49 protein-coding genes and 1 pseudogene (1 of these 50 running past the window's edge) are annotated in these 57,671 nt (G+C 45.8%); 31 read left to right on the top strand and 19 right to left on the bottom strand.

Annotation, left to right across the window (positions count from 1 at the left end):
* On the bottom strand, positions 1 to 836 hold the 5' portion of the coding sequence (locus tag R7R24_RS00245; RefSeq protein ID WP_005387011.1) for an AraC family transcriptional regulator. It extends 34 nt beyond the left edge of the window; the window shows 836 of its 870 coding nt (coding positions 1-836); the start codon lies at positions 834 to 836; its stop codon lies beyond the left edge, outside the window.
* Positions 837 to 960: 124 nt separating this feature from the next.
* On the opposite strand from R7R24_RS00245, the gene R7R24_RS00240 reads away from it, so the two are divergent.
* The gene (locus tag R7R24_RS00240; protein ID WP_054577731.1) at positions 961 to 2,109 is read left to right on the top strand and encodes a PLP-dependent aminotransferase family protein; all 1,149 of its coding nucleotides are present in this window, start codon (positions 961 to 963) and stop codon (positions 2,107 to 2,109) included.
* 409 nt (positions 2,110 to 2,518) lie between these two features.
* Entirely contained in the window at positions 2,519 to 3,547 is a 1,029-nt protein-coding gene (locus tag R7R24_RS00235; protein WP_005373748.1) for a hypothetical protein, read from the top strand.
* Between the two features lie 79 nt (positions 3,548 to 3,626).
* Here R7R24_RS00235 and R7R24_RS00230 read toward each other — a convergent pair whose 3' ends face one another.
* Complete coding sequence (locus tag R7R24_RS00230; RefSeq protein ID WP_031778841.1) at positions 3,627 to 3,953, bottom strand: DUF4156 domain-containing protein; 327 nt, start codon at positions 3,951 to 3,953, stop codon at positions 3,627 to 3,629.
* A 224-nt stretch (positions 3,954 to 4,177) separates the two neighbouring features.
* Between R7R24_RS00230 and R7R24_RS00225 the strand changes: the two genes are divergently transcribed.
* On the top strand, positions 4,178 to 4,888 hold the full coding sequence (locus R7R24_RS00225; RefSeq protein WP_005373753.1) for a biotin/lipoate A/B protein ligase family protein: 711 nt from the start codon (positions 4,178 to 4,180) through the stop codon (positions 4,886 to 4,888).
* A gap of 59 nt (positions 4,889 to 4,947) precedes the next feature.
* Here R7R24_RS00225 and R7R24_RS30955 read toward each other — a convergent pair.
* Positions 4,948 to 5,025 (bottom strand): annotated as a pseudogene (locus tag R7R24_RS30955) (VOC family protein); the annotation flags it as partial.
* A 148-nt stretch (positions 5,026 to 5,173) separates the two neighbouring features.
* On the opposite strand from R7R24_RS30955, the gene R7R24_RS00220 reads away from it, so the two are divergent.
* On the top strand, positions 5,174 to 6,661 hold the full coding sequence (locus R7R24_RS00220) for a DEAD/DEAH box helicase (protein WP_054577730.1): 1,488 nt from the start codon (positions 5,174 to 5,176) through the stop codon (positions 6,659 to 6,661).
* Between the two features lie 105 nt (positions 6,662 to 6,766).
* On the opposite strand, the gene R7R24_RS00215 is transcribed toward R7R24_RS00220, so the two are convergent.
* The gene (locus tag R7R24_RS00215) at positions 6,767 to 9,646 is read right to left on the bottom strand and encodes an MGH1-like glycoside hydrolase domain-containing protein (protein WP_054577729.1); all 2,880 of its coding nucleotides are present in this window, start codon (positions 9,644 to 9,646) and stop codon (positions 6,767 to 6,769) included.
* Between the two features lie 220 nt (positions 9,647 to 9,866).
* On the opposite strand from R7R24_RS00215, the gene R7R24_RS00210 reads away from it, so the two are divergent.
* Positions 9,867 to 10,778, top strand: coding sequence for a LysR family transcriptional regulator (locus tag R7R24_RS00210; RefSeq protein ID WP_054577728.1), 912 nt, complete (start codon positions 9,867 to 9,869; stop codon positions 10,776 to 10,778).
* Here the strand turns inward: R7R24_RS00210 and R7R24_RS00205 are convergent.
* Complete coding sequence (locus R7R24_RS00205; protein WP_053304585.1) at positions 10,731 to 11,666, bottom strand: LysR family transcriptional regulator; 936 nt, start codon at positions 11,664 to 11,666, stop codon at positions 10,731 to 10,733. The two genes, R7R24_RS00210 and R7R24_RS00205, sit on opposite strands and share 48 nt — an antisense overlap.
* Positions 11,667 to 11,865: 199 nt before the next feature.
* Here R7R24_RS00205 and grxB point away from each other — a divergent pair, with 199 nt between their 5' ends.
* Both grxB and R7R24_RS00195 read left to right on the top strand, forming a co-directional pair.
* Positions 11,866 to 12,495 carry a glutaredoxin 2 gene (grxB, locus tag R7R24_RS00200; RefSeq protein WP_021452472.1) on the top strand — a complete coding sequence of 210 codons (630 nt, stop codon included), beginning with the start codon at positions 11,866 to 11,868 and terminating at the stop codon, positions 12,493 to 12,495.
* Between the two features lie 10 nt (positions 12,496 to 12,505).
* Positions 12,506 to 13,630, top strand: a complete 1,125-nt coding sequence (locus R7R24_RS00195; RefSeq protein ID WP_054577727.1) for an alkene reductase — start codon at positions 12,506 to 12,508, stop codon at positions 13,628 to 13,630.
* Positions 13,631 to 13,713: 83 nt separating this feature from the next.
* On the opposite strand, the gene R7R24_RS00190 is transcribed toward R7R24_RS00195, so the two are convergent.
* From R7R24_RS00190 to R7R24_RS00180, 3 genes are read right to left on the bottom strand one after another with little or no spacing between them, the layout of a single operon-like run.
* Positions 13,714 to 14,772, bottom strand: a complete 1,059-nt coding sequence (locus R7R24_RS00190) for a zinc-binding dehydrogenase (RefSeq protein ID WP_191115796.1) — start codon at positions 14,770 to 14,772, stop codon at positions 13,714 to 13,716.
* A gap of 4 nt (positions 14,773 to 14,776) precedes the next feature.
* The gene (locus R7R24_RS00185; RefSeq protein WP_005479856.1) at positions 14,777 to 15,289 is read right to left on the bottom strand and encodes a 2,4'-dihydroxyacetophenone dioxygenase family protein; all 513 of its coding nucleotides are present in this window, start codon (positions 15,287 to 15,289) and stop codon (positions 14,777 to 14,779) included.
* A gap of 40 nt (positions 15,290 to 15,329) precedes the next feature.
* Entirely contained in the window at positions 15,330 to 16,091 is a 762-nt protein-coding gene (locus tag R7R24_RS00180) for an SDR family NAD(P)-dependent oxidoreductase (RefSeq protein WP_054577725.1), read from the bottom strand.
* 131 nt (positions 16,092 to 16,222) lie between these two features.
* On the opposite strand from R7R24_RS00180, the gene R7R24_RS00175 reads away from it, so the two are divergent.
* Complete coding sequence (locus R7R24_RS00175; RefSeq protein ID WP_054577724.1) at positions 16,223 to 17,245, top strand: AraC family transcriptional regulator; 1,023 nt, start codon at positions 16,223 to 16,225, stop codon at positions 17,243 to 17,245.
* Between the two features lie 20 nt (positions 17,246 to 17,265).
* Here the strand turns inward: R7R24_RS00175 and R7R24_RS00170 are convergent, their stop codons facing one another.
* Positions 17,266 to 18,699, bottom strand: a complete 1,434-nt coding sequence (locus tag R7R24_RS00170; RefSeq protein ID WP_081008262.1) for a PLP-dependent aminotransferase family protein — start codon at positions 18,697 to 18,699, stop codon at positions 17,266 to 17,268.
* A gap of 271 nt (positions 18,700 to 18,970) precedes the next feature.
* Here R7R24_RS00170 and doeA point away from each other — a divergent pair, with 271 nt between their 5' ends.
* From doeA to R7R24_RS00140, 6 genes are all read left to right on the top strand, one after another.
* Positions 18,971 to 20,158, top strand: a complete 1,188-nt coding sequence (gene doeA, locus R7R24_RS00165; RefSeq protein WP_005373780.1) for an ectoine hydrolase DoeA — start codon at positions 18,971 to 18,973, stop codon at positions 20,156 to 20,158.
* A 54-nt stretch (positions 20,159 to 20,212) separates the two neighbouring features.
* The gene (gene doeB, locus R7R24_RS00160; RefSeq protein ID WP_005373782.1) at positions 20,213 to 21,220 is read left to right on the top strand and encodes a N(2)-acetyl-L-2,4-diaminobutanoate deacetylase DoeB; all 1,008 of its coding nucleotides are present in this window, start codon (positions 20,213 to 20,215) and stop codon (positions 21,218 to 21,220) included.
* Positions 21,221 to 21,344: 124 nt separating this feature from the next.
* Positions 21,345 to 21,824, top strand: a complete 480-nt coding sequence (locus tag R7R24_RS00155) for an Lrp/AsnC family transcriptional regulator (RefSeq protein ID WP_005387046.1) — start codon at positions 21,345 to 21,347, stop codon at positions 21,822 to 21,824.
* Between the two features lie 155 nt (positions 21,825 to 21,979).
* Positions 21,980 to 23,500, top strand: coding sequence for an NAD-dependent succinate-semialdehyde dehydrogenase (locus R7R24_RS00150; protein ID WP_042523255.1), 1,521 nt, complete (start codon positions 21,980 to 21,982; stop codon positions 23,498 to 23,500).
* 41 nt (positions 23,501 to 23,541) lie between these two features.
* Positions 23,542 to 24,945, top strand: coding sequence for an aspartate aminotransferase family protein (locus tag R7R24_RS00145; protein WP_042523257.1), 1,404 nt, complete (start codon positions 23,542 to 23,544; stop codon positions 24,943 to 24,945).
* A 172-nt stretch (positions 24,946 to 25,117) separates the two neighbouring features.
* Complete coding sequence (locus R7R24_RS00140; protein ID WP_017633576.1) at positions 25,118 to 25,639, top strand: DUF2058 domain-containing protein; 522 nt, start codon at positions 25,118 to 25,120, stop codon at positions 25,637 to 25,639.
* A gap of 93 nt (positions 25,640 to 25,732) precedes the next feature.
* On the opposite strand, the gene R7R24_RS00135 is transcribed toward R7R24_RS00140, so the two are convergent.
* From R7R24_RS00135 to R7R24_RS00125, 3 genes are all read right to left on the bottom strand, one after another.
* The gene (locus R7R24_RS00135; protein ID WP_054577723.1) at positions 25,733 to 26,347 is read right to left on the bottom strand and encodes a LysE family translocator; all 615 of its coding nucleotides are present in this window, start codon (positions 26,345 to 26,347) and stop codon (positions 25,733 to 25,735) included.
* A gap of 77 nt (positions 26,348 to 26,424) precedes the next feature.
* A complete protein-coding gene (locus R7R24_RS00130; RefSeq protein ID WP_054577722.1) occupies positions 26,425 to 26,817 on the bottom strand; it encodes a ribosome recycling factor family protein in 393 nt (130 codons plus the stop codon).
* A 19-nt stretch (positions 26,818 to 26,836) separates the two neighbouring features.
* Entirely contained in the window at positions 26,837 to 27,706 is an 870-nt protein-coding gene (locus R7R24_RS00125) for a LysR family transcriptional regulator (protein ID WP_005373812.1), read from the bottom strand.
* Positions 27,707 to 27,811: 105 nt separating this feature from the next.
* On the opposite strand from R7R24_RS00125, the gene R7R24_RS00120 reads away from it, so the two are divergent.
* Positions 27,812 to 29,068 carry an adenylosuccinate synthase gene (locus R7R24_RS00120; protein WP_005373814.1) on the top strand — a complete coding sequence of 419 codons (1,257 nt, stop codon included), beginning with the start codon at positions 27,812 to 27,814 and terminating at the stop codon, positions 29,066 to 29,068.
* A 371-nt stretch (positions 29,069 to 29,439) separates the two neighbouring features.
* Positions 29,440 to 30,504, top strand: coding sequence for an L-asparaginase 2 (gene ansB / locus R7R24_RS00115; RefSeq protein ID WP_054577721.1), 1,065 nt, complete (start codon positions 29,440 to 29,442; stop codon positions 30,502 to 30,504).
* Positions 30,505 to 30,580: 76 nt separating this feature from the next.
* On the opposite strand, the gene R7R24_RS00110 is transcribed toward ansB, so the two are convergent.
* The gene (locus R7R24_RS00110) at positions 30,581 to 31,417 is read right to left on the bottom strand and encodes a pyruvate, water dikinase regulatory protein (protein ID WP_042523263.1); all 837 of its coding nucleotides are present in this window, start codon (positions 31,415 to 31,417) and stop codon (positions 30,581 to 30,583) included.
* Positions 31,418 to 31,668: 251 nt separating this feature from the next.
* On the opposite strand from R7R24_RS00110, the gene ppsA reads away from it, so the two are divergent.
* From ppsA to tyrS, 4 genes are all read left to right on the top strand, one after another.
* Positions 31,669 to 34,041, top strand: a complete 2,373-nt coding sequence (gene ppsA, locus R7R24_RS00105; RefSeq protein WP_005373822.1) for a phosphoenolpyruvate synthase — start codon at positions 31,669 to 31,671, stop codon at positions 34,039 to 34,041.
* 170 nt (positions 34,042 to 34,211) lie between these two features.
* Positions 34,212 to 34,991, top strand: coding sequence for a hypothetical protein (locus R7R24_RS00100; RefSeq protein ID WP_191115797.1), 780 nt, complete (start codon positions 34,212 to 34,214; stop codon positions 34,989 to 34,991).
* Between the two features lie 193 nt (positions 34,992 to 35,184).
* Entirely contained in the window at positions 35,185 to 35,991 is an 807-nt protein-coding gene (locus R7R24_RS00095; RefSeq protein ID WP_021707696.1) for a response regulator transcription factor, read from the top strand.
* An 81-nt stretch (positions 35,992 to 36,072) separates the two neighbouring features.
* The gene (tyrS, locus tag R7R24_RS00090; protein ID WP_054577720.1) at positions 36,073 to 37,332 is read left to right on the top strand and encodes a tyrosine--tRNA ligase; all 1,260 of its coding nucleotides are present in this window, start codon (positions 36,073 to 36,075) and stop codon (positions 37,330 to 37,332) included.
* Positions 37,333 to 37,437: 105 nt separating this feature from the next.
* Here tyrS and R7R24_RS00085 read toward each other — a convergent pair whose 3' ends face one another.
* A complete protein-coding gene (locus tag R7R24_RS00085) occupies positions 37,438 to 38,472 on the bottom strand; it encodes an ABC transporter substrate-binding protein (protein ID WP_054577719.1) in 1,035 nt (344 codons plus the stop codon).
* Between the two features lie 137 nt (positions 38,473 to 38,609).
* Positions 38,610 to 38,969: a DUF6559 family protein gene (locus R7R24_RS00080; RefSeq protein WP_054577718.1), complete on the bottom strand. Its 360-nt coding sequence runs from the start codon at positions 38,967 to 38,969 to the stop codon at positions 38,610 to 38,612.
* A gap of 162 nt (positions 38,970 to 39,131) precedes the next feature.
* Here R7R24_RS00080 and R7R24_RS00075 point away from each other — a divergent pair, with 162 nt between their 5' ends.
* Complete coding sequence (locus R7R24_RS00075; protein ID WP_005387084.1) at positions 39,132 to 39,386, top strand: hypothetical protein; 255 nt, start codon at positions 39,132 to 39,134, stop codon at positions 39,384 to 39,386.
* A gap of 101 nt (positions 39,387 to 39,487) precedes the next feature.
* Here the strand turns inward: R7R24_RS00075 and R7R24_RS00070 are convergent, their stop codons facing one another.
* Positions 39,488 to 41,896: a beta-mannosidase gene (locus tag R7R24_RS00070; protein WP_054577717.1), complete on the bottom strand. Its 2,409-nt coding sequence runs from the start codon at positions 41,894 to 41,896 to the stop codon at positions 39,488 to 39,490.
* Positions 41,897 to 42,199: 303 nt separating this feature from the next.
* Here R7R24_RS00070 and R7R24_RS00065 point away from each other — a divergent pair, with 303 nt between their 5' ends.
* Entirely contained in the window at positions 42,200 to 43,786 is a 1,587-nt protein-coding gene (locus tag R7R24_RS00065; protein ID WP_005373846.1) for a BCCT family transporter, read from the top strand.
* Positions 43,787 to 43,848: 62 nt separating this feature from the next.
* Here the strand turns inward: R7R24_RS00065 and R7R24_RS00060 are convergent, their stop codons facing one another.
* On the bottom strand, positions 43,849 to 44,577 hold the full coding sequence (locus R7R24_RS00060; RefSeq protein ID WP_005387087.1) for a UTRA domain-containing protein: 729 nt from the start codon (positions 44,575 to 44,577) through the stop codon (positions 43,849 to 43,851).
* 210 nt (positions 44,578 to 44,787) lie between these two features.
* Here R7R24_RS00060 and R7R24_RS00055 point away from each other — a divergent pair, with 210 nt between their 5' ends.
* The 9 genes from R7R24_RS00055 to R7R24_RS00015 all read left to right on the top strand — a co-directional run bounded on the left by R7R24_RS00055 (position 44,788) and on the right by R7R24_RS00015 (position 55,310).
* Positions 44,788 to 45,855, top strand: coding sequence for an ABC transporter substrate-binding protein (locus tag R7R24_RS00055; protein ID WP_042523272.1), 1,068 nt, complete (start codon positions 44,788 to 44,790; stop codon positions 45,853 to 45,855).
* Between the two features lie 12 nt (positions 45,856 to 45,867).
* Positions 45,868 to 46,692, top strand: coding sequence for an alkaline phosphatase family protein (locus tag R7R24_RS00050; RefSeq protein WP_054577716.1), 825 nt, complete (start codon positions 45,868 to 45,870; stop codon positions 46,690 to 46,692).
* A complete protein-coding gene (locus R7R24_RS00045; protein ID WP_042523275.1) occupies positions 46,689 to 47,579 on the top strand; it encodes an ABC transporter permease in 891 nt (296 codons plus the stop codon). The genes R7R24_RS00050 and R7R24_RS00045 overlap by 4 nt, the downstream gene beginning before the upstream one ends.
* A 2-nt stretch (positions 47,580 to 47,581) precedes the next feature.
* Positions 47,582 to 48,370, top strand: coding sequence for an ABC transporter permease (locus R7R24_RS00040; RefSeq protein WP_042523277.1), 789 nt, complete (start codon positions 47,582 to 47,584; stop codon positions 48,368 to 48,370).
* Positions 48,367 to 49,386 (top strand): ABC transporter ATP-binding protein, encoded by a 1,020-nt coding sequence (locus tag R7R24_RS00035; RefSeq protein ID WP_005373862.1) that lies wholly within the window; start codon positions 48,367 to 48,369, stop codon positions 49,384 to 49,386. Before R7R24_RS00040 ends, R7R24_RS00035 begins: the two co-directional genes overlap by 4 nt.
* Before the next feature lie 2 nt (positions 49,387 to 49,388).
* Positions 49,389 to 50,048 carry an HAD family hydrolase gene (locus R7R24_RS00030; protein WP_017633566.1) on the top strand — a complete coding sequence of 220 codons (660 nt, stop codon included), beginning with the start codon at positions 49,389 to 49,391 and terminating at the stop codon, positions 50,046 to 50,048.
* Between the two features lie 192 nt (positions 50,049 to 50,240).
* Positions 50,241 to 50,897 carry a TetR/AcrR family transcriptional regulator gene (locus R7R24_RS00025; protein ID WP_042523279.1) on the top strand — a complete coding sequence of 219 codons (657 nt, stop codon included), beginning with the start codon at positions 50,241 to 50,243 and terminating at the stop codon, positions 50,895 to 50,897.
* Complete coding sequence (locus R7R24_RS00020; RefSeq protein WP_042523281.1) at positions 50,884 to 52,212, top strand: efflux RND transporter periplasmic adaptor subunit; 1,329 nt, start codon at positions 50,884 to 50,886, stop codon at positions 52,210 to 52,212. The genes R7R24_RS00025 and R7R24_RS00020 overlap by 14 nt, the downstream gene beginning before the upstream one ends.
* Positions 52,209 to 55,310: an efflux RND transporter permease subunit gene (locus tag R7R24_RS00015; RefSeq protein ID WP_318119398.1), complete on the top strand. Its 3,102-nt coding sequence runs from the start codon at positions 52,209 to 52,211 to the stop codon at positions 55,308 to 55,310. The genes R7R24_RS00020 and R7R24_RS00015 overlap by 4 nt, the downstream gene beginning before the upstream one ends.
* 483 nt (positions 55,311 to 55,793) lie before the next feature.
* On the opposite strand, the gene R7R24_RS00010 is transcribed toward R7R24_RS00015, so the two are convergent.
* Positions 55,794 to 56,657 (bottom strand): hypothetical protein, encoded by an 864-nt coding sequence (locus R7R24_RS00010; protein WP_054577715.1) that lies wholly within the window; start codon positions 56,655 to 56,657, stop codon positions 55,794 to 55,796.
* A gap of 395 nt (positions 56,658 to 57,052) precedes the next feature.
* Positions 57,053 to 57,319 (bottom strand): hypothetical protein, encoded by a 267-nt coding sequence (locus R7R24_RS00005; RefSeq protein ID WP_191115800.1) that lies wholly within the window; start codon positions 57,317 to 57,319, stop codon positions 57,053 to 57,055.
* Between the last annotated feature and the right edge of the window lie 352 nt (positions 57,320 to 57,671).

Here is a 57,671-nt window from a genome sequence, read left to right as displayed (position 1 = left end):
TCAAACGCCTCATCATGGCTGAGGAAATGGTTTTTATGATAGTGAACATAAGCGGGAGTAGAACGCTGCTTAAAGCCTGAATTCGGCAACCACTTCTCTAACACCATACTCAATTGAGGAAGAAGCTCTCCATATACCCCTGTTAAGCGAAAAACAGCATGCAAACCACCCGGAATCGTCATTTGATTCACGACACCGCGTACTTTAAGCGGCTTATCAATCGCCATACAAGCCACATAGCGACACTTATCGAGCTCAACCCAAGCGGGGTTGGAGTGATGCAAACCGTATTGAACCGAAAAGTCCCGATTCTCAGAGCTTGCCCACGCCTTCAAAATCAGCCACGCATTACGAATGGAACGGCTATAACCCTCATGCCGCACATAAGCCGCAAAGCGTTGTGGAACCTCCATAATTTTAGGTTCTGGCAACTCGCGTTTAGCAACCCGATGATAACCCGCAGCCACTTCTGGATCTTTTAGATACGGCTTTTCTGCGACTTGTAAATCATGCTTTCGCCACGCGCCAGGAGACATAGCGAACGTTGCTTTAAACGCTCGGCTAAAAGAAGATACCGAGCTAAAGCCGCACTTGTTAGCAATGTCTAACACCGATGAGCTGGTATCAAACATCAGTTGATTGGCGGCGTATTCCATTCTTGTTCGACGGATATATTGATGGACAGACTCCCCTACCACATCTTTAAAAATACGATGGAAGTGCTGTTCAGAATAGGCTGCTACATCTGCTAGCTCTTTAGCCGATAAATCTCTGCTAATGTCCTGGTGAATGTAAAACAGCACGTCATTGATTCTGGAAACTTGTTGATGGCTCACGGAGTAAACTTTCGCTTAAATAGCATAAATGGACATGTTTAACAGCATAAATGGACACACCAAGCTTGGCAATTTACCTATACTATTTCTGACATAAAAAAGATAATTACGAGAAGCACAGCACATGGAAATCGCACAGTCATTACAACAAACTAAGTCATCCTACATCCGAGAGATCCTCGCAGCAGCGAGCGATAAGAACGTCATTTCTCTTGCAGGTGGCTTGCCGGACGAAAAAACCTTCCCGATCGACTTAATGAAACCGACTCTCGAAAACCTCGCGAATATGCCAGAGGTGTTTCAATATGGCGCAACAGCAGGCTACGCCCCGCTACTTAACTTTTTGACCGATTATTACCAGCTGCTAGAATCTCATTTGGCGATGATCACAACGGGCTCTCAGCAAGGGCTAGATTTGATTGCGCGTGCGTACGTGAATCCGGGCGATAAAGTGGTGATGGAAGCACCGAGCTACCTTGGTGCTATGCAAGTATTCGGTCTAGTGCAAGCCAACATCGTGACCGTTTCACAAACCGAGTGTGGTCCAAACCTTGAAGAACTTGAACAATGCTTTGCTACACAGCAACCGAAAATGTTCTATGCCGTGCCCGATTTTCACAACCCAACGGGCGTGTGCTGGGCGCTAGAGACTCGCCAAAAAGTTGCCGAGCTTTGTATACAATACGACGTGGCATTCATTGAAGACGCACCATACCGCGAGCTGCGTTTTTCTGGTGAAGCGCTTCCACTGGTTTCGGACTTCTGCCCACAGCACTCCATCGTATTGCGCTCTTTCTCCAAAATAGCTTCACCAGGCTTGCGTATTGGTGTAGTTACGGGCAAAAGCAGCTACCTTGAGCCACTTATCAAAATTAAACAAGGTGCCGATCTGCACTCTAGTATTCCTATGCAAGCTTTGCTGCATGGTCTACTGCAACATGACAACTTCGAAACGCACATTTCAACCATCTGTGCGCTTTACAAATCACGTTACGATGTCATGTTTGCTGAACTGCAAAAACAGCTGCCAGAAAGTTGCGTACTCAAACCCGTCGATGGTGGTATGTTCGTTTGGGTCGAAATTCCAGAATGCGACACCTTCGAACTGGCGAAAAACCTTCTCGCAAACTGGGTTGCCGTAGTGCCGAGCCCGGTCTTTTATCCAGAAGGTTCAAAGGTAAAAGCCGCTCTGCGTCTTAACTTTACCAATGCCACACCAGAAGAACTGACGACAGCTGTCTCTCGACTCGCGGATGTCCTCAACACGTTGTAATTGAACGCGAGTGTAAGAACCTGCCTTTGAGATTCGAAAAAGTCTCAAAGGCAGCATCAAAAAAGTTCCCCAAAAAATTTATATTTTTCCTTCAAATCAACTCTCTACAGTAAGTGCCTGTTTTCTCTTGAACCTCTCACTCATATAAAAATGAGAACTCAATCACGTATTTGATGGTTAGAAAAGTTACGTCTATCTTTCAGTCAAAGACATCAACTTCGCAGCGTTAATGCTCTCAATTTCAGACACTTTATCAATCGTGGCTTAGCGGTTGATAAACGACTAAAAAAGCATCTGTGGGCATACCCACTACGAAGGGTTGACCAGAACCATTCTGAATGTCGCGAGCCAACCTTTTGATTGGCAATTACGTCAGTGAATCGCACCAAATGACAGAGGGGTTATCAGGATGAATACTCGAACCACGACAGGACTCGTCACCATCGGCTGGTCCGTTACACTTTCACTTTTTACCGCATTCGCCGTGTATGCCAATACGTCGCCAAACTGTAGTGACGTATTAGCGGGCAACACAACCGCCGCATCGCAAAAAATGATGGTTTTATTGGGCGAAGACATCACCAAATCCAACCGTATCACTACGGTGATTCCTGCCGAAAACAATCCATTTGTGACCGAAGAACTGGTTTCGGTTTCTAACGACGTATCGCCAAACGGTCGTCTTTCACAAAAGAGTTTGGAAGAGATTCGGAAAGTCCGCTCAAATCTAGAGAAAGCAGCACAGGAAGTAAGCCGATTACAAGGCACTTTTGAAGTGGCTTTCATCAGTTTGATTGATGGTTACTGCCAATTTTCTAATCATAAACGTACTCAACATGCCAAAATCGACTTTGACCATTTGGAAGGCCTCACTTTGTATTCAATCCCCGCTTTAATAGCAATGGTCGATCAGTCGTACTACATGGCAAAGAATCGAATCGCTAATGAGCAGAAACAGTTAAGCGACATTGAAAAAGAGAAACAGCGGCAGAAACAACAAGCAACTGCGGCAGCAGCCGCTCGTTACCAAGACGGTAACGTACTCGTAAGAGTCGAGAACTTTGATGGCGCTAATGTGACATTTTCCGTTACTAACATTGGATCACAAGGATCGTTACAACCAAATTTCAACACGTTTAATGCATATCGCACAGAAAGTGGAGAATTAATCTACAAGTCAGAATCTTTATTACACCTGGCGGATACTGCAGGTAACACACTTGAAACAATGGGTATCGCTGAGCTCTCATCACAAGGTGGAAGTGACATATCGATCTCTCCTGGAGAAACCCGAAAATTCGTTACTAGCATTGCTTCAGAAGTCGCGCCACATACGCAGTTGAGCTTAGAGTTTCCAGCCAAAGTGCTTAATACCGAACGAGACTTTACATTGTCGTTTTCTGATACATCAGCGGTGGCGACAGCAAACGTCAATTAACGCAAAGTCTCCAGTATTTGTAGAGCGCATCAAAGACAGGCGAGCAGCGCCTGTCTTTCAATTATGATCAAGCCAATAGCTACTGTTTGCACTTGTAAGCATTTGCAAACATCGTCACTGACGTAGAAAAGCTCAACGGTTGATATAAGTACAAGGTATCTGCGCCTAAATCTGCCGCCTTGAGGCGCATTTGGTTTAACGTACCCCAAACCATGTCTTTATCGGCGTGAAGCCAATAGTCGTAAAAGTGTCCTTCTGAGCCGATCACGGTACCCATTAGTTCACAGTTTTCAATCGCATTCACATTGTCCCAAAGCACCTGTACTTGCTCAGATTCTTGAGTTGGGAACGTCACACATCCCGTTAATGATGCCGCTAACGCGAGAGTCATCACTCGCTTTTTCATACTTATATCGCCAAAAATTTTCATAGATGGCAGATTTTATGAATGGCTGATGTGATGACTAGCAAAAACTTTTTATCGCGTGTTCAAGCAGAATTAATGGACAACGGAAAAGATCCAAAAGGTGATCATGCAGCTAGCGAGCAAAAGCCTAATCACTCAGACCTAGCAATAAAGCTGTATCTGAGATACAACAGTAACGATTAAATAGCCGCGAGGGATAGAGTTTGGTTGCTAAAAATAAGCTAATTCGCTACACAGCTACGGAAGTCGCTGATGCATTTGACAAAGAAGATGAGCTCATTAAACAAGTTCAGTCCAACCAACTCTCGCAAGTGCTATTGCTTTGGCAAGTAAAAAGTCCAACGCTCGTGCTTCCCGCGGGTAAGAAATGGCCAGTGTCTAATGAGTTAGAACATGCGTTAAATACGTCTGGCTGGAAGCTCTTTTCTCGTAAAACCGGTGGTGCCCCAGTCCCTCAGGTGCCAGGTATTATCAATCTATCCCACATTTACCACTGGCCAGAAGGCGAGCCTTACAACATCAAAAAAGCGTATCTCGATTTATGTGCAATATTAACGGTTTTCTTTAAACAGCTCGGCGTGAAAGTGGATGTTCATGCTACGCCTTATTCCTACTGCGATGGCGAGTACAACCTCAACATTGGCGGGCAAAAAGTCGTGGGAACCGCGCAGCGTGTTTTACTTAAAAAAGGCGGCGGACAAGTGGTATTGTCACAAGCATGCATTCTGATTGATGCCGACGTCGAGAAGATTGTCGAACCAGTACGAATGTGTAATCAGCTTTGCGGTCACAGCGATGATATTCGTGGTGATGTCCACACACCGCTCTTCCATCATGTATCCGACCGCCCATCGGTAGATTCGCTCTTTCAGCAATTGACGAGTGCGTTTTTAACGCATGCAAAAGCGGAGTAATGAAAGGAGCAAGCCTCCCCCACACTCCGAACAGCATTTGATAAACTAAAACTGCATACCGTGATAGCGATGTAAGAATGGGCATCGCCAACGTAAAACCATTCAATCGATCGACCAAACCAGTTATCAGTTTTGCCTGCCAAAAAGAAATGAGATCCAGTTCAAATATTTATCCATGACGGAATTAGTTGAAGCCTGCGCGTAAAAGCCTCAGAATGTCGCACTTTTCGCACCGATTTGTTTTCGGCGCGTTGTTATCTAACTCTACAATTGAGAATCATACATATGGGTTTTACCTCGTTAGGTCTATCTGCTCCAATCCTTAAAGCTATTCAAGAGAAAGGCTACGACACCCCTTCGCCAATTCAGGCAAAAGCAATTCCTGCTATTTTGGAAGGGAAAGACGTAATGGCAGCAGCGCAGACTGGTACAGGTAAAACTGCAGGCTTTACGCTACCGATTCTTGAGCGTTTATCGAACGGCCCTCGCGTTCGTGCTAACCAAGTTCGTGCACTTATCCTGACGCCAACGCGTGAACTTGCGGCTCAGGTGCAAGAAAACGTGTTTATGTACGGCCGTCATCTTCCACTAAGCAGTGCGGTTGTTTTTGGTGGTGTGAAGATCAACCCGCAAATGCTGCGTCTTCGCAAAGGTGCGGATGTGTTGGTAGCAACACCAGGCCGCCTGATGGATTTGTACAACCAAAATGCGGTGAAGTTCGACCAACTAGAAGTACTGGTACTGGACGAAGCAGACCGCATGCTGGACATGGGCTTTATCCGCGATATTCGCAAAATCCTAGCCCTGCTACCAAAACAGCGTCAGAACCTACTTTTCTCGGCGACTTTCTCGGATGAAATCCGCGACCTTGCGAAAGGCTTGGTGAACAACCCGGTTGAGATTTCAGTGAACCCGGCGAACTCGACAGCGAGAACGGTTGAGCAAAGCATCTACCCAGCAGACGTGAAGAAGAAAGCACCGATGTTGGTTAAACTGATCAAAGACGGCGATTGGAAGCAAGTGCTGGTGTTTACGAAAACGAAACACGGCGCAAACCGTCTGGCGAAGTTCCTGATCGAACAAAATCTACCGGCTGCTGCCATCCACGGCAACAAGAGCCAAGGCGCACGTACCAAAGCACTGGCGGATTTCAAATCGGGTGAAATTCGTGTGTTGGTCGCGACGGACATTGCTGCGCGCGGTATCGATATTCCTCAATTGCCGCAAGTGGTGAACTTTGAGCTACCTAAAGTGGCGGAAGACTACGTTCACCGTATTGGTCGTACTGGCCGCGCGGGCGAAGTAGGTAAAGCGATTTCACTCGTGTGTGCGCTAGAAGCATCTGAGTTGTTTGCGATTGAACGTTTGATTCAAGAAGTACTACCACGTAAAGAGTTGGAAGGTTTTGCGCCAACCAATGTGGTGCCAGAATCTAAACTGGATACGCGCCCAATCAAACCGAAAAAACCTAAGAAGCCGAAAAAACCAAAAGCGCCAAATGCTGCAAGTGAAAATGCCCCAGCAGCCGAAAAGAAAGCAGGCAATGGTGCAAACAAACCTAAACGTCGCTTCAACGGTGGTAGCAACGGCAACAAAAACAGCACCAACCAAGGCGGTGCAGGCAAGCCTAAAGGCAACCGTGAAGGCCAAAGTCGTGCAAACAGTAAACCAGATGACCGCAAACCTAACGGCAACAAGCCAAACAATGCTAAACCTGCAGGAAACAAACCGTCAGGTCAGCGCCGTAAACCTCGTCCGCAGGCGGCAAACTAACCTGTAAACGGCCCCCGATAGCAAATACAACAAAGCCGCTGATAATCTCAGCGGCTTTGTTTTTCTTAGAACACAGTTTTTAGAACGCAGCTTTGTTAAAACAGCCTACATTAAAGGTGTGATTCGAATATCTGCGATTTGCGCTTCGTTCTTTTCACCCTCAATACCACCAGCGTAGATGTAGGTTTCATTCGATTTGAGGTAACTCATATTGAAGTGGTCCTTCAGCGCGACCTGATAGGTTTTTCCCTGCTCCAACGTCACCTCAATTGGCGTTGAGTAACGCATACCTTGGTTTTCACCAATATGGCCCATCTGCAAGTAACCTTGACCAACCACTTTACCTGCATCATCCAATACCTCTAACAATTTCACGGTGTTCGTGATGCCAGTATTAAGTTGCCCTAGGTTATTGTTGTACCAAGCATCGAACTGGTAAGTGCCCGTTACAGGGGCTGTAAACGACTCTGCACCTTTTACGATGCCACTGTCTTTACTCACCGTAACCACTGAGACATTGTCTTTGAGTGGCTGATATTCGCCATCAAGTTTGATGCGGATCTCTTCACCGACACAAACAGGTTGGCTTGGGTTAGAACGGAAGCCTTTATCGTTAATGCTTTCAGCCAAATAACAAGCAAAACCTGTTGGCGTATCGGAATAAGATTGAGCAATCACGTTCTTTTGAATCAGCTCGCCATTGCGATACAAGTTCACGTTGTACTTACTCGTCACGTCAATCGAAACCGAATTATCAACGCTTTTTACCACCAATGTTGGCTCTTGCGGAGAATAAACGCGACTGTCTTCACTTGCGTACGGTTTCACACCAGAAACTAAAGTAATGCTGCTATCTACATTCACAAGCGCGCCCAATGTCACGTGGAAATGCCCCTCATCGTCCATCGTGACATTTTCAACTGGGTAGTAACCTGTGTCATCTTTGCTTACTTCAGGCAAGTCAATCGTTACCGAGTAGTTCTTTCCTTTGAAGGCAAAGTTTTCCAACGTGATTTGTTCAGACTGAGCCAACAAGTTATTGCGCACCCAACTTGTGATAAACGGCTTCACTTCCAACTTGCCCGTTTCGGTATGGATGCCAAATAGGGTCTCTACCACCATGTTCAAGTAGCCACCCACAGACCAAAGCTGACGCTGAGAGTTAATCACTGGGCCATCCATGCTTGGATCTTCACCATGATCACTATGGATGATGAATGACTTACCAGAAAGCCACTCTAAGTTTTCCATGTTGGATAAATTAGTTGCCGTGCCACGAACCAACGATTGAATCGCATTGTTCGCCGCAGCCACGTTTTGTGTTTGATGCGCGGCGCGCAAGCTGTACGCGGTAACAAATGGCCAAATTGCGCGATTATGGTACACAGGCACGTCCGGTTGTTGAGGGAAGTAAACCGGCACGCCAAACTCACTGTGTGGGTAATTGGCCATGATTTGTTTCGCCTGCGCATCACTTGCCACGCCACTGATGATTGCCAACGCTTCGCCCAACATATCGTATTTGTCGACCGCAATGTCTTTGCCATTGTCAAACAAATAGCTTACGTACATACCGCGTTTGGCATTCCAAAACTGCTCGTTGATAGCGGTTTTTAACTGCTCAGCCCAATCGGTGTATTTGACCGCGTTGGTTGAATCGTACTTCTCTGCCAACTTAGCCGCGAGCTGAATCGCGCGGTAGTGAACCACGTTTGTCGATAACGCTTTGCTGCTACCAATTGTATTGACATCGTTTGGCGTCCACGTTGAATACGTTTGCTCACGCCAATCGAGGAAGGATTGTTCACCAGTGTATAAACCGGATTTCGCATCAAAAGCCGCCAGGCGATCGGCTTCAAGTGTATTGCTGATAGCTTTATATGCGCGCTCAGCAAACTGGTTGTACTCTTCCCCATCTAATGCCGAAAGTAAGCGTTCTGCACCAAGCGCCCAAGTCGTGCGGTCGGTACTAATTGGCCAGCTACCGCCCGTGCCCGTATCTTGCACAATCTGCTCGCCATCGTATTGCTGATCGGTCGTATCGCGGAAAGCGGACAATTTGAAATTCAAACCATTTTGCACGCGAGTTGGATTCATCAATGCAAGCGAAAGGTCTGCTGCGTACGCCAAATCACGCGTCCATACGTAATGCCACTTCGCGCCCGTCTCAAAAACTTCCGCTTTGATTGGGTTGTTGTAGTTGTAATTGCCGTCTTTGATTTCAGAAACGGCAAGCTGGTCTAGCTCTTTCATCGTCAATGCAAACAACGCGTCAAACGCGACATCACCCGACACCACTCGCGGCCCTGTTTGCTCATTAATCACTAAGCCTTGGTCGAGCGCATCACGCAATTCTGTCGTCGTTGAAATACCAAATTCACGCAGCTCCGCTTTAGGATCTTTCACCGAGAAAATCACGGTATCACTCGAGTCATCGTAATTGGCGAACAGTTTCACTTCTTTGCTCTGATGCCCTTCATGCACCATTGCAGGGTCGAGAATCGCACCAGAGTAGTATTTTTCCGCTTCTTCTTGCGTTGCTTTCGTCACAGTCATTGTCGCGCGACTTTCATCGGTAAAGCTCACAGAAAACTTGTAATACCCTTTGTCTTCAAACGTGATCTCAGAGTTGCAATCATCGTTCATACACGCTTCATTCGTGTCTGGTTTTGGTAGGTACTCCTGAGCTTTATCGAACGCCGCGGGCTCCTCAAAGTAGGTGTATTGGATCTGCCAACCCGGATCAGCAATCTTGAACTGATTGCTACCTCGAGCGACGCGCAGTACGGTTTCGTACTCGTTATTACCCAAATAGTTTAGCTTGGCATGCTCTGCCGTGCCCCAATCCCCATTTAAACCACGTAAATATAAGTCGGCTGAAATAATTGGTTTGTCGACTGACACTGGCGCATCAGAGGAATCTGACCCACATCCAGCAAGACCAATACAAGACGCGACAGCAAGCGCAATAAAACTCGGTTTCATGTTCATCCCTTAGATTGTTGTTTTGGCGACAGTCTAAAGAACACCTTTTTGAGGAGAAAATAGGAAGTCAGGAGCGAGCTATAGATAACATCTATACGTCAGACCCCAACAGTGATGTAGATCTATGAAATGCGCATAATTTCAATCAAATGAGATTACAGATTTGTGATTTATAAATGAAATTGTGCAAAATACCCCTCGTTCTTAGAGGGGAAAGAAAATGGACAAATCTCTGCAGCAATTTTTACTGGTTGCACGCTGCCAAAGCATCAGTGCTGCGGCAAGAATGGCAGGGTTAAGCCAGCCAACGGTAACAAGCAATTTAAAGAAGCTGGAAGAGAATCTCGGCGTGACGCTGTTTGAACGTCATCCTAATGGCATGGTGTTGACCGAATACGGACGCATCCTCTATCGCCATAGCAACGCGATGCAGCATGAATACAACCAAATGATGCAAAGCATTGATGAACGAAAACAATACCAAGTCGGAAAAATTAAAATGGGTACTGGCGATGCGTGGTGGCCGCTGTTCGTCAAACAAGCACTCAATGACCATCTGACCAAGCAGCCTTCGGCATCTACGCACGTCGAATTTGGCAACCACTTAGGCTTGATGGATTCATTAATCAACGAACAGATTGAATTCTTCATCGGCCACGAGATTGTCGGATTGTCGTCTAAATGCGATGTTACATTTATTCCGCTATTTCAAACGGTTGATGCCTATTTTGTTTCCCCAAACCACCCACTTCTAGGGAAAACCGTCACCGAAGATATGCTGCACGAATACCCCGCTCTTTCGGTCACTTATGACGCTAAGAAATTCGCTCACGTCATCGATAACCCAATCCCGAAGCAAAATGAACGCGAAAGGCAGCAACTGGATGACAGACCGACTTACGAAGTGGATTCTCTGCTCGCCAGTATTGATGTACTGAAAGAAAGCGTCGCGGTGATGTCTTATACCGGCCACCTCAAACCGTATTTGGAATCCTTTGGCTTACGATGCTTAACCATGGAAAACGAACCAAACCCTGGCACCGTCGGGATTTATCGCCACCGCCGAGAAACCTCTGAATCGCATCTAGATCTGATTGCTGGCATCACTCAGCGCGCTAAATTGCTCAACTAGAAAGTCCAAAAACAGGCGAACTCTTTTCGGTTGATATTGGCGGCTTTGATAAATGACATGTAGATCCGCTTCAGCGCCTTGCGAAAAGGCGCTGAAGTTTTTCATATACCCATCCAAAACCGTTACTAAACGTTGTTTTTTGAGGTCTTGCTGAATATCTAAAATGGATTTCAATGCAATCCCCGCACCGTCCAACGCCCATTGTCGAATCACTTCACCATCATCAGAAAATCGCTTTGGCGTGACCGTGATCGATTGGTGAGACTCTTCATCTTTAAAGTGCCACGTTTTTAATTCTTCATTGCTGCGCACCATGGCTAAGCAGCGATGATCCGCGAGATCTTGTGGACAGTTTGGGACACCTTGCTTCGACAAATAGTCAGGTGATGCGCACAGCACGCGTTGACTCGACGCCAGCCTGCGCGAAATGAGATTGCTGTCCGCTAACTCGCCATAACGAATCACCAAATCGAGCCCCGATTCAGCCAAGTTCGATAAATTGTCATTAAGATAAAGATAAGGCGTCACATCCGGATATTGCTCAGAAAAAGCCGACACCATCGGCGAAATAATTTGTTTGCCAATATCTCGTGGAGCTGAAATTTTCAACGTTCCGCGCACTTGCGAAATACCCGTTTGCAGCAAGTTTTCCGTCTCTTTCACGCTATCAATGATGTTAAGACAAGCTTGATGGTACATTGCCCCTGCGTCCGTGAGTGATACGTGGCGTGTGCTTCGGTTGAGCAGCTTTACGCCATAGCGTTCTTCTATCGCTTGCAGCCTTGCCGTTACCGTCGCCGGAGACAAACCTAACTCCCTTCCCGCCGCTGCCAGACCTTGATGTTTAACGATGCTGACAAACAACGTCATATCCGAAAACTTATCCATCTTCGCGCCCTTATTGTTTAGAAAAACTGAATAATCAATTCAGATATTACCCAATTATCAAATTAAATCGAATCCATATACTGGCCCTATCGACATTGTTTAGACCCAGAACGTTATGTGACAGGGCAAAGTTAAACGCCGTAACGCTGTACAACGCACAACAACACGCCCTGCCCAGCCAAGAGATAGGAAACAAAAAATGAAACTGTACATTTATGAACATTGCCCCTTTAGCGCCCGCGTCCGTTTTGTTGCAGGCATGCTGAATATTCAGCTCGATGTCATCAACATTGCTTATGACGACGAGAGCACCACCACAAACCTTATCGGCGCAAAACAAGTTCCTCTTTTGATCAAAGACGATGGTGAAGCCATGGCGGAAAGCTTAGACATCATCAACTACTTCCTTGAATTGGCATCTTCCAGCGAAAAAAGCCAACCCTCAACACCGGTTTTAGACTGGCAAAAACAAGCGTTTTTACCGCTACAAAAAGTCGGGTATCCGCGTTGGTCAAACATGACGTTACCGGAATTTGCAACAGAAACCGCTAAACAAGCATGGCGTGCAAAAAAAGAAACCGAAGCGTTAAATTTTGAAGCTTTGATTAACGATACACCTGCGATTGCGAAAGAAGTCGCCGCCTTGATAGAACAAACTAAACCCTTGCTCAACCTAAGTTCAGAAAAGCAAACGTCACTGGTTGATCAAGCCATTATGTTTTCCATTCTACGCGGCTTTTTCAGTGCGCCCGAAGTGCAATGGGATCCAGCCGTACTTCACTGGATGGCAACCGCTCGTAAAGCGACCAACGTGCCTGTACTTATCTAAGGAGCGCAACATGCAACAAAGAACAAATAAGCTGTTTGAACCAGCTCAACTAAAAGCGTTGTCACTACAAAACCGTATTGTCATGGCACCAATGACTCGCGCACGCACCACTCAGCCTGGCAACATCCCGAATGAGATGATGGCAACGTATTATCAACAGCGCGCTTCTGCCGGGCTGATCATTTCCGAAGCCACGCAAATTTCGGACGATTCTCAAGGCTATTCGTTCACCCCTGGCGTTTACACCGATGCGCAAGTGGCGGGCTGGCAAGGTGTGACCCAAGCGGTCAAATCACAAGGCGCAGCGATGTTTTGTCAGCTATGGCATGTGGGCAGAGTGTCTCACCCAACATTCCAAAATGGTGAACAGCCTATCGCGCCATCTGCGCTCGCTCCGGTAGAGACGCAAGTTTGGATTGCAGATGAACAAGGCAACGGCAATATGGTCGATTGTGTTGAGCCACGCGCCATGACACAAGCGGATATCAACCGAGTTGTCGGTGATTTCGCGAACGCAGCCAAACGCGCCATTGAATCGGGTTTTGATGGTGTAGAAATCCACGGCGGGAATGGGTATCTGATCGATCAGTTCTTAAGAACCAACTCAAACCATCGAACAGACAACTACGGCGGTTCACGAGAAAATCGTATCCGTTTTCTTATCGAAGTAGTGGAGGCAGTTATCGCCGCTGTTGGAGCGCATCGAGTTGGAGTGAGACTGGCACCATTCATTACGTTTAAAGATATGGACTGCCCAGATATCGTGCCAACAATCTTGGAAGCATCAAAACAACTGCAGGATCGTGACATCGCCTACTTGCACTTGTCCGAGGCTGATTGGGCCGATGTACCAACGATTCCAGAGACGTTCCGAATCGAACTTAGAAAGCGCTTTCGCAACGCTATCATTGTCGCAGGTCGCTACGATCCTCAACGAGCAAACGAAGTGTTAGAGAAAGGTTACGCGGATCTTGTCGCATTCGGACGGCCATTCGTAGCAAACCCAGACTTAGTCTCTCGCTTGCAACATCACCATCCGTTGGCAGAACTCGATGGCTCAACGTTGTTTGGCGGAAACGAACGAGGCTACACCGATTACCCTGCTCTGCAACATGAATGCGCAGAACAGGCCTAACAAAAAAAGCCCCAACCTAGCTGCTACGGTTGGGGCTGTCACCAAACTAAAATTGGTTTGAGCTAGCTTAATCTGGCCAAGAGTTAAATCACTTCTAACGCGCCGCTGCGCCAAGGTTCGATAACGACTTTGATGTGATCATTTGGCGTCATTAACTGTCTAAATGCATCTTCCACACCATCGATTCCTACTTTGGCAGTGAGCATTTTCTTCCAAGGCAATTTATGTTCGGCAATCGCTTGTAGGCATTGCTCAAACTCGTGCAGTTGGTAGTAGTAAGAGAATCTCAAGTCGAGCTCTTTTACCGTCGCGTACGCGTAGTTAATGGTTGCTGGAGTCGTATGAATGCCTGATACAACGATTCGCGCTCGGGCAGGGGCGCGGCGCATAAAATCGTCAATCAAGGTATGCTTGCCCACACATTCATAAATGACCAGACGTGAGTTCATCGCGTACTGCTCACCAACGGCGATCTCGTCTTCCTTGGTCGGGTTGATCAATCGATTTGCGCCAAACTCGCTGGCAAGTTGCAGCTTTTCTTCCTGAAGATCGACCGCAAGAATATTGCTGACGCCACGTTGTTTCAGTGCAGTAATCACAGCCAGCCCTATAGGACCGCAACCGACAACCAGCGCTGTTTCTTCCGTCTCGATTTCACTGCGATTGACCGCGTGCAAACCGACCGCCAGTGGTTCAGTCAGTGCCGCCGCCTCAGATGGCATTCCGTCTGGCACAGGTAGCAATAACGCTTCATCAAGCAGGAAGTACTCAGAGTAAGCGCCATAAGTACCCGGAGTAACACCAACGCCCGCGCCATTTTGGCTGAGCAACATCGGCACTGAGGTGACTCGGCTACCAACGGACAACGTTTGCTGCGTATCGGCACCGTATTCGATAATTTCCGCACAGAACTCATGCCCCAACATCACTTGAGCGTGCTCACCGGCTTCATCAGGCATCAACCCGAGCTGGTGGAATACATCAAATACCTCATCCGCGTGTCGAGTAATGTGAAGGTAGGAGCCACAAATGCCACAGGCAAGGCTGCGAACCAACACTTGTCCCGCTGCAGGTTTAGGGATTTCGACTTGCTTCAGGCGGACTCGGCCATCCTGCATTACGATACTGTTCATCTGTTGCATGGGGTTACTCCGCTAGCTCATCGCTTAGGCCAGCAATCGCACCCGGTTTGATGTAACGCGCGGTAAAGCCTTGTGCTTTCGCTGTTGCAATAACAACTTGCTCAATCCAACCTGCATCCATGATGTTGATGAAGTTACCTTCTTCGTCAAAGTTAATGTTGGCACCTTGGATCACCATAAATCCGTCGGCACCGCCTGAGCTTTCAGGGCAGTGGAAGGTGTGAATCGAACCGCCCGGCTCATATAAGTAGCTACCAGCGGTTTGGACTTGGTCTGGATACTCGATGTAGTGCCAAGCGCCACTCAGGGTATAGAAATGCACCACACCAGTGTGGTAGTGCTTAGGCAGAGTGATACCCGGTTTGAATTTGGCGCGAACCACCCAAGTACCGTTTTCTGGGTCTAGAAACAACGGGTAAACATCCACACCCGGTAGCGCGTCTTTGATGATCGACTCTTCGTTGGTGTTGAGAGTGAGTAGAAAATCTTGATGCTGAATAACTTCTGGTAATGACATAACTTACATCCTCGCTATTGCTGTAATGTGGCGTGCTCGCCTATCCCATGAGTGGGTACTTAAAATTCTCGAAACCATCAGATGCACTGATGGTGCAGCCGTTGATACAGCTGGCTTTCTCGCTGACCAAAAACGTCACCACGTTGGCGATCTCTTCTGGTTGAGTGAAGGTTTGGCGCATCTGCTCTTTGCGGATGTGATTCCACAGGCCAATTTCGTCGTATTGTCTTAACATTGCTGTATCAACGCGTCCCGGAGCGACAGCGCAGACACGGATGCCAAGCGGTGCCAGCTCTAACGCCGCACATTTTGTCATCATGTCGACCGCTGCTTTGCTGACGTTGTAGGTAAAGGTCATTTCAGACGCCATTTGCGCGTAAACAGACGATGTATTAAGAATTACGCCCGGTGTACCTTGTGATTGGAATTGTCGCCCAGCGGCGAGAATGCCGTAGTAGACACCATTTTGGTTGACCTTTGAGATCGGCTCAAAATCGGCAACTGGGTCGTGGTCAAGCAGAGGTTTCGGCGCGCCGATGCCCGCGTTGTTGATCATGATATCGAGCGATCCAAACTGTTCGGCTGCATGCTTGACCATGGCTTCCACTTCTTGGTAATCGGTGACGTCCGCAACAAATGTTCGTAGCTGATCTGCATCGAAGTCTTGATACACATTCAGTGATTGAGGGGAAATGTCGACAGCAAGCACTTTGGCTCCTTGCTCTCTCAGCTTTGCAATAATGGCTTGGCCAATTCCACCAGCCGCCCCAGTCACAATGGCAGTTTTATTGATAAGTTCCATACAGCTTCTCATCCATGCGTTGTTGTTATCAAAATGTAACCTAGATCAACTCACTGACACTCACTTGACCTTTTGCGAAGTAAATTTGATACATTGCGATTTACAACCTGTTAACATTTACAAGTCGAGACATGTATATCGTACGAAGTGGCGCTGCCGATAAATTTGATAGCTTGGTTTCCGAACTGGGGCAGAATCCGGTTGAGATTATGGCTGCCGTCGGGCTGTCTGCGGCGCAGTTTCGCAATCCCGATACGTATCTCGCCTACCCTAGGCTGGCTGAATTGCTGGAGGAAGCGGCTGCTCGTTGTCAGCAACCGCTGTTTGGCGTGTTGCTCGCCGAGCGTCAAAACCTACAGAGCTTGGGAGACTTACCAATGCTGGTTTCCCGGGCGCAAACGGTCGGTGAAGCCTTGGCGCGGGTGAATGATTTTCTCTATCTGCATTCGTCAGGGGTCACTCTCAACATGACGCCACAAGATGATTGGGTACGGTTGTCGCTCAATACTGATGTGCACAGCGAACGAGGTATCGCGCAGTTGATGCAGCTCAGTGTGTCGCATCTGGCGATGTTTATTGCCAGTCTGCTTGATATTGAAGCAAGTCACTTCGCGCTACATTTGACTCAACACGCAACATTGGAAGTAGAAAAAAGCAAGTTTGCCCAGCAGAACAAACTGCGTTTCGGTGATAAGTTTGACGGTATCCTACTTAAAGCGACTCTGCTTAACGCTAAGAACCACCAAGATGAAGACGCACTAGAGCGCCATTTTCAACAGCACCTCAAAGAGCTGCAAACCCGTTACCCCAACAATCTCAGTGACCAAGCAGCAAACATGATTGGCCGTCTGCTCTCAACCGGAGAATGCAGCGTTGAGCGCGTTGCAAGAGCATTGGACCTGCATCCGAGAATGCTGCAAAACAAGCTGAAACAACAGGGCACAAATTATCGGCAGCTTTTACAACAAGTGCGTCAGGATTTCGCCGAACAGCGATTGCATGAGAATATTCAGAGTATTACCGATATCGCGTTGCAACTGGGCTATGCAGAAACTGCGGTCTTCAGCCGCCACTTTCGCCGTTGGACGGGGAAATCGCCGAGACAATGGCGACAAGAAAAAACTCAGTTACAAACGTTTAAGCCCATCAGATAAAAGCATAAATAACCTATCGCTCAGACCAAAAAGTGTGAGGTGGGAGGGTTGGTATCGAGAATTTCAGCAATCACAGATAACCCGTGTTTGATGTAGCCTCGGTTTGTTTCTGCTCCCAAACTGATTCGCACGTAAGGCATTGGCTGATTTGTATCGAGAACAAACGGTTTATATCCAGTGATCTGCACCCCTGAACGCTTTGCCGAAGCAACCAGGTCATCGCTATTCCACTGCTCGGGTAGTCTCAACCAAATGTGCTGTCCATTCGGGTGCGAGCTATAAACATGCCCTTCTAAAGCGGCTTTTGCTATTCGTTGTCGCTTAGCAAACTCATTGACTTGAAAGCGAATAAGTCGATTTAACGTACCGTTCTCGATCCACAAATGAGCAACTTCAAATGGTAATGGAGTCGCAGACCAACTCGTTGCCGCTAAACGACCAATCGCGTGCTGCAAAAAATGACGTGGGACCGTCAGGTAGCCAGTGCGCATGCCTGGCGCTACAACTTTGGTTAAACTGGTGACATAGAAAGCTTGTTCGGGTAACAATGTGGCAAGGGGTGGGACACGGTTAGGTTCTAGTGCTCCATACACGTCATCTTCAATGACATAGATGTCGTATTGCTGCGCAATATTCGCTATCGCCTCTCGGCGTTCAACATCCATATGCGCACTAGTCGGGTTAGCCATGCTCGGTGTGCAACACAATACCTTGATTGGTTTGTGTTTACATGCCCATTCAAATGCATCCGGCGTTATACCAAACTCATCCATTTCAAGTGGTTGCAACTTAAATCCAAGCATTCTCGAGCGAGAGATCAAGCCATGATCAACCAAGTGACCACAAGCAACTAAATCACCGTGTTCAACAACTGTGCTTAAAGCCAACGTTAAACCATGGCATGCACCATTTGTGAGTAATATCTGATCGGCACCCACATTCAGCCCTTGGCTACTTAGAAATCGTGCTCCTGACTCAATATGATGAGGCTGACCTGTTACCGGCTTTGCTTTACTGATCAAACCACGATTGTTTGTTTGCCCAGCAATCTCCATTAACGCCTGATTAAAAAGCGTAATGTGGCGATCGGTCACCACTGGATGTGCAATCGACATATCAATTTCATCCGGCGTTTCTTTCATCTCTTGTGTCAGCATGAACTCCGTGTCCGTACTTTCATCCACAAAACCTGATTTGACAAAAGTACCATTCCCAACCCAAGACTCGATCGCCCCTTTTTTCTCTGCATAACCATATGCATGGCTCACCGTTTGTACGCTGACGCCAATTTGCTCTGCAAACTCACGATGTGTGGGTAATCGAGTCCCCGGTTTTAGATAACCACTGCGGACACATTCGACAAGATAGTTACCAATGGAGATGTATTTAGCGGTGCCTGGCCGAATGATCGGGTTCAAAGAAATTGTCATGACACAATATTTTAATTGATTCATTTTTAACGCTCATTGTAACTTCCATTTAACAAACAGCGAACTTTAACTCACAAAATGAGGTGAAATGCACAAAAATAAACCACAATTGTAATGATTGACATGAAATGTATGGGTTAAACAAACATGTTAAACAGCATCGTTCAATCCAAATACAACCCCAGAGGTAAATTGCAATCATTTTTAACGCAGATCTGGCTAGCTGGTAGAAGGTAGAAATACCTCAGCGTCTCCGAAGGCCCATAAGGCGTCGGATTTCTAACAAGGAGAAAATATGAGAGGCGTTGCTTTGCATTTTACACTGGATGAGTTCCAGGATCGGTTAACGAAAGTTCGGCAATCGATGGAAGAAAGAGAATTGGATGTCCTTATCATTCATGACCCTTCTAACATGGCGTGGCTGACAGGCTATGATGGGTGGTCTTTTTACGTGCCACAATGTGTCGTTGTTGGTCCATCTGATGAACCTGTTTGGTTTGGACGCTGCCAAGATGCCAACGGAGCATACAGGACTGCGTATATGTCGGCAGAAAACATTACCTACTATCCAGACCATTATGTAATGAACCCGCCGTTACACCCGATGGATTTCCTAGTCGAAGCCGTACTGGCTCCGCGCCTTTGGGATCGTGGTCGCATCGGCGTAGAAAAAGATAACTATTACTTTAGCGCCACCGCTTACGAATCACTCACTACGCACCTACCGAATGCTCAACTTCTCGATGCAACTGGACTAGTCAACTGGTGCCGCGCCGTTAAATCCGATCAAGAACTGGCGTACATGTACCGTGCCGCTCGCATTGTTGAAAATATGCACCGCGTCGCGTTCGACATGATTGAACCTGGATTACCGAAACACCACCTTGTTGCCGAGATTAACCGCCAAGCCGTGCTCGGGCATGAAGACCACTTTGGCGATTACACCGCGATTGTGCCGCTTTTGCCATCAGGTTCTGATGCTTCCGCACCTCACCTGACTTGGGATGACAGACCCTTCAAGAAAGGCGAAGGGACGTTTTTTGAAATCGCAGGGGCGCACCGCCGTTACCATTGCCCACTCTCACGCACTATTTTTCTTGGCGAGCCTGACGACAAGTTTAAACGAGCCGACGAAGCCCTGACTCTAGGACTTGAAGCGGGCTTGAAAGTGGCAAAGCCCGGAAATACCTGCGCCGACATCGCCAATGCACTAAACCAGGTTCTCGATAAAGCGGGATTCTCACGCGAAGGTGCCCGTTGTGGCTACCCAATAGGTTTGAGCTACCCACCAGATTGGGGGGAACGAACCATGAGTTTGCGAGACACCGATAAAACCATCTTGAGAGAAGGCATGACATTCCATTTTATGCCGGGGCTGTGGTTCAAAGATTGGGGGTTAGAAACAACGGAAAGTATCGTCATTACCCATGATGGAGCAAAAACATTGTGTGATTTTCCACGCCACTTATTTGTTAAACACTAATTTTTCAAACCTTAAGCTCTGTTGAGCCAGGTCTGAGAACTAAAAGGACTTGATATGCAAAAAAGCTCGATCACAGCCACCATAGACTTTGACCGAGAAGGTGTACAGCACGGCTTTTTAACGCTGCCCTATTCACATGACGACTCCGCTTGGGGCAGTATTATGATACCTATCACCGTGATCAAAAATGGTCACGGACCAACCGCACTGCTTACTGGCGGTAATCACGGAGACGAATACGAAGGCATCACCAGCCTGCTAAAATTGACGAACTCGCTTCAGGCAGATCAAATCCAAGGTCGTGTCATTATTGTACCCATGATGAACTTACCTGCGGTACAAAATGCCTCACGTACGTCGTTTATCGATAAAGGGAATTTAAATCGCAGCTTTCCTGGCAACCCCATAGGCACAGTGACCGAGAAAATTGCGGATTATTTTACTCGTTACCTAGTTCCTAAGTGCGATTTTGCGTTAGACATTCACTCAGGTGGTAAAACGTTAGATATCGTGCCGTTCGCCGCTGCCCATCGTCTCGACAATCTCGATCAAGAAGAAGCCTGCATATTAGGTGCAAAACTGTTTGGCGCACCTTACACCATGATCTTGCTCGAAATGGACGCCACCAGCCTGTATGACACTGCCGTGGAGTCTCAGGGAAAAATCTTTGTTACCACCGAACTCAGAGGAGGCGGAACCAGCACTCCAGAAACAATCGCTTATTCCGACCGTGGCATTCGCAACTTCTTACGCTTCTCAGGCAACTTGCCCGGTGACTACGAACAACCAACCCAACCAACTAAGTTATTAGATATGCCAGATGCAAGTTGTTATGTGCAAAGCCAACACCACGGCATCACAGAATACTTATTTGATCTTGGCGATACCGTCAAAAAGGGCGATGTATTAGTGAGAATCTTCTCGACCGAGCGCACAGGTACCGCCCCCGTTGAGTACAAGTCACAGCGCAATGGTATTTTCGCGGCACGTCGTTTTCCTGCTATGGTGAATATCGGTGACACTATCGCAGTTATAGCCGAAGACTGCGGCGAGATAGGCTGATTGAAAAGCCAACTAAAGAAATCAAAACAAATGGCATACCAGAAGCAAACTGGAAAGCACCTTATAACAGCGACCAGTCATCAGCCTTTCATGAAATGATTAGTATTCAACAGGGAGACTCATAATGCGCCTCGATCGCTACGACGTAAAAATTCTACAAATACTTCATGATAATGGTCGTATCACCAAATCTCACCTTGCCGAGGCCATCAACCTATCCGTGAGCCCTTGCTGGGAGCGCGTCAAAAAACTGGAAGAAGCAGGCATCATTGAAGGTTACGGAGCAAAAGTAAATACCGATATTTTGTTCAAACGAACGTCGGTTATGGTTGAAGTTACGCTCAAAGAACACAACGCCCAAGCGTTCAAACGCTTCGAGCAACTGGTTCAACATTCACCAGAAGTCACTGATTGCTATGCCACGGGCGGTGGTATCGATTACATCCTTAAAATTCAGTCAGAAGATATCGACCAATATCAGCGGCTTATCGACAACTGGTTAGACTCAGATGTGGGCATTGAGCGCTACTTTACTTACATTGTGACAAAAACAATCAAACGTGATGCGGGCACATTCGAAGTAAACCAAAACGCTTTGTTATAAAAGGGAAAATGCGTATCAGGCGTGAACAGAAAAAACACCATATTTAACGGCACTAAAAAGAAAGTTCTGACGTTTTAAACCTCGGTATCAGAAATTATTTCGGTCACTTCTCCATTACAGTTTCATTATGGACAACGATGCTGGGAGAAGGACTCATGACAGCACTGCACAGCTTACACGCTGAAGAATTAAAAGCCTCGCACGACATGATGGCGATAATGAAAGACGTACGTTTGGTGAGAGGTTTAGCGTACGTGAATGGCAAATGGGTAAGTGGTGATCAATTTCATCCGGTGGATAATCCAGCAGATGGCACGGTCATCGGTTACATCACTAAGCTATCTCAGCAACAACTCTATCAAGCGATTGATGAAGCCGACCAAGCCTTTCGTCAATGGCGAAAAATGCAAGCAGAAGAGCGCGCTGAAATTCTCATGCGTTGGCACGACCTGATTCTAGAATCAAAGCAAGATCTTGCCCATTTGATGGTGATGGAGCAAGGAAAAACACTAGGTGATGCTGTAGGTGAGATTGACTACGGCGCATCCTTTGTTCGTTGGTTTGCCGAAGAAGCACGCCGCTGTTATGGCGAAACCATCCCAAGTCATATTCCGAATGCGCAGCTATCAACCGTGCGCGAGCCGATTGGTGTCGCAGCACTGATTACGCCATGGAACTTTCCTAATGCCATGATCACACGCAAAGCCGCTGCCGCACTAGCAATAGGCTGTCCGGTGCTCATTAAGCCCGCCAGTGAAACGCCTTTTTCTGCGTTAGCGTTGGCAGAGTTAGCAGACCGAGCTGGCTTTCCACCTGGTGTCTTTAACGTGATCACTGGCGATGCGGTGATGGTGTCACAAACCTTGTGTCACTCCGATAAAGTCAAAGCGCTCTCGTTCACAGGCTCAACTCGAGTAGGCAAACTATTGCTACGCGACGCGGCACAAACCGTGAAGAAGTGCAGTATGGAACTCGGTGGTAACGCCCCTTTCATCGTGCTGCCAGATATGGATATCGAGCAAGCAGCCAAAGCCGCCGTGGATGCGAAGTTTCAAACCGCAGGACAAGACTGCTTGGCCGCAAACCGTATTTTCGTCCCTGACGATAAGTACGAAGCGTTTTTGGAAGCGTTTGCCAAAGAAATGAGCCACATCGTTTTGGGCAATGGCTTAGACGAAAAAACCACCATGGGACCACTTATTAATCGCACTGCGGTGGATAAAGCGCATGATTTGGTGCGTGACGCGCTCGACAAAGGCGCGCGATTGGTAGCGGGATACAACCAGCCCGTACCAGGCGAAAACTTCTTCGCGCCGACATTGCTAGCCGATGTAACCCCTGAAATGGCGGTGTATCGCGAAGAGAATTTTTGCCCTGTGGCAGGCGTATTGCCTTACCAAGACTTAGATACCGTGATTGAAATGAGCAACGACACTGAGTACGGCTTAGCTGCCTATGTTTATGGTCACGATATTCACCAAATTTGGCACTGCATGCGCGGTTTGGAGTTTGGCATGGTGAGCGTGAACTCCGTCAAAATGACAGGGCACCCTATCCCATTCGGCGGCGTGAAACAGTCTGGTCTTGGACGAGAAGGAAGCCGTCACGGATTTGAAGAATACAGCGAGATCAAATACTGCTGCTTAGGCGCTTTACCAACCGTCAGTGGCAGTTGAGACACGAAATATGGATATCCAATTATTCGAGGAGAAGGATCATGAGTAACAAAACCCAACAACTTTTAGAGATCGATCGTCAGAGAGTATTTCATGCCTCAACCCACCTGAAGCAGTATGCGGCCGGGGAGCTTCCGGGAAGAATTATCTCGAGCGGAAGCGGAATACGCATCACCGATTCAGAAGGCATCGAGCTGATAGACGGCTTTGCCGGGTTGTATTGTGTAAACATTGGCTATGGCAGGACCGAAATGGCCGATGCGATTTATGAGCAAGCCAAAGAACTGGCGTACTACCACACGTACGTCGGTCATACGAACGAAGCGCTCGTGACACTGTCAGATCGCATCATCAAAATGGCGCCTGAAGGCATGAGCAAAGTTTACTACGGCATGTCAGGCAGCGACGCGAACGAAACTCAACTTAAGTTGGTATGGTATTACAACAATGCTCGTGGTCTACCAGAGAAGAAAAAAATCATTTCGCGTGACCGCGGCTACCATGGTTCAAGTATCGCGTCCGGTTCAATGACAGGTTTGCCGCTGTTCCACGCCCATTTTGATTTACCACTTGAGCGTATCAAACACACCATCGCGCCATATTATTATCGCCGTGAAGACGAGAGTATGTCTGAGCTCGAATTCTCTCAATATTGCGCAGATCAACTCGAAGCGATGATCTTGGAAGAAGGCCCAGAAACGGTAGCAGCAATGATTGCAGAACCAGTGCTCGGTACTGGCGGTATTGTGCCACCACCAGCAGGGTACTGGCAGGCGATTCGCAAAGTACTCGACAAATACGATGTACTCTTGATTGCGGATGAAGTGGTGTGTGGCTTTGGTCGCCTCGGCTCCGATTTTGGCTCACTCCACTACGACATGAAACCAGATCTCATCACGGTAGCGAAAGGATTAACTTCGGCGTATCAACCGCTGTCTGGCGTGATCGTCGGTGAACGAGTTTGGAGTGTGCTAGAAAACGGCACCGACCAATGGGGCGCTATCGGACACGGTTATACCTACTCTGGTCACCCAATGGGAGCGGCAGCCGCGAACTGCAACCTCGATATCATTGAACGTGAAGGCTTAGTGCAAAACGCGGCCGAAGTCGGCGCTTACTTGCAGCAACGTATGGCAGAGACGTTTAACGATCATCCATTAGTCGGTGATACTCGTGGCGTTGGCTTGTTGCATGCGTTGGAGTTTTCTTCAGACGAGCTTCGCCGAGCACACTTTGATCCAAACTTGAAAGTAGGCCCGCAAATCGCGGCGGCCTGTTTAGAGCAAGGCTTAATCGCTCGCGCCATGCCACATGGTGACATCCTCGGTTTTGCTCCACCGCTTATCGCGAATCGTAACGATATAGACACTATTGTCGACAAAGCGCATCAAGCGGTAAACAAAGTGATGGATAACCTCGTCACATCTAAACAGTGGCAGCCATAACCCACCTAGATTTCAGTAATGCTCGCGGGCTTTGGAGAAGGCCCGCTTTGCACTTTCCATTAAAGAGATAACAAGCCAACCAAACATTTTAGACCCATAGGAAGCACTATTATTTACTACAAGTGGCAATAGTGGGTAAAATGCCCCAAATTGCGCACTAACTGGATAAAACATGGCAAAACTTACCCTTCAAGAACAAATGCTGAAAGCTGGCTTAGTTAATGAAAAGAAACTAAAGAAAGCGAAGAAAGGCTCTAAAAAATCACGCGTTCAAGCACGCGAAGTAAAAGCGGCGGTTGAAGAGAATAAACGCCAACAGTTAGAGCGTGATAAACAATTGAGCGAGCAGCAAAATGCTGAGCGATTAAACAAAGAGATCAAAGCGCAGATCAATCAATTGATTGAGATGAACAAGATCGACTTAAAAGATGGCGACATCAAATACAACTTCACTCACGGCACGCTAGTGAAATCTCTTTATGTAGATTCACTTATCCGCGAGCAGTTGATCAAAGGTATTTTGGCAATCGCAATTGTTGGTGAAAGCTATGTTGTCATTCCACGTGGAGTAGCGAATAAAATTGCTCAACGTGATGAGTCCGTCATCATCGAACAAAAAGAACCTGAATCGGACATTCCAGCAGAAGACGATCCATACGCAGATTTCGTCGTGCCTGACGATTTGATGTGGTAACAATAAATTAATCGATGCATCAACGAAAAGAGCCGCTGATGTAACATCAGCGGCTTTTTTTATAGAAAAATAATCTACGGAGATGATGTGTTGTTATTGCTTACTTAGTAGCAAATTCGCACCTGATGCGGCTAAAAACAGCGAACATCCGCGATTGAAACGTTTCGCCATTTTTGGATTTGAAAACCAGTGTCTCAAGTACAAACCAAAGATGGCATAGATTGAAATGGCGACCATTTCTAATATCAAAAACGTGGAGCCAAGGGCAAAAAACTGCTCTTGAACGTTGGCATTGGCATCAACAAATTGCGGCAAGAATGCAGTAAAAATAAGTATCGCTTTCGGGTTGCCAGCAGCAAGCGTAAATTCTTGCTTCGCAAGTCCTGCGTAATTGCGCGAATTGTCCAAGTCAGAGATCGGGCTGGAGTCTGAACGCCAAAGGTTAAACGCAATCCACAGTAGATACAGCGCCCCTACCAGCTTTATTGCCAAAAATAGCATTTCTGACGTATACAAAATCACAGCCAGACCTGATGCAGACAACGCAATCATTGCTGAAAAAGCGGCAATTCTGCCTAAACTAGCCGTAAACGCGGCCCTAAAGCCGTAACAACGCGCATTATTCATTGCCAATAAATTGTTTGGGCCTGGAGCCATATTTAGAGCAAAGCAAGCAGGGATAAAAAGGAGAAGCTGCCAAATATCCATAATAAAATGGTCTTAGTGAGTGATTTTGATCGGTACCCTAACATCTGTTAATAAAGTGAGTAAACCACAAACCGATCTTAAAGCAACTCAGCATCAAATCGTGCCGTGCGAGCTTGAACTAACGTGCAGTTCGTTTCAGCCATCAGCTCCGCTAAGGTGATGTTTGGGTTTTGTCTCACCAAACGTATCAACTTCACGTCCAAAGGTTCCAATTTGTCTTGGTGAGCAAGTAGAGCTTGTTCGATTTTGTTGATCGCAAATCGCATCGTCTCTGCTTCTTCGTTTTTGAGAAGCTCTAAAAACGCTTTTACATCCAAAGCCTCGCCCGAGATTTGCCAGTGACGAGATCGTCTAATCCGCTTAAGATCGCACTGTTTTTCTGCTGCGAGTGTTTTCGCTCGCTTGGCATGGTCGCCCCCAATACGGTGAATCAAGGATGGGAGCGAAATCGTAATCTTCGTCTCTTTCATGGCCTTTTCTTTCATCGTCTTAGCCCTCAACCACCGACACATTCTCGCCAACCCAAGCCAGCAACTGTTTTGCCGCTTTGGATAACACCTGATTTTGACGCACGATGTAGCCGAAATCAGTGTTTGGAAAACTTGGCAAAGGCGTAACTTCACGAGAAAGCTTTAATCTCGGATCGAGCGAGAAATCCGGCACAATAGCAGTCCCAAACCCCGCTTCCGCCCAGTCGATTTGTGCTTCCACACTGCCCACTTCCATCACGCGATGCTTAGGCAGATTTAGCTCAGGTAAAGACGCATCAATCAGCTCTCGGGTTCGAGTATCGTGCCCTAGCAGGATCAGCGTCTGGCTCTCTTTTCGATTGTCTTGCCACTCAAAAATGTTATCGCCAAACGCACACCAGTGAATCTGCGTGAGAGGCGTAAAATGCAGCGGTTGACTCTCTTTTTGTGCGATAACAAAGCCGATATCGGCACGCGCACTTTTCACCAAATCCACCGCTTGAGAAGATGTGGTATTGAACAATGCCAAGTCGATCCCCGGATATTCACTTTTGAATTGCTGAAATGGTTTGATAAGCAGTAAACGTGAAACAATATCGCTCGCCGCAATAGAAAGCGTCCCCTGCGTAAGATCGTTGATGGCATTGAGATCTGACTGACAAATTTGCAGCTCATTAAGCATCCGCTGCGCCGTAGCTAACAAACGCTTCCCCGCTTGCGTCAACTGCACGGGATTTCGCTCAATCAATTTCGTGCGCGTGGCTTGCTCCAACTGCTTGATATGCAAACTTACGTTCGGCTGCGTCATGTGCAGCTCCGTCGCTGTTTTACCAAAGTGTTTTACCTCTGCAAGAGTTACGAAGGTTCGCAGCCAGTTCAAATCTAACATTGCCAATTCCGATATGAAATTCTTATCAAGTTAATGAGTATAATTAATTTCTCTTATTATGGCGAACACCTTAAGATTTTTGCATCTGTTTTTGGAGATTAAATTATGTCGTCTATCGTTGTTGTGGGTGCAAACTGGGGTGATGAAGGCAAAGGCCGCATCGTTGACTTTTTGGCAGAGCAAGCTTCTGCGAGCATTCGTTTCCAAGGTGGTAACAACGCGGGTCACACCGTGGTTAACGATCTAGGTACGTTTAAGCTGCACCAGCTACCAAGTGGCGTATTCAACCCAGACTGTTTGGCAGTGTTAGGTCCGGGTATGGTTATCAGCCCTGCGTTGCTGTCTCAGGAGATTGCGGAAGTTGAAGAAGCGGGCGTAAAAGTGAATATGTGCATCTCTGATCGCGCAACACTGTGTCTACCTCTACACGCACTAGAAGATACGCTAGAAGAACAACGTTTAGGCGACAAAGCATACGGTTCAACTCGTCAAGGTATTGCACCTGCTTACGGTGACCGCGTAATGAAGAAAGGCATCCTAGTTGGTTGGTTGAAGCAACCAGAAGTATTGGTTGAACGCCTTCAATTCATGATGGATTGGAAACTGCCGCAACTGCGTGCACTTTACCCGACGTTCGAGTTTGAACAAACCGCTGAAGAACTGGCGAACTGGCTGCTAGAAGTCTCTGCACCTTGGCGCGATTCAATTTGCAACGTAACGCTTCCTCTAAAAGAACTACAAGCGAAAGACAAAACTCTATTGTTCGAAGCACAGCTTGGTGCGGGTCGTGACCTTGTTTACGGTGAGTACCCTTGGACAACATCTTCTAACGTTGTATCAATGTACGCGGGTATCGGTAGTGGCCTTCCGGCACTTCGTCCTGAACGCGTTATTGCGGTTGCAAAAGCCTTCAGCTCATCAGTGGGTACTGGTACGTTGATCACTGCAATGGAAGAGCAAGACGCTTTCCGCGAACTTGCTGGCGAGTTCGGTGCAACTACGGGTCGTCCACGCGACATGGGCTACTTCGACGCAGTCGCTACGAAGAATGGCGTTGAACTGCAAGCCGCAACTGAAATTGCACTAACGAAAGTAGACTGTTTGACTGGCCTTAACGATCTGAAAATCTGTGTTGGCTACGAAGGCGACCACAGCGAAAACCCAATCTGGCCTCAAACTGCCTCTCTTGCGCCAATCTACGAGAAGATGGAAAGCTGGAGCGAGGACATCACAGGTTGTCGTAAGTTTGAAGAGCTTCCAGTAGCAGCACAGAAATACGTTCTACGCATTGAGGAACTCATGGGCGTACCAGTAAAAATGGTGTCTGTGGGTCCTGGTCGTGAACAAATGATTATGCGATAAGATGTGAATTAACACATCATTGGCAAGCGGCTTTTATCTGTTCCGGGGTAAAGCCGCTTTTTTTTTACACTGTAAACTTTGAAAAATTGCACGGCTAAATTCATGTTTAGTAAACTCATCACGAGACTCCTACCTCCTTTATTTATAAATCAATAAATTATAGGGCTTAACACGTTGTGCACGTTACTAGCACATCTCACTTGTTAAAGAAGCACGTCAATTAGGTTAACTGGTTGATTTGATATTCTTTAAGTGATTAGTTGATCACGATCTTCATCTGCAATTTGTTGAACTAGTACTCAAAAAATCTAACCCGCTGTTTTTAGGATAGATGAGTTCTCCAACATCCAACCTAACAGCAGGTGATTCCCATGACGAAAAATCTTTTCCGCCTCAGTACGATAACCCTTGGTTTGTGCCTTAGTTCTTTGTCTTTCGCGCAATCCGATCTTCCGAACATTAAAATTCTTGCCACTGGCGGCACCATAGCAGGCGCAGGTCAATCTGCAACAGAATCAAACTACACAGCAGGTAAAGTCGGCGTTGAATCATTGATTTCTGCGGTGCCGAGTATGACCAACATTGCCGATATTTCTGGAGAGCAAGTGGTCAGTATCGGTTCACAAGATATGAATGATGAAGTGTGGCTAAAATTATCGAAAAGAGTTAATGAGCTACTCGCTCAAGATGATGTTGACGGCATCGTCATTACTCATGGTACGGATACGTTAGAGGAAACCGCTTACTTCCTTGATCTGACCGTCAAGAGCAAAAAGCCTGTCTTGATCGTCGGTGCAATGCGTCCTTCCACCGCAATGAGTGCTGATGGACCAGTCAACTTATACAATGCAGTCGTAACAGCCACCGATGAAGATTCAGAAGGACGTGGCGTGCTAGTCGCAATGAATGACACGATTTTCGATGCGCGGGATGTGACAAAAACCAATACAACCTCCGTCAGCACTTTCCAGTCACCCAACTTTGGTGCTATCGGCTACATTCATAATAGCGATGCCAAATATCAACGAAGCCCAGAGCGTAAACATACGACAGAAACCCCATTCGATGTATCAAAGCTTACTAAGTTGCCTAAGGTCGGTATTGTTTATAACTATGCAAATGCCTCCAATTTGCCAGTGAAAGCCTTTGTGGATGCGAAGTTTGACGGCATCGTAAGTGCTGGTGTCGGTAACGGTAACTTGTACCACACTGTGTTTGATGAGCTAGAGAAAGCGAGTAAAGATGGCGTTGTTGTTGTAAGAAGCTCCCGAACGCCTAGCGGCTCAACCACTTTGGATGCTGAAATTGATGACGAAAAATACGGCTTTGTTGCCGCTGGTACATTGAACCCACAAAAAGCACGTATCTTACTGATGCTGTCACTGACTCAGACGAAAAACTATCAAGACATCCAAAAGATGTTCCAATACTATTAATTCTGTCTAAGGCTCATTCGATAGAGGAGGTACACACCATACCTCCTCTTACACATAGCGACATGAGCGTCTCTTGTTAGCCAAACAAGCGACGCTTCATTCCTGCTTTTTCCAGAATACGCGTAGTAATTTCCTCAACAGACAGAGAGGACGTATTGATATATGGGATCGCCTCTCTTCTAAACAACGCCTCAACAGTGTCTAGCTCCAGCTTGCACTGCTCTGTGCTAGCGTAATCACTTCCAGACAAACGATTTTCACGGATTTCAGTCAAGCGCCCGGGATCGATAGTCAGCCCAAACAACTTATGACGATGGATCTCAAATTCAGGCAACAAACGCATCATCTTCACATCTTCCGCAATGAACGGATAGTTCACGACACGCAAACCAAACTGCATCGCCATATATAGGCTGGTGGGGGTTTTCCCGCTGCGCGATACGCCAAGTAAGATGATATCAGCTTGCTCCAACCCTTTTAGCGTGATGCCATCATCATGCGCCAATGTGTATTCAATAGCCGCAATACGGTCAAAATAGGTGTCGGAATCTTTCCCCACACTGCGAGAACGCTGCAACTTAGGCTTTGGTGCCATCTGAATGTCGTCTTGCACTTTCTGCACAATACTCTCCAACACATCGTAACTGTATGCCGGCGCTTCAAGCAGCATTTCACGTACTTCTGGAACGACAATTGAGAAAAAGACCAGAGGTTTGACGCCATTGCGCTGGTAGGAAGTTTCAATTTCTTTGACTACGTCAGTAGCTTTGTCCTGGCTTTCTACAAACGGAAAGGTTTTTTCGTTAGGAATGAACGGAAATTGACCGAGAACAACATGCCCTAATGTCTCACATGTTATCGCCGTACCGTCAGAAACATAGAACACATCACGACTTTGGTTATTTATTTGCATTTCTGTTTAATTTTTCAAAATCTTTTGAGTAGGATGGTACACATAATATTAATAAATCAGTTTGGCTTTCAGTTAGGTTCACCACAGCTTTAAAAATTCGTTTGAATTTTTTTCAGCCAGAACGTAATCGTTTGCCTTTGATATCAATCTGAATGAAGCAATGTATGGTCAACGTGTAATAACAGCCAACATGCGATTGTTTAGATCGATTTAAGTCCCCCTACTAAGCTGCAATGTTTCTGGAGAAAGACATGCAAAAGAACACCCTCTGGTTCAATGGCCTATCCATGGATGATGTCGACAAAGTCGGCGGTAAGAATGCTTCACTTGGCGAAATGGTTTCTAACCTAGCAAACGCAGGCGTTTCTGTACCAAATGGTTTTGCGACAACCTCATACGCGTTTAACCAATTCCTTGACCACGAAGGTTTGGATGAGCGTATTCACCAATTACTCGATGAACTAGACGTTGAAGATGTAGAAGCTCTGCGTAAGACAGGTGCAAACATTCGTCAATGGGTATTAGAGGCCCCTTTCCCTGCGGACCTTGAACAAGAAATTCGTGAAAATTACCAAGAACTGATCGAAGGCAATCCTGAGCTTTCAGTCGCAGTTCGTTCATCTGCTACGGCAGAAGACCTACCTGATGCTTCTTTTGCTGGTCAGCAAGAAACGTTTTTGAACGTGAAAGGCATCGACGCAGTACTAGAAGCAACTAAGCACGTTTACGCTTCTCTATTTAACGACCGTGCGATTTCTTACCGCGTTCACCAAGGGTTCGACCACCGTGGCATCTCGCTATCTGCGGGTATCCAACGTATGGTGCGTTCAGATAAAGCCTCGTCGGGTGTTATGTTTACACTAGACACTGAATCGGGTTTCGACCAAGTTGTCTTCATCACCTCTTCATGGGGTCTAGGCGAGATGGTCGTTCAAGGTGCAGTAAACCCTGACGAGTTCTACGTTCACAAGCCAATGCTTGAAGCAGGCGAACACCCAATCGTTAAGAAAACATTTGGTTCTAAGTTGATCAAAATGATCTACTCAGATAACCAAGAAATCGGCAAACAAGTTGATATCGTTGATACTTCTGATGAAGAGCGCAACACGTTCTCATTGAACGACGACGAGATCAAAGAGCTCGCAAAACAAGCAATGATCATCGAAAAGCACTATCAGCGTCCAATGGACATTGAATGGGCAAAAGATGGCATTGATGGCAAGCTGTACATTGTTCAAGCGCGTCCTGAAACCGTATGTTCACAAACGGAACAAAACGTGATTGAGCGCTACGAGCTACAAAACAAAGCGGATGTTTTAGTTGAAGGTCGTGCAATCGGTCAGCGCATCGGTAAAGGCGTGGTTCGCTTGGTTGACTCTCTGGACCAAATGTCTTTAGTCCAAGAAGGTGACGTGCTAGTTACAGACATGACTGACCCAGATTGGGAACCAGTGATGAAAAAAGCATCTGCAATCGTAACCAACCGTGGTGGCCGTACTTGCCACGCAGCCATCATCGCTCGTGAGCTTGGTATTCCTGCAATCGTTGGCTGTGGCGATGCGACAAGCAAGTTAACCGATGGTGCAACCGTGACCGTATCTTGTTCTGAAGGTGAAACGGGCTACGTTTACCAAGGTGAACTTGAATTTGATGTAAAACGCTCTTCTGTTGATGAACTGCCACTGCTACCAACAAAAGTGATGATGAACGTGGGTAACCCTGATCGTGCGTTTGACTTCGCACAAATTCCAAATGAAGGTGTTGGTCTTGCTCGTCTTGAATTCATCATCAATAAGATGATTGGTATCCACCCGAAAGCATTACTTAACTTTGATGCACAAAGCGATGAGCTAAAAGCAGAAATCACTCAGCGTATTCGTGGTTACAAAGATCCTATCGATTTCTACGTAAGCAAACTGACAGAAGGTATCGCAACCATTGCTGCGGCATTTTGGCCGAAACGCGTTATTGTTCGTATGTCTGACTTTAAGTCTAACGAATACAGCAACTTGGTTGGCGGTAAAGCATACGAACCGCATGAAGAAAACCCAATGCTTGGCTTCCGTGGCGCGTCTCGTTACATTTCTCCAGTGTTTGAAGACTGCTTCGAGCTAGAAACTCAAGCAATCAAACGCGTTCGTAACGAAATGGGTCTGAAAAACGTTGAAATCATGATCCCATTTGTGCGTACACCAAGCGAAGCAGCATCAGTGATTGATTTGCTAGCGAAGTTTGATCTGCGCCGTGGCGATCAGGGTCTTAAAGTCATCATGATGTGCGAACTGCCATCCAACGCGGTCCTTGCCGATGAGTTCTTGAAGTACTTTGACGGCTTCTCGATTGGCTCAAACGACATGACTCAGTTAACGCTTGGACTTGATCGTGACTCTGGCGATGTTGCACATCTATTTGATGAGCGCAACCCAGCGGTTAAGGTGATGCTTCAGATGGCGATTGACGCGGCAACAAAAGCAGGCAAATACGTTGGTATTTGTGGTCAAGGCCCATCAGACCACGACGACCTAGCGGAATGGCTAATGGATCAAGGAATTAGCTCTGTATCACTAAACCCAGATACGGTTATCGATACTTGGTTAAAACTCGGTAAAGTTAGCAGCAAGTAACACACGATAAACTCTAGCCCTCACACTCCACTTGTGAGGGCTTTGTTATTCACACGTCATTTCACAATCAGTTCGTGATTCCTCTCTCAAGTTCGTCATTTAGTCAATTTCATTATCAAAGTCTGATGACCTAAAATGAATGGTATATCGATAACTCCAGAGAGAATTTGATGAAAAAGCCTATCGCACTCCTTACTACATTGATGCTCCTGGCATCCCCTGCTTATGCCGATTGGGATGAAATTTCCAATAAAATGTCTGAGCTTGGCGACGCAGTTTCTGATACTGCACAAGATGCTTGGGACGACACCAAAGCGTTTTCAAAACAAGCGTGGCAAGATTTCACGAACTGGTCCGAGGAAGCGATCAATACCGCAGGCGAATGGACAGAAGCCAGCATCGAGAAAAGCAAAGAATGGATAGATGCTGCCGACAAAAAAATTGATGAGCTGATGGAAGGCGATACGCCAGAAGAAGCTCGCCAAGCCGTGGACTTAATGGCAGATAGCGCTTTGCTCAAGTTATTTAATGAAAAGCCGGAGGCAAAAGCTATTTACGACAACGCGTACGGCTACGCGGTCTTTGATTCTCGTAAATTATCTTTACTGTTTCACACCAACTCAGGGTCAGGAGTCGCAGTGAATAAGGAAACAGAAGAACGCACTTATATGAATATGTTTGGTTTGGGCGTTGCACTTGGGGCTGGCGGCAAATGTTACCAACAAGTGGTTCTGTTTGAGAGCAAAGAAGACTTTGATACGTTCGTCAACGAAGGATGGGAGGCCACAAGTGAAGCCTCTGCTGTTGCGGGCGAAGATTCAGAGCAACTTTCAAAACAATTTAACAGCGGCGTCGCCGTCTATCAGTTGAACGCTAAAGGTTTGCTCATCGATGCTAACGTGTCTGGTTCTAAATATTGGGTTAACGAAGAGCTCACTAACTCGCAGTAATGCATAGCAACTAATCGCTTAAATAAAACCGTTGTTATGCACCCTTATCAATAAGTTAACGGGGATATGATTCCTCAAAACTGAGCACTTACGCAACTTTCTCTATGGAAGTCACCAGAAGATGGCGACTTCCCTTTCTCGTTGGATTGCTTTTGGTTATGCTTGCGCAAAACCACCTGCAATTCGGTATCCCATGCCTGACAATAACTTTAATAATCTGCTAGCAGAAGCAATTTCTGCTCTTAACACGCCTAACTTTACTCCTAAACTTATGCGTGTCATTCGCACTCTTTTTCATTTTGATTGCGCAGTTATTTTAGGTTACCGAGAAGGTAAACATCCTATTTATCTCTACGACTCAATTGAGAACGAGCGAGAGTTACTTTTTCAACGCTACCTTACTGACTCATTTCAAAATGACCCTTTTTTTCTCAAACTAAACGAGACAAAGCAACAAGGCGTATTTACGCTCAAAGACGTGGCGCGTAAAGGCGTTGACTTCACCTCATACTGCGAGCAGTTCTATCATCAAACAGGGTGGAAAGACGAGCTTAGCATGCTAGTCGAAGTTGAATCTGGCCGTTGGGTCATGCTGTACTTCGGATATATGACTGATGGAAAATACTTTTCTCAGCAACAAATCAATAAGCTAAAGCCCTATTTCCCGATAATTCAGTCGCTTTGTCAGCAGCATTGGAAACAAACGGAATTTACCTTTTCTGAGCCTGTTTTTGCACAGAGTGCTTATTCTGGCAGTATGCGATTAGCCATTGAGCAAGCTTTAGCAACGTTTGGCGTAGAATCACTCACCCGTCGCGAACAAGAGGTGGCTTCGCTTCTCGCTCAAGGGTTTGACACCAAAGAAATTGCCGCGCGGTTACACTTAGTTCAAGGCACGGTCAAAAATCATCGAAAGCGAATTTACTCGCAATTAAATGTGTCTTCATTGAGTGAGTTATTCCAGCTTTTCCTCAATCACCTCATTCTCCATTCAAGATAAAAACTGTCCCTTAAGGGATATATCGAGAAAAGGTGTCGCGTTTTAGTCTAAATGTAACAACCACTAAGACAGACAAAAAGAATGACGACACCATTACTGCAAGATTTACAAGATCGTGGCTTGATTGCACAAGCCAGCGATTTGGAAGAAATTCAGACACTTCTCTCACAGCCACAAACCGTTTACTGCGGCTTCGATCCTACAGCTGGCAGCTTGCATATCGGCCACCTCGTGCCTTTGATTATGCTTAAGCGCTTTCAAGATGCCGGACACCAAGCTGTTGCCTTGATTGGCGGTGCAACGGGCATGATTGGCGACCCAAGCTTTAAAGCGACTGAGCGCAGTCTGAACTCAGAGGAAATCGTCTCAGGCTGGGTTAACGATCTTTCTAATCAAATTCAGCAGTTGATGAATCACCAACTGACCAAGCCGATGATCATGGTGAACAACGCTGACTGGATGAAAGCGATCAATGTGATCGACTTCTTCCGCGATGTGGGTAAGCACTTCTCGATCAATACTATGGTCAACCGAGAATCGGTAAAACAACGCCTGCAACGACCTGACCAAGGTATCTCCTTCACCGAATTTAGCTACGCCCTACTGCAATCGTACGATTTTGCCGAGCTAAACCGTCGATACGGTTGCCGTTTGCAAATCGGTGGCAATGACCAATGGGGAAACATCGTCAGCGGGATCGATTTAACTCGCCGTCAAAATGGTGAGCAAGTATTTGGCTTAACTCTGCCGCTGATCACCAAATCCGATGGTACCAAATTTGGCAAAACCGAAGGCGGTGCAGTATGGCTAGATCCTAGCAAAACCTCTCCTTACGCGTTCTACCAGTTCTGGCTTGGCGCAGAAGACGCAGACGTTTACCACTTCTTGCGTTACTACACATTCTTGAGCTGCGAAGAAATTGCCAGCATTGAAGCGCAAGACCAAGCAAGCCAAGGTAAGCCACAAGCACAACGTATCCTCGCTGAGGAAATGACGCGATTTGTTCATGGCGAAGAAGGCCTAGCTAGCGCCGAGCGCATCACTCAAGCTTTATTCAGCGGTAATGTGCAACAACTGAGTTTGGGTGAATTAAAACAATTGGAGTTGGATGGTTTACCAAGCATTGAGAGCGCACAACAAGATTTGGTTGAGCTGTTGATTGAGTCGGGTTTAGCAAGTTCGAAGCGTGTTGCACGCGAACACATCAGCAACAACGCCATCAGTGTAAACGGTGAAAAAGTGTCGGCTGATAACCCAAGTTTGAGCTTCCCACTGTTTGATCAATATTGGTTACTGCAACGCGGTAAAAAGCACTTCTGCCTCGTGAAGCGTGCCGCGTAGTAACACTCGCAGTACAAAGCCCATAAAAATTCCCCTCACCGCTTTCGTGATGAGGGGAATTCAAATTTGAACGATTTTAAGCCTAACAATAGGCAAAGGCGTTGCTTATTGCGTTCTTAAACGTTGCCAGTACTTTTCGTAAATCGCTAACGTTTCTGCGCCAACATCATTAATAAACTCGCCTTTTTTCATGTCTTCTGATGAAGGGAAAATAGTACGGTTATTTTTCAACTCTTCTGGCAATTTGTCACGCCCAGCGTTCGTTGCCGACGCATAACCCAAACTGGTCACGATTTCCGCTTGGTTCTCTGATTGGTACATGAAATTAATAAATTTATGCGCCAATGCTTTGTTTTTACTGCCAGACGGAATAGTGAAGTTGTCCATCCACAATACCGCGCCCTCTTCCGGCATCACGAACTTCAGCTCAGGCATTTCAACCTGTCCTTGGAATGCGTTGCCGTTCCATTGCATGCCGACCGATGTTTCACCGGACACGTAAGGGACTTGCGGCGCATCTGAGTTGTACAGTAATACGTTGTTTTTCAGCGCTACTAGAGAATCAAAAGCCTGCTCGATTTCAGCTTCGTCTTTTGTATTCACGCTATGGCCATTTTTCTTCAGCGCCATACCGAACACGTCGCGGACGTCATCAATCAACATGACTTGTTGTTCGTATTGAGACTCCCATAAGTCTGCCCATTTGGTCACTGGTTGCTCAACTATGGATTCGTTGTAGCTGATCCCTGTAATGCCCCAAATATAAGGCAGAGAGTAATCATTTTTCGGATCGTGCGCTTGGCCAAGTAAGCCGTCCATTGTGTCTTGCATGTTTGGCACTTGAGCGTGATCTATTTTCGAAAGCAGTCCTTCTCGACCCATTTTTTCAATGAAGTACGCAGAAGCAAAAACCACATCGTAACCAGAACCTTTTAGCAATTTTAGCTTGGTGTACATTGATTCATTATTCTCAAAGGTCGAATAATTAATCGTAACGCCTTCTTGTTTTTCAAACGCTTTTAACGATGCTTCCGGCAAATAGCCACCCCATGCATAAACGTTCAACGTTTTGCTATCTGCATGAGCAAACATGCTGAGCACAAGAGCACTCAGCCCCAATCCTTTGATGATTAATTTCATGGTATGCGATCCAACCAGTCCAGCGACGCGCTGGGATTCGGGTGCATAATTAGGTAATTATTACCCAATTGAAAGAAAATTTAATTAATCTTTAACAGCAAAAATATTTATCGAATTTATAAAATTAACGCATGTTTTTAATATCGACTGTGCATACCAAAATGATGAGACATTCCATCTTCCATTCGGCCACCTTTCCAGCCACCAGAGCCGAGTAAATTAAGCACATCTTGAGCGGTATAATCGGCACCAGAAAAGAAATCATGCGCCACGTCTGAGCGTATTGCTTGCAACTCTGGTTGGTTTTCCAAATCAAGATGTTGCGGATCCGCATATAATGCCAACGCAATTTTTTGTTGGCACGCGCTTAACTCGCTGGTGCTCGTCTTTACCTGACCAACCGAAAAGTACTCACGACTGCCGTATCCCACCACCAATCTGGTACTCATTAGTTTAATCACTTTCTTAATGCGGCGACGTTGTATAAATCTCAACATGTTTTGTTATTCCTGTATTAAGTTGGCTATGGTCGTATTCTTTTGTTCGAATTAAAACACTCTGTTTTATCCGCGAAATTTCTCTAGCGCTTTTCGCGATGATCGGTTGTATAATACGATCCTGAAATATTTTGTTACCTCGGAAACCCCTGAGACTGCAACATGAACAACAGCAGATGGGTCGGCTTTATAGGCGGCACGATTGTCTTACTTAGTACCTTTATCCTCTTCGGATCTTCCGTCCACGCTGCTTGGTACCGAATCCCTGCGGAAGCCATTCATGGTATCGCCTTCACTTTGGCTTTTGGTTTAGGGTTAAACAGCCTGCTGGCGTACGCGACGGCAGTGATTACTCTTGCTGCACTATTCTACATTGGCTTTGTCGTTAGCTATCGGGTCCATCAGAAACTTAAATAGTCTTCTGTCTCAACCTGAGCTTAATAACGGATACTTGGTAACTAAAAAGGGAGCAAACGCTCCCTTTTTAGTTATCAGCATATAGATGTTCTATGCCCGCTTTAATCATTAAGGTGGCATACCCTCAACGACTGCTGCATACCTGAAACATCATCACCTAAATACTCAACCGTCATTGGAACATTGACCAACAGAGTAAAACTAGAGTCACTGAACCTTCCATCAGCATCACTCTCCAAATGAACAAAAAACGCAGGCTTATCCGCAATCAATGTAATTCGCCTCCCTTCAATAGAGACATCTATATTGGCTTTCGCTATCGGCAAGGTTTTTAGCTCGTGAGTACTAAACCATGTGTTGCTTATTCTGTCTTCACCGATTTGCGCTTCAACATAGAAGAAGCCTGACGTAAGTTCATCCTTCTCGATCAATTCATCCAACTGCCACAAAATCGTATTGCTGTCTGCTATGACTGTTTGTTCTAAGCTCCAACATTGCTTTTCTTCCCCTTGCCAATCTACCCACTTAAGCAGTGCGTTGACGCTTGCGGACTCTTTTGCATCATTGAGCAAATGTAGGCTCAACTTGCCTGTATGCTCGGAAAATACCAAATACTGCGGCGCAAAAAAGCGTTTTGCATGGTAGTGCAACTGCTTCCATCGACCACTGTATTCCAAACTAGACCAAGAACTGACAGGCCAATTGTCGTTGAGTTGCCAGTACAGCATGCCGCGACAAACTGGAGAAATGGCACGCCAATGATCGCATGCAGTTTTGATCGCGATTGCCTGCTGAACTTGACTTAAATACAGCATGCTCTCAAATCCAGAGGGAAAACGAAAATAGCGCGTGAACATCTCTGTGATAATACTATTACCACGAGGGTTCTTCTGATGTTGTTCGAAAGTTGGGGATGTAATATTCCAGTCTTGCTCAGGGACAAACCGCTTAACTTCAGCAAAAGATGGCCAAGATTGAAAACCAAACTCAGAGCAAAAACGAGGATTCACGTCAAAGTAGGCACTGAATGATTTTCCTGAATGCCAAACGTCCCAAAAGTGCATATCGCCTTTACTATCATCATGCCACGCATCACCGAAATCCAGTTCACCATTACATGGGGAACTTGGCCAGAAACGGCGAGTGCTATCTTGCTCGGTAATCTCCTTCTCAATCATGCGGTTGAGGCGATCGTAGTTAACCGTGTATTTGACTTTGCTGCGCTTAGATTCGTCATACCAACCAATAGCTCCAATCACTTCATTGTCACCACACCAAAGTGCGATTGATGGGTGCTTCTTAAGCCTCGGGATTTGGAATCTAAGTTCTTCCTCTACGTCTTTTAAAAACTCGTCGTTTGATGGGTACAACGAGCAGGCGAACATCATGTCTTGCCACACCAACAAGCCAAGTTCATCACAAAGGTTATAAAAGGTTTCACTCTCGTACTGACCACCGCCCCATACGCGAATCATGTTCATGTTGGCGTCAACCGCACTTTGCAAAAGGTTGCGATAACGTGTTTCGTACTCTCGCCCCGGCATTGCGTCAATAGGGATCCAGTTGGCACCTTTAGCATTAATCGGTACGCCATTGACGATAAATTCCATTGCAGAGCCGTGCTCATCAGCTTGGTTATTTAGGGTTAACTGACGCAAACCAATGTTGTGCGTTAACTTTTGCTCTCTGCAAGAAATGGTAATGGGATAGAGATACGCTTCGCCATAACCCGATGGCCACCAGCGTTGAGGCTCCAAAATGTGGAACTGGCAATGATAGTGACCACTTCCTTTTGTTTGAATACATTGACGCTCACCATTAAATTCAACAATCATTTCATGGCGTTGACTGTCCGTTTCCACTTCAACTACTACATCAAGAAACACACTCCCATCGGCTTGCCATTGCTGCTCTGTCGAGAAGCCTTTGAGCCAAAGCTCATTCACAATGTCGATTTGAATGGGGTCGTAAATACCCGATACCATCAAGCAAATGCCCCAGTCCCATCCGGAATGGCATTGTGTTTTGCGGATCAAGTTCATGTGTGGAATTTGGTTGTTGCCCATTGCCGATGGAATAGGAAATGGCAGTTTTTTTGCTCTTGCGATACCTTCTAAATCCACCCGAGCAAACTCAACCCGAATCGTGTTAGTACCTTGCTTTAAATGCGGTTTAATATCCACACGTTGCTGGGTAAACATGTTGCTGCAAGTTAGTGCTAACTCACCATTAACATAGAAGGTTGCCAAGGTATCTACACGAGTTAGCGTCATCCAAATTTGCTTGGCAGACAACGTAAACGCGTCGACTTCAAACTCACGTGAGATATGCCACTCACACTCTTCAATCCATCGAACTTTGTTTTCATTATCGGCAAAATAAGGATCTGGAATCTGCTCTGCTTGTAAAAGCGCCGACACATTATCGCCCGGAATAAACATTGGAATTTCAAGATTGGGACGCTGTGGCGAGATAAGCATCCACTGCCCGTTAAGTTCGAAGTGAGCCATCGAGTTAAACCTTAGCTTGGGAAAAACATGTTTTCTCAATGTAATCCTGACAATCCCATGCAAAAATAAGGGAAATGTTAATTACATACGAAATGCGGTGCATTTCACGTAAAAACTCTTTCTTTTGATCTCTACCCAAAAATCAGCAACTTGGCTAACCTGTTAAAAATTAATCGAAATCTAAGGTTATATTTGCAACTTCGACATGTTAACATCATCGGCTTTTTGAACATCCTCACACTTTTCGTTGAAACGATGTGAGGGGAAATGCACGGCTTCATAGCCCTAAAAAGCGAAGTAATTATGTCAAATATGACGAATGCCGCCTCCCACACAGCGCCTATTCAGGATGCTGACTATTCTGCTATTCATCCCCCATCTTTACTCAAGCGCCTCGAACTCACCAATCCTGTCTTTTGGTTAAGTGGTAGCTTCCTCACTCTATTCGTTTTACTTGCTCTAACGAATACCGACTCTCTAACCGCAATGGTTAACACCGGCTTCGGCTTTGCTACTAAATATTTCGGAGCTTACTGGCAAGTACTGCTTCTTCTGAATTTCCTAATTGGTTTGGCTCTTGCGTTTGGTCGCACTGGTTATGTGCGCCTAGGTGGTCTAGCGAAACCTGATATTGATAACTTTAAGTGGTTGTCAATCGTACTCTGTACTCTACTTGCAGGTGGTGGTGTGTTCTGGGCCGCAGCTGAGCCTATCGCCCACTTTGTGACTGCTCCGCCTCTATACGGGGAAGCTTCACCGAAAACTGCCGCAATCAATGCCCTATCTCAGTCTTTTATGCACTGGGGCTTCTTAGCTTGGGCGATCCTTGGTGGTCTATCTTCCATTGTCTTAATGCACTTGCATTACGATAAAGGCCTGCCTCTTAAGCCGCGTACTCTGCTTTACCCTGTTTTTGGTGATAAAGCCATTAAAGGCTGGATTGGTGATGTTGCTGACGCATGTAGCATCATTGCAGTAGCAGCAGGAACCATCGGTCCTATCGGCTTCTTAGGTTTACAAATTAGCTACGCGCTAAACTCATTGTTTGGCCTGCCAGATACGTTCGTAACGCAAAGTATGGTTATTATGGCGGCGATCCTGATGTATACCCTTTCCGCACTGAGCGGTTTGAGCAAGGGTATTCAAATCGTCAGTCGTTACAACATCATTTTGTCTGTACTGTTAATTGGTTACATCCTGTTCTTCGGGCCGACAAGCTTTATCGTTGATGGCTACGTGCAAGGCGTTGGTCGTATGGTGGATAACTTCTTCCCTATGGCACTTTACCGTGGTGATACAGGCTGGCTAAGCTGGTGGACAGTATTCTTCTGGGGTTGGTTTATCGGTTATGGCCCAATGATGGCGATCTTTATTGCTCGTATCTCTCGTGGTCGTACAATTCGCCAATTAATCATGTCTATTAGCATCGCGGCACCGCTGATTACTTGCTTCTGGTTTAGTATCGTTGGTGGCAGTGGCCTTGCGTTTGAACTTGATAACCCTGGTTTGATTTCATCTGCGTTTGAAGGCTTTAACTTGCCTGCAGCACTGCTAGCGATTACTGGTGAATTACCTTACCCAATGATCATTTCGGTTCTGTTCCTGATCTTAACGACAACATTTATCGTGACGACGGGTGACTCGATGACTTACACAATCAGTGTAGTGATGACGGGCTCAACAGAACCAAACGCAGTGATTCGCTCGTTCTGGGGGCTGATTATGGGTATTGTCGCTATTGCGCTTATCTCAATGGGCTCTGGTGGTATTTCTGCATTGCAGTCTTTCATTGTAATTACTGCCGTGCCTGTGTCTTTCATTTTGCTGCCAAGCATTTGGAAAGCACCCGGCATCGCAAGCAGAATGGCAAAAGAGCAAGGCCTCGTTTAAACCGCCTCTCTAACCAATATGCGAAAAAGAGCCCTTCATTGGGCTCTTTTTAATTCTGCGCTTTATCCTACGCTATCAATGCGAATCATCACTGCGTCTGGACGCCAATACTCGAATTCGCAGTCCATTAAATGCCCATCTTGTTTGTAGTTTACCCGCCGAATTTTCAGAACGGGTTGTCCTTCAGCCAAGTTCAACGCTTTAGCGACATGAGCAGGTGCTGACGTTGGAATCACATCAAAACGAGAGCGCTTTGTTTCGTAACCATACTTCTCACGATAAATACCCGTCAGGGACATTGTGAGGTTCTCAGACAATATCCCCTCAAACAGTGCCGCTTTGAGCACGTTCTCAACAAACAATACCGCTCGCCCATCAATAAAACGTAACCGTTCAATTACATAAATTGGGGTAATTCGCTCCACCTCTAACGATTTGGCATACTCACCTGCGGCCATTTCACTTCGCACGTTGAGTAACTTAGTTTCTGCAATACGATGCTGCTCTCGAATCATCTGATGGAAGTGAGAACGAGACAACGGGTTGTAACAGATACGCTCAGGAGATACATACCAACCCCGGCGCTCTTCTCGATAAATAAGACCTTCCGTTTCCAAAGACACCAACGCATCTTTGATAGTGATTCGAGTCGTAGAAAACAGCTCACTGAGCTCTCTCTCTGACGGCAGTTTTTGTCCTTCCGACATGATGCCGGAAAGAATCTGCTGTTTTAAGCTGCTTCTAATTTTTCCTAATTGGGTACCAAATTGTCCGGTGCCTGTCGCTCTCATTCTGATCTAGTCCAAGGATAATTTGACGAATAACATAAGGCGTTTACGTAACAAAAATATGACATTAATCAACAGAACACATACTGAACGTATGAAATATAAGTGCCATATAAAATCAGCAAAACTGTCAAATTACTTGCGCTAAATCGTCACATTCCATCCATAGCATACAAAGCGAACTTACTGACCTAGTCCAGAAGGATGGAGACAATGAAAACTTTGCTAAGTCGTTCAATTACCGCACCAGCGGCAATCATTGCGGTAACACTCGCTACGCCAACAGTAGCGAAAGAAGCCGATATTGAATCTTTGGTAGCAGCAGCACAAAAAGAAGGGGCGGTTTACAGTGTGGGTATGCCTGACAGTTGGGCAAACTGGAAAGACACTTGGACTGATTTAAAGTCAAATTACAACCTTAAGCACCAAGACACGGATATGAGCTCGGCTCAAGAAATCGCAAAATTCGAAGCTGAGAAGAAAAACGCGACCGCAGACATTGGTGACGTAGGCTTTGCCTTCGCACGTGTAGCGGTTAAAAAAGGCGTCACTCAGCCATATAAACCAACAACTTGGAATGACATCCCAGATTGGGCAAAAGACGAAGATGGTCATTGGGCACTTGCTTACACTGGCACTATTTCTTTTATCTCCAACAATAACCTCGTAAAAGACGCGCCAAAAACGTGGGATGACCTATTAAAAGGCGACTACAAAGTGACCGTAGGTGACGTAGGCGTAGCAGCACAGGCAAACAACGCGGTTCTCGCCGCAGCGTTCGCCAACGGTGGGGACGAATCCAACCTCAAGCCTGCGCTCAAATTCTTTTCTGAACTCGCGAAGCAAGGTCGTCTTTCATTTACCGATCCGAACATCGCCAACCTAGAAAAAGGCGAAGTGGAAGTGGCGATCATGTGGGACTTCAATGCATTGAACTACCGCGACAAAATTGACCGCGACCGCTTTACAGTGAGCATTCCTCAAGATGGCTCTGTGATTTCTGGTTATACAACCATAATCAATAAATACGCGAAGAACCCTAATGCAGCAAAGCTTGCTCGTGAATACATCTTCAGCGATCAAGGGCAAATCAACTTAGCAGAAGGTTATGCGCGTCCAATCCGCACCAACATCACACTGCCTCAAGCAGTGCAAGACAAGCTAATTGCTAATGACCAATACAGCAATGTTCACCCAGTGACTGACTTCTCAGCTTGGGAAAAATCCGCACGTAAGCTGCCACGTCAATGGCAAGAAAGTGTCTTAATCCACCAGCAATAAGAGTAAGTCGTTATGAGCAATAAGGTCATCCTTGTTGTTCTAGATGGACTGAACTATCAGGTAGCCCGTGATTGCATGGGCTACCTCAATGGTCTTCTAGAACAAAGTCGTTCCCAACAAGAAACTCGCGCAACGCTTTATCCTGTGCAGTGTGAGCTGCCCTCTATGTCTCGCCCACTTTATGAGTGCATTTTAACGGGCGTTCGCCCTGTAGAAAGCGGCATCGTAAACAACAATATCGTTCGTCTATCCAAACACGATTCCATTTTCAGTTTGGCAAAAGCCCAAGGAAAAGTGACCGCTGCGGCTGCCTACCACTGGGTAAGTGAGCTTTACAATCGCGCGCCATTTGAACCTGTTCGCGATCGTTTCACGCATGATGAAACCCTGAATATCCAGCACGGCTGCTTTTACCATTGGGATCATTATCCTGATGAAGCCTTGTTCCTGGACGCAGAGTATTTACGTCGAAACTATCAACCTGATTTCTTATTGATCCATCCGATGAATATCGACGATACAGGACATAAGTTTGGCCTAGACTCTCGCCAATACCGCAATTGTGTGCGAGGTGCAGACATTATTCTTTCCAACTACATCGATCAATGGCTTGCTGATGGGTATCAAATCATTGTGACCAGCGATCATGGCATGAACAACGATCTTTCTCACGGTGGGATTTTACCTGAAGAGCGAGAAGTTCCCCTGTTTGTCATTGGTGATAAGTTTACCCATCAAGATTGTCATATTAAGCAAACTGATATTTGTGGCACCGTTTGTCAATTGCTAAACCTTGACCACACGAAGCCATACACTCAGGAATTGTTAGCACTATGAGAAGTTCAGTCCTCTCCCCTAGCTCTAGCGAATCACGCTCAAATTTGGCAAGTACTTGGTTAAAGCGCTTTAAGCCAGCCATTTGGTTGGTGCCTTTCGCGCTGTTTTTCTACCTATTTCAACTCGCACCGATGATTTGGGTACTGTTAAACAGCTTTATCTACGATGGCGAGTTTGCCTTCGATAACTACATTGAAGTGCTCGACTCCGCCTTTATGATGCAGGCGTTTGGCAACAGTTTGTGGTTAGCTGTATGGTCGAGCATTTTTGGCTTAGCCATTGCGACTCTGTTGGTCTCTTCTCTACGCAGAGTCGATTCTAAAGTCCGCGACGGTGTGATTGCGTTTACGAACATGAGCAGCAACTTTGCAGGCGTACCTCTGTCATTCGCTTTTATCATTATTTTGGGCACCAATGGGGCGATTACCCTTTTGCTCAAGCAGTATGGCTTACTCGGTGATTTCGACCTTTATGGTAAATGGGGTCTGCTGGCCATTTACATCTACTTCCAAATCCCGCTGGCGGTGTTGTTGCTCTACCCTGCGTTCGACGCGTTGAGCGATGATTGGCAAGCAGCTGCTGCGCTACTGGGAGCCAAAACATCACAGTATTGGGCGAAAATCGCGCTGCCAGTGCTCTCACCAGCCTTATTCGGTACCTTTATTATCTTAATAGCCAACGCAATCGGCGCATATGCGAGTGTTTATGCGTTGACCTCCGGTAACTATAACGTCATCACAATTCGAATTGCGAGTCTGGTATCGGGAGACCTGTTCCTTGAACCTAATCTCGCCGCTGCAATTTCGGTGATTCTAATGGCGTTACTTGCCTTTATCACAGTGATTAACCAATGGCTCATTTCGAAAAGCTATGCAGGTAGGAAGTAGTCATGAACAACGTTAATACGCGATTCCATAAAACGGTGGTTTATTCCATTGTTGGGATCATGCTCATCCCGATTTTAGCGACCTTTGTCTATTCGCTTTCATCACGCTGGGGCGCTACGGTGCTTCCGGATGGTTTCACTTTTGATTGGTACGTTAAATTGCTGACCGACCCACGCTTTTTGCAAGCGTTTGGGCGTTCGCTGTTTATTTGTATTGCTTCGCTAACCCTCAGTGTGATTCTGGTTCTGCCAGCGATATTCGTGGTGTTTTACTACTTTCCGAAGCTCGATAAGCTCATGAACGTATTTATTTTGCTACCATTCGCTGTACCACCAGTGGTGTCCTCCGTCGGCTTGCTTCAACTTTATGCTGACAGTGAAATCTCCCTTATCGGTACTCCTTGGATTCTAGTAGGTACTTACTTCACCATAGCGTTACCGTTCATGTATCGTGCGATTTCTAATAGCTTCGAAGCAATTAACCTTAACGATTTAATGGACGCTGCACACTTGCTAGGAGCAAGCACAACCAAAGCGTTTTTGATGGTCATTTTACCTAACCTCAAAAAAGGACTGATGGCATCGCTTTTCCTTTCATTTTCATTTCTATTGGGAGAGTTTGTGTTCGCCAATATTTTAGTCGGCACACGTTATGAAACCCTGCAAATCTACTTGTATAACATGCGTCAGACGAGCGGCCACTTTACGTCTGCCTTAGTGATGACCTACTTCCTATTTATTTTTTTACTGACTTGGTTGGCAAGTCGTTTCAGCCGAGGAGTCAAACAATGAGCTACGTAACAGCGAAAAATCTGACTAAACGTTTTGGTGATAACACCGTATTTGAGGACATTCACTTTAACATCGAGCAAGGTGAATTCATTACGCTTTTGGGCCCTAGCGGTTGTGGTAAATCGACACTACTTCGCAGCCTTGCTGGGCTTAACCCTGTCGATGGAGGCGAGATTTGGGTAAACGGAGAAGATATCACGCATCAAGTCCCGCAAGAGCGTGGTATTGGGATGGTCTTTCAATCGTATGCGCTGTTTCCCAATATGACCGTCGAAGGCAACATTGCATTTGGCTTAAAAATGAAAAAGCTTGCGAATGATGATATTCGACGTGAAGTGGCTAAAGTCATCAAACTGGTGGATCTGGCAGGTAAAGAAAAACACTATCCGCATCAACTTTCTGGCGGTCAGCGCCAGCGTGTCGCACTCGCTCGAGCGTTGGTGGTGAAACCTCGCATATTATTGCTTGATGAGCCACTTTCTGCGCTTGATGCCAAAATCCGCAAACACCTTCGTCAGCAAATCCGAGACATTCAGAAAGAGATGAATCTCACCACTATCTTCGTAACTCATGACCAAGAAGAGGCGATGATTATGTCTGATCGTATCTTCCTAATGAGTAAAGGGGAAATTGTTCAAGCAGGAACACCTGAAGAAATTTATACTCATCCTGCTAACGAGTTTGTGGCCGGTTTCATGGGGCACTACAACCTTGTAGAGGCCAATAAAGCCAAGCAACTCTTCAACATTGATACCGAATGGAAAGTAGCGATTCGCCCAGAGTCTATATATGTAAAAGAGCAAGGTCGTCAATATGATAGCCACATCTCAGCGCCACAAGTAGGTACGATCACCAACCACCAGCTTCTAGGTAATGTTATTCGCTATCAAGTGAACGTTGAAGAGTGTGAGCTCACTGTTGACTTACTTAACCGCTCTTCAGAACGCTTACTAGCGAATGGCAGCCAACTAGAACTACTCTTTAACCTAAACGAAATTCAACCAGTGAGAGCCTAAACATGTCCAAACCTTTGTATGTTTTTGATATGGATGAAACCCTAATAAACGCTGACTGCGCAATGATTTGGAACGAGTTTATGGTTGAGAAAGGCATCGCGACTGATCCTTTATTTATTATGGAAGATCAGCGTCTAATGGCCTTGTACTCTGAAGGCAAAATGGACATGGAAGATTACCTAGCGTTCTCCATGAAGCCACTAGAAAACATGCCGATTGAAGAAGTAAACGCCTTGGTTGAAGAATGTGTTGAAAGCCATATTTTGCCTAAACAGTTCCCTCAAGCCAAAACCCTGATTGAGCAACTGTCTCGTGATGGTATAGATATGGTTATCATCTCTGCCAGCGTCACTTTTTTGGTGGAAGCCGTTGGTCGCCGTCTTAATATTCCAACCGCACTCGGAATTGATTTAATCGAGAAAAACAACCGTTATACTGCTGAAATCGACGGTATCCCGAGTTATCGTGAAGGCAAAGTCACGCGATTAAAACAGTGGCTAGAAAATCAGCCTGAGCCTTATTCCGAAATCCATTTCTATACCGATTCAATCAACGATTTACCGCTTTGTGAATACGCGAACTACGCTTATCTGGTAAATCCATGCCCACAACTCAAAGAACACGCCAACAGACCGAATTGGAGTGTGTTAAGTTGGGGGTGATATAGCCTCACAAGACCGTTCTTCCTAAGTAAATACTTTTCTATTTGTTCAAAGAGCAGTTCTTTCTGCTCTTTTTTACTTCTCTTCATCACAAATTAATCACTTGATTAAATACTGATTAATTTTTCACATGTCGCATGAGAAATCAGCGTCTTATAATTAATCAAATGTTTAATATTTTGAGAGAAGATTGTGACGGAAGCGCATCGAAGGGCGGGAAGACCCACAGATAATATCGACGCAAGGGAAAAACTGATTTTCCACGCGCGCGAACTCTTCACCATTATGGCTTATGACAAGGTCTCTACTCGCCTAGTCGCGCAGAAAGCAGGCGTGAACGTGGCGATGATTCGTTACTACTTTGGCAACAAAGAAGGCTTGTTCGAGACCATGTTGCGCGAAACACTGTCACCGGTGCAAAAGCAGATGCAGACGTTGGTATCCAACAGTAACGAGCAAAACTTTCTCGATCTAATGCGCACCTACTACCGCGAAATGATCAAGGTACCACAGTTCCCACGCTTAGTTGCCCAAGTTATGAATATGCCCCCATCGGAAACCCAACGCAAACTGCTCGAAAAAGTCTTCGCAGATATCAGTAAGCCAATGCAAGGCGTGATCTTTGATAAGTTGATCGATAGTGGCGTTTTACGAAAAGACGCCGACCCTCAACTTTGTCGCGTCTCTTACATCAGCTTGATGGTATTTCCTTTTATGGCACCACCAGCACTGCTCGCCATTCATGGCATTGAACTTTCTGAAGCCTTCTTGAACCGATTATTCGAACACAACATACAACTGATGAAACATGGATTTTTAGACTCGGGCGACCAATATGAAGATAAATAAAAAGCTGCTGTTCTTTCCTGCTCTTGCGGTGGGGGTCGTCATTCTGTTTTTGGCGATTAGCCTCAAACCAGATTTGCCCGTAAAACCCGCTGGAGATCGTGCACGGTTGGTCGAGACGATTCCACTTGAGCTCAAAGCCATTGCTCCAGTAGCCATAGGGTTTGGCAAGATCGCCCCAAAAGTGGAATGGAAAGCGATAGCCGAAGTGACGGGGAAAGTGGTCTACCGCCATCCGCAGCTGGAAAAAGGACAAGTGTTGCAAGCAGGGACAGAAATCTTGCGAATCGACCCACTCGATTACGAACTGAAACTGGTTCAAGCTCAAGCCGATCTCAAATCTGCTCAAACCTCTCTGGCTAAGCTGAACCAAGAAGAAGCGAATCTCAAAAGCACACTCAAGATAGAAGCCAACCGTCTGGTTATCGCCAACAAAGAGTTAGACCGTAAACAAAACCTACGTAAGAAAGGCTTAACCTCGCAATCGGATGTAGATCAGCAAGAGCAAAGCGCGCTCTCTCAACGTAAGTTAGTGCTGGATATTGAAAATCAAATTGGTTTGATGCCGGATGAGAAACGAGTCGCGGAAGCCCTAGTTAAAGTTAATGCATCAAAAGTGGATGAGGCCGAACGTTCGCTTGATAAAACCATCATCACGCTTCCTTACGATTTGCGTATTGCTGACGTAGAAATTGAGAAAAAGCAAGTGGTTAACCTCCAACAAACCATGGTGACAGGACATGGTATTGATGTCATGGAAGTGGAAGCTCAACTATCCATTCATGACATGCAAACTTTGGCGGCGAGCATCGGTGAGTTTGTCCGCGATGAATCTGGTATTCCACAACCTGATATGAATGCGATTCATGCCAACATTGAACTCAGCAGCGGTAACCTCTCTGCAAGCTGGCCAGCAAAAGTTGCACGCATCAGTGAAACGGTTGATCCAAGCCAAGCGACTGCCGGTGTGATTCTGGAAATTGAACAAGACTACCGTGCATTAAACCCAACGTCTGCGCCTCCATTGGTGAACGGCATGTTTGTGCGTGCCTTGATTGAGGGACAAGAGAACCCGAGTTGGGTCATCCCAGAGCGTGCGCTTCATGGCGATAAGATTTACCTGATGGGAGATGACAACCGTCTGCAAGTCGTCACGGTTGAAGTGTTATATCGTCGCAATAACCAAGTGGTGATCGATGGTGAACTAGAGCAAGGTCAGAAGCTGATCATCAACGATTTGCTGCCTGCGATTAACGGCATGCTATTGAAAGAGTCACCTGAACAGTCAGAAACGGCTATTGAGGAGTCTGATTCATGATCCGATTCTTCGCCAAGCATCCAACAGCAGCCAACTTGCTGATGCTAACGCTGCTGATATTGGGGATTTCTTCACTTTCCACGATTAAGCGTGAAACTTTTCCTGAGTTTGATCCGCCCTACATCCTAGCTGGTGTGGTTTACCCCGGCGCTTCCCCTCAAGAGGTAGAAGAGAGCATCTGTATCCGAATGGAAGATGCTGTCGATGGCCTTGCCAACATTAAAGAAACTCAGTGTGAAGCGATTGAGGGTTCTGCGCGTCTTATCTTAAAACTGAATGAAGAAGCCGACATTGGGCGCATGTTGGTTGATGTTCAAACCCAGATCAACTCGATAAACGACTTCCCACAAGAGATTGAATCTCCTGTGGTCCAAGAGCTCGATTGGAACGAGCCAGTTGTGGATGTCGCGATCACCGCAGATACCACATGGCCAGAGCTAAAAGCGTATGCCGAACAGCTTAAACGCACGTTAAAAATCGATTACGATGTCTCTTTGGTTGAAGTTGCTGGCTTCTCTGACCACCAATACCGAGTAGAGTTAGACACTCAAGCTATCCGACAACTTGGTTTGAGTGTTGGTGATATTGCGGACCAGATTGGTCGTCAAAACGTCAAGTTGCCAAGTGGTAATGTCGAAACGCCAGATAAGAACTTTCTGATCCGCTTTGACGAACGACGCGTGACGCCGGAAGAGCTTGAGACTATCGTCGTGGGCTCTGGTACAAATGGCTCAATCATCCGTCTAAGAGATATTGCGACGATTACCGACCGGTTTGAATTGGACGAACAGAAAGTCCTCTTCGATGGTCACCCTTCTGCCCTACTAAAAGTCAGCAAAAACAAAGAAGATGACGCACTGCGTATCAAGGAACGGGTTGCTCAATTTGTCGAAGAACAACAAGCTATCGCGCCAGACGGTGTGATGCTACAAATGACCAATGACCTTTCATCCGTGCTTTGGGATCGCCTGACCATGATGGTCAAAAACGGTTGGCAAGGTATCATTCTGGTCTTCGCCACCATGTGGTTGTTCTTTAGTTTTCGCTATTCCTTTTGGGTCGCAGCTGGTTTACCCGTTGCCTTCTTAGGTGGGTTATTTTTGATGGCGCAACTTGGCCTGTCCATCAACATCATGTCTTTGGTTGGGTTACTCATGGCCATCGGTATCATGATGGATGATGCCATCGTTATTGCCGAATCGATTGCCGCTCACCTCGACCGAGGAGAAGAGATCGATGATGCCGTTATCAAAGGAGTGAAAAAGGTACTGCCAGGGGTAATTTCTTCCTTCCTAACTACGGTGTGTATTTTTGGTAGCTTGTTATTCCTGCAAGGTGAAATGGGTGCGGTACTTAAAGCAGTTCCTCAAGTTCTGATCCTCGTTTTGAGTTTGAGTTTGGTGGAAGCCTTCTTGATCCTACCTAACCACCTTTCTCATTCGCTACATAAACAAAAGCAAGAGCGAAAAACACCGAAGTTCAAACAAAAGCTGCTCGCTTCTTTTGAAAACTTCCGCAACACCACCTTGGTCAACGCAGTAGATAAAGTGGTCGAGTATCGCTATGCCTTTATGGGTGGCGTGGTTGCCTTGCTTCTTATCTCCGCGGCCACGTTAGTAGGTGGTTTACTCAAGTTCCAACCCTTCCCTGAATTGGATGGCGACATTGCAGAAGCGCGTATTATTCTTCCTCCGGGTTCTTCTCTGTCTCAAACGGAAGCTGTCGTCGATAAGATCGTCGCTTCCGCTCAAAAGCTAGATAAAGAATGGACAGAAAAAGTGGAAGACAGCAATCCATTGGTTCTGCACATCACCAGTCAATTCAACGCTAACGCCGACGCGAATGAATCTGGCCCTCACATTGCCACGGTACGTCTGGATTTGCTGGGTGCAGAGAGTCGTAACACACTCATCGATGAATTTATCGATGCATGGCGCGAAGACATCGGTGAACTTGCCGATCCCATCTCACTGGTATTTAAACAACCGACCATGGGGCCAGGTGGACGAGCGATTGAAATTCGAGCGAAGCATGATGAACTGGATGCGCTCAAAGCCGCCTCTATCGACATTCAACAATACTTAAATGAGTTTGACGGTGTCCATGGCGTGTTGGATGACATGCGTATGGGTAAAGAAGAAGTCTTGGTTAAACTGCGTCCGGGTGCAGAAGCTTATGGGATTAACGGCCAACTCATCGCCAATCAATTGCGTGCAGCATTCTTTGGCCAAACCGCAGACGAAATCCAAGTTGGGGTTGAAAACATTTCCATCGAAGTTCGCCTTGATAAAGCGCAAGCTGGTGACTTACAGCAATTGGCAAACTTCCCAATTATCTTGTCCGATGGCAGTCAAATTCCACTCGCGACCATTGCGACTTTGGATTTCCAACGTAATTACGTAAGAATCCAGCGCATCGATGGCTTGCGCACTGTGAGCGTATTCGGCGATATCGACAATACGAAAGCCAACTCAACCGCCATTATTCGTCAGTTCCAACAAAGTGAAGCGCCAAAGCTTATGCAAAAGTATCCTGGTCTTCGCTTTGATTTTGAAGGTGAAGCCAAAGATACCGCTGAAACTGGCGCATCAATGGGTAAAGGCTTCTTGCTTGGTTTATTTGGCGTGTTTGCGATTCTGAGTTACCAATTCCGCAGTTATTTGGAACCATTCGTCGTCATGCTTGCGATTCCCCTCGCCTTTATTGGCGTGGTATGGGGACACATCCTACTCGGTCACTCATTAAGTATGCCAAGTATGATGGGCTTCGTCTCATTAGCAGGGATTGTAGTGAATGACTCGATTCTGTTAGTTCAGTACATACGCCATCATGTGGATGAAGGGGATAATGTGCATGACTCGGTAGTCAAAGCCAGTCGGGAACGCTTTAGAGCAGTATTCCTAACATCAATGACCACTGCAGCAGGTTTGCTTCCGTTACTGACTGAAACCAGTTTGCAAGCACAGGTTATCCAACCACTGGTTATCTCCATCGTGTTTGGTATTTTCGCATCCACTCTGCTGGTGTTGTTTATGATCCCTGCCGCGTATGCCATTTTAGCTGACTTCGGCCTAGTCCATAAACACGAAGAAATCTAAAACGACTGATAAGTACATTTATCAAAATGAACAAGAGCGGCTTAGGTCGCTTTTTGTTCAATACCAATACGTTAAAAAAACACACAATCACTTAACAAACAGAGGGTTATTGTGTCTCATTAAGTGTGAATATGAACAGTTAAGGATTAAGTATGTTGAGTTTTATATAACCAAATCAAATAACCAACACAAGATTTATAATATGTTTTATTGTCAAAAACGGCATTTCACAGAGTAAAAATACACGCAGGCAACACATTCACAATTTAAACTCACGATAATGAAAACATTGATTGAAGAATTAACATTTTAACAATCATTACAACAATGTTAACTTTAGCCTCGTTGGTCGCGCTGGTGGTAAGCCTCTCACCAAGCCTATTGTCAGTTTTATATGGACGTTCGACCACCTCCAAAATGAATAGACACCCAATTTGGTGCCCTTTTTTCGCCCGTGAAAGCATTCTTCGCGGGCTTTTTTCTTTAAGTTAAGTATGAACGCTCTGGATCAACTTTTTTTGCCAACCTTTCGGATTTGGAGGTAGTATGCGAATCAATAAGCGGAGACAGTGCTAGCAACTCTAAAACGTTTTTTTCAAAGATTTCATCCGCGTGTCTTACCCAATCTAAAAACTTTTTTTGAGCAAATATAGGCTCGATTTCATATAAAAATTCAATACTAAAGTAAAACTCATTTTTGATAGGCAAATTGTACACTCTTCGATAGTCTTTTTTATACTCCAAATTTCCTTCTACATATTTTGAAAATGTATTTTCACCAATCTTGATATCTTGGCATTTGATTGGAGGATAACCACGAAGAAACTCTCCTACAAGGAACTCTTCTTTCGCTCTCTTTTTTTCTTCGTTTATCGGGTCCATTCCCCAACGATGATTTGCATACGCAATGGCATCATTCATCAACTCTGTATGATCACCTTTTCGAGAGCCGTCAGGTGACTCTACAGCATGATAAAAATCCACGTACTCTTTCTCTATAAATGAAGATAGTTGATTAACACTAGTAATATATTTATCTGAAGATTTAATCCTTAACCGAATATATAAGCCACCTTGTTTATTGATTGGTAATAGTGGATTTATTATTTTATTTTGAAAAGAGAAATAAATCGTGGCCAATTTTATACACTTTTCATGTCGCTCTACTTTTGAATCAATATTGAACCGTTGTAATTCAATAAAATCTTGGTATACATGACCTTCATATATATTGTTCGGGCATTCAAATGATAGTACTAAGTCATCTATCTGGAATACATTATGTAACAAGTGTGCAAAATCTGGTTTTCCTCTAAAACCATCTTTACACATTTTAATAAAACTCATATGTCTATCTCTTATTCTTCAAATATGCATCAATACCTTTAAACGAGAGCCTGCAATATGAGTTCTAATTCAAGTAAAGGTAAGCCACATACTAAGGTATTATGAAGGTCAAAAAGGAGATCGGATCTTTTCTAAATTTTAAATATCTAACATCACCTCCACTTTACTGAAATCTACACTTTTAAAAGTTACATCCGCTCCATCCAGCAATAGCTCATCAAACACGCCAACTATTGATAATGAGCTTGAGGATCTGATCCCTACCCATGAAATGAGAAACAAAAAAGCCAGCCTTAAAAGGCTGGCAAGTTGAGCAACAAGGTCAGTGCTTACTGCTAACTAACACCGAACTCGTATTGGATTCATTTTCGTCTGTTAGTCTCTTTTAGCGGCGTTTATGACTTGCTTGCTTTCTCTTTGTGGCACGTTACCTTTACTAACTGTTCTTGCTCATCTTTAATGTTTTTCACGATACGCTCATCACGTGCGTGAATGGCATCCATGTTCATTTGCTGAATATCTGCTATAGTTTCATGTTTCATCTCAGAAAAGTCCTGACGTAAATCTGAGCTCCACTCCTCTTTGTCTAAAGTGTTAGCAGCAGCGATTGGTGATGACATTACAGCAATAAGACTTAGAGTAGATAGAAATACGCTTTTCATAATAAGCTCCTTGAGGATTAGCAGTTAATTTTAATTACAATTTATATATTGCACATACGATGCCAACTTTTATTTTGTTATTTTTCAACGACTTAAACAAATCCTCATATTCAACGTTATCTTCGTCTGGTAAATTTCGCTAACCAAGTGTCAAATTAACCATGCGAATTTAAAACATTGGAAACATACACATTATAAATGCTTTGTCAGGCAGTTTTCTCATCAGATAATTACGTAACTGCCCACTAAAAAATCGCTTTGAATCAAAATGCGGAAGTAAATTACCACCTTCTAAAGAAGGTGGCTTTGTGTGAGCCCCCTAAAAGGGGGCCTTTGTTTAGTCCAGCGCCAA

This window comes from Vibrio sp. 704 (genome assembly GCF_033339295.1).
This window is presented reverse-complemented; position numbering and strand designations above follow the sequence as displayed.

Excerpts from the sequence above, each read along its gene's own strand:
- R7R24_RS00240 (WP_054577731.1), top strand. The coding sequence starts at position 961 with ATGGAAATCGCACAGTCATTACAACAAACTAAGTCATCCTACATCCGA.
- R7R24_RS00235 (WP_005373748.1), top strand. The coding sequence starts at position 2,519 with ATGAATACTCGAACCACGACAGGACTCGTCACCATCGGCTGGTCCGTT.
- R7R24_RS00230 (WP_031778841.1), bottom strand. The coding sequence starts at position 3,953 with ATGAAAAAGCGAGTGATGACTCTCGCGTTAGCGGCATCATTAACGGGA.
- R7R24_RS00220 (WP_054577730.1), top strand. The coding sequence starts at position 5,174 with ATGGGTTTTACCTCGTTAGGTCTATCTGCTCCAATCCTTAAAGCTATT.
- R7R24_RS00215 (WP_054577729.1), bottom strand. The coding sequence starts at position 9,646 with ATGAAACCGAGTTTTATTGCGCTTGCTGTCGCGTCTTGTATTGGTCTT.
- R7R24_RS00210 (WP_054577728.1), top strand. The coding sequence starts at position 9,867 with ATGGACAAATCTCTGCAGCAATTTTTACTGGTTGCACGCTGCCAAAGC.
- R7R24_RS00205 (WP_053304585.1), bottom strand. The coding sequence starts at position 11,666 with ATGGATAAGTTTTCGGATATGACGTTGTTTGTCAGCATCGTTAAACAT.
- grxB (WP_021452472.1), top strand. The coding sequence starts at position 11,866 with ATGAAACTGTACATTTATGAACATTGCCCCTTTAGCGCCCGCGTCCGT.
- R7R24_RS00195 (WP_054577727.1), top strand. The coding sequence starts at position 12,506 with ATGCAACAAAGAACAAATAAGCTGTTTGAACCAGCTCAACTAAAAGCG.
- R7R24_RS00190 (WP_191115796.1), bottom strand. The coding sequence starts at position 14,772 with ATGCAACAGATGAACAGTATCGTAATGCAGGATGGCCGAGTCCGCCTG.
- R7R24_RS00185 (WP_005479856.1), bottom strand. The coding sequence starts at position 15,289 with ATGTCATTACCAGAAGTTATTCAGCATCAAGATTTTCTACTCACTCTC.
- R7R24_RS00180 (WP_054577725.1), bottom strand. The coding sequence starts at position 16,091 with ATGGAACTTATCAATAAAACTGCCATTGTGACTGGGGCGGCTGGTGGA.
- R7R24_RS00175 (WP_054577724.1), top strand. The coding sequence starts at position 16,223 with ATGTATATCGTACGAAGTGGCGCTGCCGATAAATTTGATAGCTTGGTT.
- R7R24_RS00170 (WP_081008262.1), bottom strand. The coding sequence starts at position 18,699 with ATGAATCAATTAAAATATTGTGTCATGACAATTTCTTTGAACCCGATC.
- doeA (WP_005373780.1), top strand. The coding sequence starts at position 18,971 with ATGAGAGGCGTTGCTTTGCATTTTACACTGGATGAGTTCCAGGATCGG.
- doeB (WP_005373782.1), top strand. The coding sequence starts at position 20,213 with ATGCAAAAAAGCTCGATCACAGCCACCATAGACTTTGACCGAGAAGGT.
- R7R24_RS00155 (WP_005387046.1), top strand. The coding sequence starts at position 21,345 with ATGCGCCTCGATCGCTACGACGTAAAAATTCTACAAATACTTCATGAT.
- R7R24_RS00150 (WP_042523255.1), top strand. The coding sequence starts at position 21,980 with ATGACAGCACTGCACAGCTTACACGCTGAAGAATTAAAAGCCTCGCAC.
- R7R24_RS00145 (WP_042523257.1), top strand. The coding sequence starts at position 23,542 with ATGAGTAACAAAACCCAACAACTTTTAGAGATCGATCGTCAGAGAGTA.
- R7R24_RS00140 (WP_017633576.1), top strand. The coding sequence starts at position 25,118 with ATGGCAAAACTTACCCTTCAAGAACAAATGCTGAAAGCTGGCTTAGTT.
- R7R24_RS00135 (WP_054577723.1), bottom strand. The coding sequence starts at position 26,347 with ATGGATATTTGGCAGCTTCTCCTTTTTATCCCTGCTTGCTTTGCTCTA.
- R7R24_RS00130 (WP_054577722.1), bottom strand. The coding sequence starts at position 26,817 with ATGAAAGAGACGAAGATTACGATTTCGCTCCCATCCTTGATTCACCGT.
- R7R24_RS00125 (WP_005373812.1), bottom strand. The coding sequence starts at position 27,706 with ATGTTAGATTTGAACTGGCTGCGAACCTTCGTAACTCTTGCAGAGGTA.
- R7R24_RS00120 (WP_005373814.1), top strand. The coding sequence starts at position 27,812 with ATGTCGTCTATCGTTGTTGTGGGTGCAAACTGGGGTGATGAAGGCAAA.
- ansB (WP_054577721.1), top strand. The coding sequence starts at position 29,440 with ATGACGAAAAATCTTTTCCGCCTCAGTACGATAACCCTTGGTTTGTGC.
- R7R24_RS00110 (WP_042523263.1), bottom strand. The coding sequence starts at position 31,417 with ATGCAAATAAATAACCAAAGTCGTGATGTGTTCTATGTTTCTGACGGT.
- ppsA (WP_005373822.1), top strand. The coding sequence starts at position 31,669 with ATGCAAAAGAACACCCTCTGGTTCAATGGCCTATCCATGGATGATGTC.
- R7R24_RS00100 (WP_191115797.1), top strand. The coding sequence starts at position 34,212 with ATGAAAAAGCCTATCGCACTCCTTACTACATTGATGCTCCTGGCATCC.
- R7R24_RS00095 (WP_021707696.1), top strand. The coding sequence starts at position 35,185 with ATGCCTGACAATAACTTTAATAATCTGCTAGCAGAAGCAATTTCTGCT.
- tyrS (WP_054577720.1), top strand. The coding sequence starts at position 36,073 with ATGACGACACCATTACTGCAAGATTTACAAGATCGTGGCTTGATTGCA.
- R7R24_RS00085 (WP_054577719.1), bottom strand. The coding sequence starts at position 38,472 with ATGAAATTAATCATCAAAGGATTGGGGCTGAGTGCTCTTGTGCTCAGC.
- R7R24_RS00080 (WP_054577718.1), bottom strand. The coding sequence starts at position 38,969 with ATGTTGAGATTTATACAACGTCGCCGCATTAAGAAAGTGATTAAACTA.
- R7R24_RS00075 (WP_005387084.1), top strand. The coding sequence starts at position 39,132 with ATGAACAACAGCAGATGGGTCGGCTTTATAGGCGGCACGATTGTCTTA.
- R7R24_RS00070 (WP_054577717.1), bottom strand. The coding sequence starts at position 41,896 with ATGGCTCACTTCGAACTTAACGGGCAGTGGATGCTTATCTCGCCACAG.
- R7R24_RS00065 (WP_005373846.1), top strand. The coding sequence starts at position 42,200 with ATGTCAAATATGACGAATGCCGCCTCCCACACAGCGCCTATTCAGGAT.
- R7R24_RS00060 (WP_005387087.1), bottom strand. The coding sequence starts at position 44,577 with ATGAGAGCGACAGGCACCGGACAATTTGGTACCCAATTAGGAAAAATT.
- R7R24_RS00055 (WP_042523272.1), top strand. The coding sequence starts at position 44,788 with ATGAAAACTTTGCTAAGTCGTTCAATTACCGCACCAGCGGCAATCATT.
- R7R24_RS00050 (WP_054577716.1), top strand. The coding sequence starts at position 45,868 with ATGAGCAATAAGGTCATCCTTGTTGTTCTAGATGGACTGAACTATCAG.
- R7R24_RS00045 (WP_042523275.1), top strand. The coding sequence starts at position 46,689 with ATGAGAAGTTCAGTCCTCTCCCCTAGCTCTAGCGAATCACGCTCAAAT.
- R7R24_RS00040 (WP_042523277.1), top strand. The coding sequence starts at position 47,582 with ATGAACAACGTTAATACGCGATTCCATAAAACGGTGGTTTATTCCATT.
- R7R24_RS00035 (WP_005373862.1), top strand. The coding sequence starts at position 48,367 with ATGAGCTACGTAACAGCGAAAAATCTGACTAAACGTTTTGGTGATAAC.
- R7R24_RS00030 (WP_017633566.1), top strand. The coding sequence starts at position 49,389 with ATGTCCAAACCTTTGTATGTTTTTGATATGGATGAAACCCTAATAAAC.
- R7R24_RS00020 (WP_042523281.1), top strand. The coding sequence starts at position 50,884 with ATGAAGATAAATAAAAAGCTGCTGTTCTTTCCTGCTCTTGCGGTGGGG.
- R7R24_RS00015 (WP_318119398.1), top strand. The coding sequence starts at position 52,209 with ATGATCCGATTCTTCGCCAAGCATCCAACAGCAGCCAACTTGCTGATG.
- R7R24_RS00010 (WP_054577715.1), bottom strand. The coding sequence starts at position 56,657 with ATGAGTTTTATTAAAATGTGTAAAGATGGTTTTAGAGGAAAACCAGAT.
- R7R24_RS00005 (WP_191115800.1), bottom strand. The coding sequence starts at position 57,319 with ATGAAAAGCGTATTTCTATCTACTCTAAGTCTTATTGCTGTAATGTCA.